The 56,872-nt window shown below is 63.4% G+C and carries 54 protein-coding genes, 3 tRNA genes and 1 pseudogene (1 of these 58 cut by a window edge); 48 read left to right on the forward strand and 10 right to left on the reverse strand.

Features of this window, described 5'->3' with window-relative positions; translation table 11 throughout:
- Positions 1-117: 117 nt before the first annotated feature.
- A pseudogene (locus tag NMQ14_RS15690) lies at positions 118-249 on the reverse strand (transposase); the annotation flags it as partial.
- A gap of 179 nt (positions 250-428) precedes the next feature.
- On the opposite strand from NMQ14_RS15690, the gene tig reads away from it, so the two are divergent.
- From tig to NMQ14_RS15725, 7 genes are all read left to right on the forward strand, one after another.
- Entirely contained in the window at positions 429-1,730 is a 1,302-nt protein-coding gene (gene tig / locus NMQ14_RS15695; RefSeq protein ID WP_257097619.1) for a trigger factor, read from the forward strand.
- A gap of 97 nt (positions 1,731-1,827) precedes the next feature.
- On the forward strand, positions 1,828-2,445 hold the full coding sequence (gene clpP, locus NMQ14_RS15700; RefSeq protein ID WP_069037977.1) for an ATP-dependent Clp endopeptidase proteolytic subunit ClpP: 618 nt from the start codon (positions 1,828-1,830) through the stop codon (positions 2,443-2,445).
- 42 nt (positions 2,446-2,487) lie between these two features.
- Positions 2,488-3,753, forward strand: a complete 1,266-nt coding sequence (gene clpX, locus NMQ14_RS15705) for an ATP-dependent Clp protease ATP-binding subunit ClpX (protein ID WP_257097620.1) — start codon at positions 2,488-2,490, stop codon at positions 3,751-3,753.
- Between the two features lie 104 nt (positions 3,754-3,857).
- The gene (gene lon / locus NMQ14_RS15710) at positions 3,858-6,272 is read left to right on the forward strand and encodes an endopeptidase La (RefSeq protein ID WP_257097621.1); all 2,415 of its coding nucleotides are present in this window, start codon (positions 3,858-3,860) and stop codon (positions 6,270-6,272) included.
- A gap of 91 nt (positions 6,273-6,363) precedes the next feature.
- Positions 6,364-6,439 (forward strand) — tRNA-Val (locus tag NMQ14_RS15715).
- A gap of 4 nt (positions 6,440-6,443) precedes the next feature.
- Positions 6,444-6,520: transfer RNA gene (locus tag NMQ14_RS15720), tRNA-Asp, on the forward strand.
- A gap of 78 nt (positions 6,521-6,598) precedes the next feature.
- Positions 6,599-8,503 (forward strand): SurA N-terminal domain-containing protein, encoded by a 1,905-nt coding sequence (locus NMQ14_RS15725; protein ID WP_257097622.1) that lies wholly within the window; start codon positions 6,599-6,601, stop codon positions 8,501-8,503.
- 29 nt (positions 8,504-8,532) lie between these two features.
- Here NMQ14_RS15725 and NMQ14_RS15730 read toward each other — a convergent pair whose 3' ends face one another.
- Complete coding sequence (locus NMQ14_RS15730) at positions 8,533-9,123, reverse strand: TetR family transcriptional regulator (protein WP_306441284.1); 591 nt, start codon at positions 9,121-9,123, stop codon at positions 8,533-8,535.
- A 219-nt stretch (positions 9,124-9,342) separates the two neighbouring features.
- On the opposite strand from NMQ14_RS15730, the gene lysM reads away from it, so the two are divergent.
- Positions 9,343-9,846 (forward strand): peptidoglycan-binding protein LysM, encoded by a 504-nt coding sequence (gene lysM, locus NMQ14_RS15735; RefSeq protein ID WP_257097624.1) that lies wholly within the window; start codon positions 9,343-9,345, stop codon positions 9,844-9,846.
- A 58-nt stretch (positions 9,847-9,904) separates the two neighbouring features.
- On the opposite strand, the gene NMQ14_RS15740 is transcribed toward lysM, so the two are convergent.
- A tRNA-Val gene (locus tag NMQ14_RS15740) sits at positions 9,905-9,979 on the reverse strand.
- A 103-nt stretch (positions 9,980-10,082) separates the two neighbouring features.
- Between NMQ14_RS15740 and gltX the strand changes: the two genes are divergently transcribed.
- Both gltX and NMQ14_RS15750 read left to right on the forward strand, forming a co-directional pair.
- Entirely contained in the window at positions 10,083-11,480 is a 1,398-nt protein-coding gene (gene gltX, locus NMQ14_RS15745) for a glutamate--tRNA ligase (protein ID WP_257097625.1), read from the forward strand.
- 373 nt (positions 11,481-11,853) lie between these two features.
- Complete coding sequence (locus NMQ14_RS15750) at positions 11,854-12,846, forward strand: toll/interleukin-1 receptor domain-containing protein (protein ID WP_257097626.1); 993 nt, start codon at positions 11,854-11,856, stop codon at positions 12,844-12,846.
- Positions 12,847-12,937: 91 nt separating this feature from the next.
- On the opposite strand, the gene NMQ14_RS15755 is transcribed toward NMQ14_RS15750, so the two are convergent.
- Positions 12,938-13,741 (reverse strand): glycine zipper 2TM domain-containing protein, encoded by an 804-nt coding sequence (locus NMQ14_RS15755; RefSeq protein ID WP_257097627.1) that lies wholly within the window; start codon positions 13,739-13,741, stop codon positions 12,938-12,940.
- A gap of 222 nt (positions 13,742-13,963) precedes the next feature.
- Between NMQ14_RS15755 and flhA the strand changes: the two genes are divergently transcribed.
- Genes flhA through NMQ14_RS15785 form a run of 6 tightly spaced genes read left to right on the forward strand, consistent with a single transcriptional unit; the run spans position 13,964 to position 20,830 of the window.
- Complete coding sequence (flhA, locus tag NMQ14_RS15760) at positions 13,964-16,075, forward strand: flagellar biosynthesis protein FlhA (protein WP_257097628.1); 2,112 nt, start codon at positions 13,964-13,966, stop codon at positions 16,073-16,075.
- The gene (gene flhF / locus NMQ14_RS15765; protein ID WP_257097630.1) at positions 16,072-17,592 is read left to right on the forward strand and encodes a flagellar biosynthesis protein FlhF; all 1,521 of its coding nucleotides are present in this window, start codon (positions 16,072-16,074) and stop codon (positions 17,590-17,592) included. The genes flhA and flhF overlap by 4 nt, the downstream gene beginning before the upstream one ends.
- Positions 17,585-18,463, forward strand: coding sequence for a hypothetical protein (locus tag NMQ14_RS15770; RefSeq protein WP_257097632.1), 879 nt, complete (start codon positions 17,585-17,587; stop codon positions 18,461-18,463). Before flhF ends, NMQ14_RS15770 begins: the two co-directional genes overlap by 8 nt.
- 31 nt (positions 18,464-18,494) lie before the next feature.
- Complete coding sequence (locus NMQ14_RS15775; RefSeq protein WP_069037965.1) at positions 18,495-19,211, forward strand: RNA polymerase sigma factor FliA; 717 nt, start codon at positions 18,495-18,497, stop codon at positions 19,209-19,211.
- A 20-nt stretch (positions 19,212-19,231) separates the two neighbouring features.
- Entirely contained in the window at positions 19,232-19,990 is a 759-nt protein-coding gene (locus NMQ14_RS15780) for a flagellar motor protein (RefSeq protein WP_257097633.1), read from the forward strand.
- Positions 19,991-20,830 (forward strand): flagellar motor protein MotB, encoded by an 840-nt coding sequence (locus NMQ14_RS15785; RefSeq protein WP_257097635.1) that lies wholly within the window; start codon positions 19,991-19,993, stop codon positions 20,828-20,830.
- 63 nt (positions 20,831-20,893) lie between these two features.
- On the opposite strand, the gene NMQ14_RS15790 is transcribed toward NMQ14_RS15785, so the two are convergent.
- The 3 genes from NMQ14_RS15790 to flgA all read right to left on the reverse strand — a co-directional run bounded on the left by NMQ14_RS15790 (position 20,894) and on the right by flgA (position 22,554).
- A complete protein-coding gene (locus NMQ14_RS15790) occupies positions 20,894-21,388 on the reverse strand; it encodes a flagella synthesis protein FlgN (protein WP_257097637.1) in 495 nt (164 codons plus the stop codon).
- Positions 21,388-21,702: a flagellar biosynthesis anti-sigma factor FlgM gene (gene flgM / locus NMQ14_RS15795; protein WP_257097639.1), complete on the reverse strand. Its 315-nt coding sequence runs from the start codon at positions 21,700-21,702 to the stop codon at positions 21,388-21,390. Before flgM ends, NMQ14_RS15790 begins: the two co-directional genes overlap by 1 nt.
- Positions 21,703-21,861: 159 nt before the next feature.
- Positions 21,862-22,554, reverse strand: a complete 693-nt coding sequence (gene flgA / locus NMQ14_RS15800) for a flagellar basal body P-ring formation chaperone FlgA (protein ID WP_257097641.1) — start codon at positions 22,552-22,554, stop codon at positions 21,862-21,864.
- Between the two features lie 309 nt (positions 22,555-22,863).
- Here flgA and flgB point away from each other — a divergent pair, with 309 nt between their 5' ends.
- The 9 genes from flgB (at position 22,864) to flgJ (ending at position 30,098) form a co-directional block, all read left to right on the forward strand.
- The gene (flgB, locus tag NMQ14_RS15805) at positions 22,864-23,271 is read left to right on the forward strand and encodes a flagellar basal body rod protein FlgB (protein ID WP_257097644.1); all 408 of its coding nucleotides are present in this window, start codon (positions 22,864-22,866) and stop codon (positions 23,269-23,271) included.
- Positions 23,272-23,291: 20 nt separating this feature from the next.
- Complete coding sequence (gene flgC, locus NMQ14_RS15810) at positions 23,292-23,693, forward strand: flagellar basal body rod protein FlgC (RefSeq protein ID WP_069037959.1); 402 nt, start codon at positions 23,292-23,294, stop codon at positions 23,691-23,693.
- Positions 23,694-23,703: 10 nt separating this feature from the next.
- Entirely contained in the window at positions 23,704-24,381 is a 678-nt protein-coding gene (locus NMQ14_RS15815; RefSeq protein ID WP_257097646.1) for a flagellar hook assembly protein FlgD, read from the forward strand.
- A gap of 14 nt (positions 24,382-24,395) precedes the next feature.
- Positions 24,396-25,613 (forward strand): flagellar hook protein FlgE, encoded by a 1,218-nt coding sequence (flgE, locus tag NMQ14_RS15820; protein WP_257097648.1) that lies wholly within the window; start codon positions 24,396-24,398, stop codon positions 25,611-25,613.
- 19 nt (positions 25,614-25,632) lie between these two features.
- On the forward strand, positions 25,633-26,373 hold the full coding sequence (flgF, locus tag NMQ14_RS15825; RefSeq protein ID WP_257097650.1) for a flagellar basal-body rod protein FlgF: 741 nt from the start codon (positions 25,633-25,635) through the stop codon (positions 26,371-26,373).
- A gap of 15 nt (positions 26,374-26,388) precedes the next feature.
- The gene (gene flgG / locus NMQ14_RS15830; RefSeq protein ID WP_069037955.1) at positions 26,389-27,171 is read left to right on the forward strand and encodes a flagellar basal-body rod protein FlgG; all 783 of its coding nucleotides are present in this window, start codon (positions 26,389-26,391) and stop codon (positions 27,169-27,171) included.
- Between the two features lie 33 nt (positions 27,172-27,204).
- Positions 27,205-27,903, forward strand: a complete 699-nt coding sequence (locus tag NMQ14_RS15835; protein WP_257081473.1) for a flagellar basal body L-ring protein FlgH — start codon at positions 27,205-27,207, stop codon at positions 27,901-27,903.
- Positions 27,904-28,017: 114 nt separating this feature from the next.
- Entirely contained in the window at positions 28,018-29,115 is a 1,098-nt protein-coding gene (locus NMQ14_RS15840; protein WP_257097652.1) for a flagellar basal body P-ring protein FlgI, read from the forward strand.
- Complete coding sequence (gene flgJ / locus NMQ14_RS15845) at positions 29,115-30,098, forward strand: flagellar assembly peptidoglycan hydrolase FlgJ (protein ID WP_257097654.1); 984 nt, start codon at positions 29,115-29,117, stop codon at positions 30,096-30,098. Before NMQ14_RS15840 ends, flgJ begins: the two co-directional genes overlap by 1 nt.
- A gap of 35 nt (positions 30,099-30,133) precedes the next feature.
- Here flgJ and NMQ14_RS15850 read toward each other — a convergent pair whose 3' ends face one another.
- Positions 30,134-30,610: a hypothetical protein gene (locus NMQ14_RS15850; protein WP_257097656.1), complete on the reverse strand. Its 477-nt coding sequence runs from the start codon at positions 30,608-30,610 to the stop codon at positions 30,134-30,136.
- A gap of 108 nt (positions 30,611-30,718) precedes the next feature.
- Here NMQ14_RS15850 and flgK point away from each other — a divergent pair, with 108 nt between their 5' ends.
- From flgK to ispF, 23 genes are all read left to right on the forward strand, one after another.
- Positions 30,719-32,662 carry a flagellar hook-associated protein FlgK gene (gene flgK / locus NMQ14_RS15855; protein WP_257097657.1) on the forward strand — a complete coding sequence of 648 codons (1,944 nt, stop codon included), beginning with the start codon at positions 30,719-30,721 and terminating at the stop codon, positions 32,660-32,662.
- 11 nt (positions 32,663-32,673) lie between these two features.
- Entirely contained in the window at positions 32,674-33,957 is a 1,284-nt protein-coding gene (gene flgL / locus NMQ14_RS15860) for a flagellar hook-associated protein FlgL (protein WP_257097659.1), read from the forward strand.
- A gap of 8 nt (positions 33,958-33,965) precedes the next feature.
- Entirely contained in the window at positions 33,966-34,415 is a 450-nt protein-coding gene (locus NMQ14_RS15865; RefSeq protein ID WP_257097661.1) for a hypothetical protein, read from the forward strand.
- 127 nt (positions 34,416-34,542) lie between these two features.
- On the forward strand, positions 34,543-35,700 hold the full coding sequence (locus NMQ14_RS15870) for an MFS transporter (RefSeq protein WP_257081463.1): 1,158 nt from the start codon (positions 34,543-34,545) through the stop codon (positions 35,698-35,700).
- A gap of 55 nt (positions 35,701-35,755) precedes the next feature.
- On the forward strand, positions 35,756-37,162 hold the full coding sequence (gene leuC / locus NMQ14_RS15875) for a 3-isopropylmalate dehydratase large subunit (protein ID WP_257097663.1): 1,407 nt from the start codon (positions 35,756-35,758) through the stop codon (positions 37,160-37,162).
- 18 nt (positions 37,163-37,180) lie between these two features.
- Positions 37,181-37,303, forward strand: coding sequence for an entericidin A/B family lipoprotein (locus tag NMQ14_RS15880; RefSeq protein ID WP_069037946.1), 123 nt, complete (start codon positions 37,181-37,183; stop codon positions 37,301-37,303).
- Positions 37,304-37,337: 34 nt separating this feature from the next.
- Positions 37,338-37,976: a 3-isopropylmalate dehydratase small subunit gene (gene leuD, locus NMQ14_RS15885; protein ID WP_069037945.1), complete on the forward strand. Its 639-nt coding sequence runs from the start codon at positions 37,338-37,340 to the stop codon at positions 37,974-37,976.
- A 15-nt stretch (positions 37,977-37,991) separates the two neighbouring features.
- On the forward strand, positions 37,992-39,065 hold the full coding sequence (gene leuB / locus NMQ14_RS15890; protein WP_257097665.1) for a 3-isopropylmalate dehydrogenase: 1,074 nt from the start codon (positions 37,992-37,994) through the stop codon (positions 39,063-39,065).
- Positions 39,066-39,083: 18 nt separating this feature from the next.
- A complete protein-coding gene (asd, locus tag NMQ14_RS15895) occupies positions 39,084-40,199 on the forward strand; it encodes an aspartate-semialdehyde dehydrogenase (RefSeq protein WP_257097667.1) in 1,116 nt (371 codons plus the stop codon).
- Between the two features lie 140 nt (positions 40,200-40,339).
- The gene (locus tag NMQ14_RS15900; RefSeq protein ID WP_257097669.1) at positions 40,340-43,186 is read left to right on the forward strand and encodes a FimV/HubP family polar landmark protein; all 2,847 of its coding nucleotides are present in this window, start codon (positions 40,340-40,342) and stop codon (positions 43,184-43,186) included.
- Between the two features lie 151 nt (positions 43,187-43,337).
- Positions 43,338-43,964 carry a hypothetical protein gene (locus NMQ14_RS15905; protein ID WP_257097670.1) on the forward strand — a complete coding sequence of 209 codons (627 nt, stop codon included), beginning with the start codon at positions 43,338-43,340 and terminating at the stop codon, positions 43,962-43,964.
- 1 nt (position 43,965) lies between these two features.
- Positions 43,966-44,760, forward strand: coding sequence for a tRNA pseudouridine(38-40) synthase TruA (truA, locus tag NMQ14_RS15910; protein WP_257097671.1), 795 nt, complete (start codon positions 43,966-43,968; stop codon positions 44,758-44,760).
- A 38-nt stretch (positions 44,761-44,798) separates the two neighbouring features.
- The gene (locus NMQ14_RS15915) at positions 44,799-45,437 is read left to right on the forward strand and encodes a phosphoribosylanthranilate isomerase (RefSeq protein ID WP_257097672.1); all 639 of its coding nucleotides are present in this window, start codon (positions 44,799-44,801) and stop codon (positions 45,435-45,437) included.
- A complete protein-coding gene (gene trpB, locus NMQ14_RS15920) occupies positions 45,412-46,644 on the forward strand; it encodes a tryptophan synthase subunit beta (protein ID WP_069037939.1) in 1,233 nt (410 codons plus the stop codon). Before NMQ14_RS15915 ends, trpB begins: the two co-directional genes overlap by 26 nt.
- 64 nt (positions 46,645-46,708) lie before the next feature.
- The gene (gene trpA / locus NMQ14_RS15925; RefSeq protein WP_257097673.1) at positions 46,709-47,521 is read left to right on the forward strand and encodes a tryptophan synthase subunit alpha; all 813 of its coding nucleotides are present in this window, start codon (positions 46,709-46,711) and stop codon (positions 47,519-47,521) included.
- Positions 47,518-48,387 (forward strand): acetyl-CoA carboxylase, carboxyltransferase subunit beta, encoded by an 870-nt coding sequence (gene accD / locus NMQ14_RS15930; RefSeq protein WP_257097674.1) that lies wholly within the window; start codon positions 47,518-47,520, stop codon positions 48,385-48,387. The genes trpA and accD overlap by 4 nt, the downstream gene beginning before the upstream one ends.
- A 58-nt stretch (positions 48,388-48,445) precedes the next feature.
- A complete protein-coding gene (gene folC, locus NMQ14_RS15935; protein ID WP_257097676.1) occupies positions 48,446-49,738 on the forward strand; it encodes a bifunctional tetrahydrofolate synthase/dihydrofolate synthase in 1,293 nt (430 codons plus the stop codon).
- 24 nt (positions 49,739-49,762) lie between these two features.
- Positions 49,763-50,410 carry an SPOR domain-containing protein gene (locus tag NMQ14_RS15940; protein WP_257097678.1) on the forward strand — a complete coding sequence of 216 codons (648 nt, stop codon included), beginning with the start codon at positions 49,763-49,765 and terminating at the stop codon, positions 50,408-50,410.
- Entirely contained in the window at positions 50,407-50,901 is a 495-nt protein-coding gene (locus tag NMQ14_RS15945; RefSeq protein ID WP_257081444.1) for a CvpA family protein, read from the forward strand. The genes NMQ14_RS15940 and NMQ14_RS15945 overlap by 4 nt, the downstream gene beginning before the upstream one ends.
- Before the next feature lie 5 nt (positions 50,902-50,906).
- A complete protein-coding gene (purF, locus tag NMQ14_RS15950) occupies positions 50,907-52,436 on the forward strand; it encodes an amidophosphoribosyltransferase (protein ID WP_257097680.1) in 1,530 nt (509 codons plus the stop codon).
- Positions 52,437-52,728: 292 nt separating this feature from the next.
- Positions 52,729-53,943 carry an O-succinylhomoserine sulfhydrylase gene (locus tag NMQ14_RS15955; protein ID WP_257097682.1) on the forward strand — a complete coding sequence of 405 codons (1,215 nt, stop codon included), beginning with the start codon at positions 52,729-52,731 and terminating at the stop codon, positions 53,941-53,943.
- Positions 53,944-53,952: 9 nt separating this feature from the next.
- Positions 53,953-54,648 (forward strand): 2-C-methyl-D-erythritol 4-phosphate cytidylyltransferase, encoded by a 696-nt coding sequence (gene ispD / locus NMQ14_RS15960; RefSeq protein ID WP_257097684.1) that lies wholly within the window; start codon positions 53,953-53,955, stop codon positions 54,646-54,648.
- Entirely contained in the window at positions 54,645-55,169 is a 525-nt protein-coding gene (gene ispF, locus NMQ14_RS15965) for a 2-C-methyl-D-erythritol 2,4-cyclodiphosphate synthase (protein ID WP_257097686.1), read from the forward strand. Before ispD ends, ispF begins: the two co-directional genes overlap by 4 nt.
- A gap of 256 nt (positions 55,170-55,425) precedes the next feature.
- Here the strand turns inward: ispF and NMQ14_RS15970 are convergent, their stop codons facing one another.
- Entirely contained in the window at positions 55,426-55,626 is a 201-nt protein-coding gene (locus NMQ14_RS15970) for a hypothetical protein (protein WP_257097688.1), read from the reverse strand.
- A gap of 540 nt (positions 55,627-56,166) precedes the next feature.
- Positions 56,167-56,872, reverse strand: the 3' portion of a protein-coding gene (locus NMQ14_RS15975; RefSeq protein WP_257097691.1) for an SDR family oxidoreductase. 41 nt of this gene lie beyond the right edge of the window; 706 of the gene's 747 nt are visible here — the last part of the coding sequence; its start codon lies beyond the right edge, outside the window — the gene reads right to left on this strand; it ends in the stop codon at positions 56,167-56,169.

Consider the following 56,872-nt stretch of genomic DNA (forward strand, 5'->3'; position numbering starts at 1 on the left):
AACGCATCGCCATCATCAATCCAGCATGCGTTGTAACGTCAATCGAGGACTTCGTGACGCCAGAAAATGTCGCCGAGGTCCTTGGCGACCAGTACAACGCAGTTACAGGCTCTACTTGCTGACACCAAGGCGCACAGCAACCTCCGCGACCGGATGGTCACGCTCGGTGACCTGCCTGACCGCTTCTACCTTGAATGCCTCGGTGAAGCGAAGACCCTCCGTCTTCTCTTCCGTACACACCTCGGTCATGCCTTGATTGTGAGGCCACAAGGTGTCTCGAAAACACGGGGCGATTCATCTTAAACCCATGTTGTGCTTGGCTTCGCAGGACACCAAGGGGGGGCTGTGCTATCCTTTAAGGCTATCCAAGGCTTCAATGCAGGCTATCGTTTGCCTGTTTTTTTTAATCGATTCAAGGATATTGGCTGATGGCCCAGAGCACTTCTACGACACACTCCCTCGAGCGGACGATCAACATGTCCGTTGTTGCCGCTGACGTCGAGAAAGATGTCGCCGCCCGACTCGTCAAGATGGCACGTACGATAAAGATGCCGGGGTTCCGTCCGGGAAAAGTTCCGATGAAGCTGGTGCAGCAACAGTTTGCCGCCCAAGCACGCTCGGAAGCTTTCACAGAAGCGGTTCAGATGCAGTTTGGCAACGTAGTACGTGAGCAGAAGCTTCGTGTAGCCGGTAATCCGAAGATTGAACCGCTTGAGTCTTCCGAGCCCGGGCAGGTCGCGTTCAGTGCGACGTTCCAGGTGTATCCGGACATCGAACTCGCAGACTTATCCGATGCAACTCTAGAACAGGCGGTGCTTCCCGTCGGCGATGGTGAAGTAGAAAAGACTATCGAGGTTCTACGCAAACAGCGCGTCACGTACTCCGCGGCCGACAAAACGGCGGCGAAGGAGGATCGTCTGACGATCGATTTTCGTGGGACCCTGGAGGGGGTGCCATTTGATGGCGGTGTTGCGGAGGATTTCCCGTTGGTGCTCGGTGCGGGATCGCTGTTGCCGGAATTTGAAGCGAGCCTAGAAGGCATGACGCAAGGTGAATCGAAGTCATTTCCAGTCACATTTCCCGACGACTACCAAGCTAAAGATCTAGCTGGCAAGACCGTTCAGTTCGAAGTGACTGTCAAGGCCGTCGAAGCCCCGCAGCTACCAGCAATTGACGAAGAGTTTGCGATATCGCTCGGTGTTCCTTCCGGAGATGTTTCGTTGCTCAAGGCTGACGTTCGTACAAATCTGGAGCGTGAAGTCAAGAAGCGCCTCCATGCCCGTGTCAAAAATGAGGTAATGAATCTGCTGCTCGAAAAGCATACCTTTGATGTTCCGACTTCACTCTGTGAGCAGGAATCGCATCGACTTGCCGAGGAAGCACTGTCAAACCTCGCCTCGCGGGGAATGAACGTAAAGGACATTCCTGTCGAGCCGACATGGTTCCTCGCGCAGGCCGAACGAAGAGTACGTCTTGGCTTGCTCGTTGCGGAAGCGGTCAAGAAACACGAACTCTACGCAAAACCAGAGCAGATACGAGCTGTTGTTGAAGAACAGGCGCAAAGTTACGAGGATCCGGCTGATGTCGTCCGCTGGTACTACAGCGATACGCAACGCCTCGCCCAAGTCGAAGCAATGGTAGTCGAGGATAACGTGGTCGATTGGGTGCTCGCAAAGGTCAAGGTAACGCCGAAAGCGGTCGAGTTTGACGAGTTGATGGCGTCGAACTGACGGGAATCGCTGAGCAATCTGTAGGCGACCCAGAGCACAGGCCGGTAACCAGATAAACTTGAAGCAGGCATACCTGCTTCAACAAGGAGTGAAACGAATGATGTCGGAAACCGTAGGCTTGGGCCTCGTGCCCATGGTCATCGAGCAGAGTGGACGTGGCGAACGGGCGTATGACATCTACTCGCGCCTGCTGCGCGAGCGAGTAATTTTCCTGGTTGGCCCGGTAAATGACTCGACAGCGAACGTGATCGTTGCGCAGTTGTTGTTCCTCGAGTCTGAAAACCCGGACAAGGACATCTTCTTTTACATCAATTCACCCGGCGGTTCGGTCACTGCTGGGCTTTCGATCTACGACACAATGCAGTTTATAAAGCCAGCGGTATCGACGTTGTGCATCGGACAGGCCGCCAGCATGGGCGCGTTCCTGCTGTCGGCCGGTGAAAAAGGCAAGCGTTTCTGTTTGCCGAACTCGCGCGTGATGATCCACCAGCCGATGGGTGGCTTCCAAGGGCAGGCTTCGGACATCGAGATACATGCCCGTGAAATTTTGACTTTGCGATCCAGGTTGAACGCGATCATGGCGCATCACACAGGTCAGCCAATCGAAACGATTGAGCGTGACACCGATCGCGACAACTTCCTGTCCGCCGAGCAGGCTCGTGATTACGGCATTATTGACAAGGTACTGACGACCCGCGCCGAAGGCACGACCTGATCCTTCACGCTGTGCAGTGACTTTGAAGTCTGGAGTAAAGCCATGACCGAAAAAAAATCGGGGTCCGAAAAACTCCTGTACTGCTCCTTCTGCGGAAAGAGTCAGCACGAAGTCAAGAAGCTCATCGCAGGCCCATCGGTGTTTATCTGTGATGAATGCATCGATTTGTGCAACGACATCATCCGTGACGAGATCAGCAGCGAACAGTCGGGCAAAGGCGCGCGTAGCGATTTGCCGTCGCCGAAGGAGATTTGCGAAATACTCGACCAGTATGTGATTGGTCAGTCCCCGGCAAAGCGAATCCTCGCCGTTGCGGTGTACAACCATTACAAGCGTCTGCGCCACATGTCGCGCAAGGACGAAGTCGAACTGTCTAAGAGCAACATCCTGCTTGTTGGGCCGACGGGTTCGGGTAAGACGCTACTTGCACAAACGCTTGCCCGCCTGCTCAATGTGCCTTTCGTGATGGCAGATGCCACGACGCTTACGGAAGCTGGCTATGTCGGTGAAGATGTCGAGAACATCATCCAGAAGCTGCTACAGAAGTGCGACTACGAAGTCGAGAGAGCGCAGCAAGGTATTGTTTACATTGATGAAATAGACAAGATTTCCCGAAAGTCCGACAACCCCTCGATCACCCGCGATGTGTCGGGAGAAGGGGTTCAACAGGCGCTTCTGAAATTGATCGAAGGAACGGTTGCCAGCGTGCCACCGCAGGGCGGCCGCAAACACCCGAACCAGGACTTCGTTCAGGTCGACACGACGAACATCCTGTTCATCTGCGGCGGCGCTTTCGACGGTCTCGAGAAGGTTATCCGCAATCGTACGGAGCAGTTCGGTATCGGTTTCGGTGCCGAGGTAAAGAGTCGTGAGAACCGGAATTCAGGTGAAGCGCTCCGCGACGTAGAGCCAGAGGATCTGATCAAGTTCGGCCTGATTCCGGAGTTCGTCGGTCGTCTCCCGGTTGTGGCCACGCTGCAGGAACTCGATGAAGAGGCGCTAATCCAGATCCTGATCGAGCCCAAGAACGCGTTGATTAAGCAGTATCAGAAGCTTTTCCAGATGGAAGGCGTCGAACTGGAGATCCGGCCTGCGGCGCTTCAGGCCATCGCTGGAAAGGCGCTGAAGCGAAAAACTGGTGCACGTGGGCTGCGAAGTATCATTGAGTCTGCGCTGCTTGACACCATGTACGAACTGCCGGGGATAGATAACGTCACCAAAGTTGTCATTGATGAAGGTGTGATCGAAGGCGAAAGCAAGCCCATCATGCTGTTTGCAGATCAACCCAAAGTGTCAGGATCGAACTGACGCCCGCGAACCGGATGTCGCGTAACGCGGGTGCGCCCTCGAGGTGGCTTGATTCGGGCATCGCCGCCCCAATCTGCCTGACACTGTCGCGTTAAGGAATATCAATGTCCAGCCTTCAAACCGTCCCGGAACAACTGGAGCTTCCGCTCCTGCCGTTGAGGGACGTTGTCGTTTTCCCCCACATGGTCATCCCGCTCTTTGTGGGTCGTCCGAAGTCGATCAAGGCTCTGGAGTCGGCGATGGAATCCGGCAAGAGCATATTGCTCGTCGCCCAGAAGTCAGCCGCCAAGGATGAACCGAGTCCGGACGATCTATACCGTATCGGTTGCGTTGCCAATATCCTGCAGATGTTGAAGCTCCCCGACGGCACGGTGAAGGTGCTTGTCGAAGGCACTCAGCGGGCTACGGTCGAGGACATCGTCGATATCAAGACGTTGTTCATGGCGAGCGTCACCACAGTGCCGGCCGTTGAGCAGACCTCACATGAGATTGAGGCGATGCGCCGTGCGCTGATCGGCCAGTTCGACCAGTATGTCAAGTTGAACAAGAAGATCCCGCCGGAAATCCTGACGTCGCTGTCGAGTATCGAAGAAGCGGGGCGTCTGGCAGATACGGTCGCAGCACATCTCCCGCTCAAGCTTGAACAGAAGCAAGACATTCTGGAGCTGTTCGGTACCGCGGAGCGAATCGAACGTTTGCTGTCGCAGCTGGAAACTGAACTTGACATCCTGCAGGTCGAGAAGCGCATCCGTGGGCGCGTGAAGCGGCAAATGGAGAAGAGCCAGCGCGAGTACTACTTGAACGAACAGGTCAAGGCTATCCAGAAAGAGCTGGGCGAAGGCGAGGACGGAGCCGATCTCGAAGAAATCGAGAAGAAGATCAAGGCAGCCGGCATGACAAAGGAAGCCATCGCCAAGGCGCAGTCCGAGCTGAAGAAGTTGAAGCTGATGTCGCCGATGTCAGCCGAGGCGACCGTCGTGCGAAACTTCATAGAAACGCTTGTGGGCCTCCCCTGGCGCAAGAAGTCACGTATTTTCAAGGACCTCGCTGAGGCGGAGAAGGTACTTGATCGGGATCACTACGGCTTGGAGAAGGTCAAGGAGCGTATTCTCGAGTATCTGGCTGTGCAGCAGCGCGTCGACAAACTCAAGGCGCCCATCCTGTGCCTGGTTGGCCCCCCGGGCGTAGGCAAGACTTCGCTCGGTCAGTCGATTGCCAAGGCGACTAACCGCAAGTTCGTTCGTATGGCGCTCGGTGGCGTTCGGGACGAGGCGGAAATCCGTGGACACCGCCGGACCTACATAGGGTCGATGCCGGGCAAGATCCTGCAGAACATGACGAAGGTGGCCGTCAAGAATCCTCTTTTCCTGCTCGATGAAGTCGACAAGATGGGCCAGGATTTTCGGGGTGATCCGTCATCAGCCTTGCTGGAAGTGCTTGATCCGGAACAAAACTCGACGTTTGTCGACCATTACGTCGAGGTTGAGTACGACCTTTCCGACGTGATGTTTGTCGCCACTGCCAACACGCTGAACATTCCTGCGCCACTGCTCGATCGGATGGAGGTGATCCGCCTTTCGGGCTACACGGAGGATGAAAAGGTCAATATCAGCCAACGCTATCTGGTTCCGAAGCAGATCAAGAACAATGGCCTGAAGAAGGAAGAGATTTCGATCACTGAAGATGCACTGCGCGACATCGTCCGCTACTACACGCGGGAAGCCGGTGTGCGCGCACTCGAGCGTGAAGTTTCTAAGATCTGCCGCAAGGTGGTCAAAGGCTTGGTGCTGAAGAAGCGCTCGTCGAAGATCATCATCAACGCAAAGAACCTGGACAAGTTCCTCGGCGTCCGTCGTTATACCTTCGGCATAGCGGAAAAGGACAATCAGGTTGGTCAGGTGACCGGTCTGGCGTGGACCGAAGTCGGCGGTGAACTGCTTACGATTGAGGTCGCGACGATGCCGGGCAAGGGCGTCGTGCAGCGCACGGGTTCGCTTGGTGACGTGATGAAGGAATCGGTAGAGACTGCGCGCTCCGTCGTCCGCTCTCGCGCTCGTCGTTTGGGCATCAAGGACGAAGTATTCGAAAAGGTCGATCTTCACGTGCACTTCCCTGAAGGTGCGACGCCCAAGGACGGACCGTCCGCGGGCATCGCCATCACGACCGCGCTGGTGTCCGCTCTCAGCGGGATTCCCGTGCGGGCCGATGTGGCCATGACGGGTGAAATCACACTGCGTGGTGAAGTGCTCGGCATTGGTGGCCTGAAGGAAAAGCTGCTCGCTGCTGTCCGCGGTGGTATCCGTACTGCATTGATTCCACATGAGAATGTCAAGGATCTTGCGGACATGCCCGATACGCTGAAGAACTCGATCGAGATCGTATCGGTCAGGTGGATCGACGAGGTGCTCGAACGCGCGCTGGAGCGCAAGCCGGATGCATTGCCGGAAGCCGATCCGGCTGCGACGATTGCCAAGGTCGAAGATGCTGCGGTCGCTGCCGCTGCCGTCATTACACACTGACATCCGAGTCACCACAGCCCGCGACTGGCCTCTTGTGAGGTATCATCGCGGGCTGTTTTTCGCAGTGCCCAAAGCTCGCGCAGGAATCGGCGGGTGCTTAGCTCAGTTGGTAGAGCGTCGCCCTTACAAGGCGAATGTCGGCGGTTCGAGCCCGTCAGCACCCACCAGAACGGAGTGGTAGTTCAGTTGGTTAGAATACCGGCCTGTCACGCCGGGGGTCGCGGGTTCGAGTCCCGTCCACTCCGCCAAAACTGACAGCGGGCGAACCTGGGTTCGCCTTTTTCATTTTTCGCGCCTGCAGCACGCAGGCCCCGCGAAAGGTTTTTATGTTTGATGCGGTTCGCAACAACAAGCGCGTGGTCCAGGGTGTCCTGTTGCTGATGATCCTGCCGTTCGCGTTTTTCGGCGTCGAATCCTACGTAAATAGCGATGTGCAGCGTGAAGATGCCGCTGTCGTCGGCAGTGCGAAGATTGCGCAGGAAGAATTCACCGCCGCTTTGCGTGACCAGCAGGACCGGTTGCGCGAAATGATGGGTGAGGAGTTCGACCCGAAGATCATGGAACGTTCCGAGGTGCGCAGCCAGGCGCTGGACGGCCTGGTGAGCCAGCGCTTGCTGATCCAGGAAGCGCAGCGCACAAACCTGACCGTACCCGATGCGCGCATGAGCCAGATCATCGCAGCGATCCCCGGTTTTCAGGTTGATGGCAAGTTTTCCGAGGCACGTTTTGACCAGGTTGCGCAGTCGCAGGGTTACAGCCGGGACGGATTGCTGGCCCGCATCCGTCAGGATCTGCTGATCCGCCAGCTTTACGCCGGGATAGCCGGCAGTTCGTTTGTTCCGGCATCGCTCGCGAAACGCTGGGCGCAAATGCAGCAGGAGCAGCGCGAGGTCAGCGAGGCGGTCATTACGCCGTTCGAATTCATCGAACAGATTTCCATTGCGCCAGAGCAGGTGCGCAAGTACTACGACGACAACCTGAAGCAGTTCGAGGTGCCCGAGCAGGTCAAGGTGGAATACCTGACGCTGAGCGAAGCGGCGCTTGCTGTGACCATGGAGGTGAGCGAAGAGGACATCCGGAAGACTTACGAAGCGGATCAGTCGCGCTACATGCAGGGTGAAGAACGAAAGGCCCGCCACATCTTGCTGACGATCGATGCATCGGCCAGCCCGGATGAGCGTGCCGCGGTCCGTACCAAGGCCGAAGCGCTGCTCAAGACTCTGCGTGCTGATCCATCAAAGTTCACCGAACTGGCAAAGGAGAACTCGCAGGATCCCGGCTCGAAGGACGCTGGCGGCGATCTGGGTTATTTCGGACGCGGAACGATGGTCAAGCCGTTCGAAGATGCCGTGTTCGCGCTCAAGCCGGGCCAGATCAGCGGTGTCATCGAGTCTGATTTCGGTGTGCACATCATCCAGCTCACTGAGGTCCGCGGCGGGCAGGGCAAGACGCTGGACGAGGCGCGGGCGGAAATTGCCGACGAACTGAAGAAGCAGTCGGCGCGCCGTAAATTTGCCGAACTGGCCGAAGTATTCAGCAACACCGTGTATGAGCAGGCCGATTCACTGGCACCGGCCGCTGAGAAGCTCGGCCTTCAGGTCAAAACCAGCCCGTTGATTCCGAAGGGCTTCCTGATGCCCGCGCCGTTCGATAATGAAAAGCTGCGCGATGCGATTTTTTCGGAAGACGCGGTGAAGAACCGCCGCAACACGCAGGCGATCGAAACCGCTTCCAATACATTGGTATCGGCACGTGTCATCGAACAGTTGCCTGCTTCCGTGAAACCGTTCGAGAGCGTACAGGCGGAAATCGAAAAGCAGCTTGGTCTTGCGGCTGGAGAAAAGATGGCGCGCGAGCGTGGCGAGGCCGCCATCGCCAAATTGAAGGCGGGAGAAAATGCGCCATTGAACTGGTCGCCGCCGCAGGACGTGTCGCGCGCTCAGGCGCAGGGACCGGCTGCGGAGATGGTGCGTGCCATATTCAATGCGCCCGCCGACGCGCTGCCTGCGTATCTTGGATTCCCTATGGGTAACGGAGGCTATGCGGTGTTCCGCATCAGCGCGGTCAAGCAGCCAAAGGAAGCACTGGACCCGCAGCGCATCGAGGCGATCAAGGCCCAACTTGACCAGACCGTTTCGCAGGATGACTTTGCCGCCTATCTGGGTTCGCTGCGTCAGCGTTATCCGGTCACCATCAACATCAAGGTGCTCGAAGCGGCGAAACAGCAGTAGCCACGGCGCTTCATTTCATTGGGGCGGAGTCAGCTTGCCGGATCCGGCACGGGCGCGTTGCGCAGACCGATCAGAAAGGTATCGACCAGCCAGGGCGCGGACTTCTGCAGGTCGAAGTCGCGCCGTTCAATCCAGCTGCGCATCAGACCGCCGATGAAGGCATGCATCGCCTCCGCAGTCTCGCGTGGCGGGAGGTGCAGGGGCAACTGCCCGATGCGTACCGCAGCGCCGAAGACGACTTCAAGCATATCGAGGCAGCGGCTGTGAGTTTCGAGTTCGCGGGTGCGCAGGCGGTCGAAGTCAGGTCCGCCATCGAGCTTGCAGAACTTGATTTCAAACACTGCCTGAACGCGCTCGCAGTCAGTCAGCATGCGCAGCACACGGATAGCGTCATTGCGCAGAAAACCGAGCGGATCAGTGCCCGGGTCGGCCGCTAGGTCGCCCAGCATGGCCTGCATCGGCGTTGTAACGCGTTCGCACACAGCCTCGAAAATGTCTGCCTTGTTTTCGAAGTGCCAATACACGGCGCCGCGCGTGTGGCCCGCACTTTTCGCGATGTCGTCCAGCGTGGTGCCGGCGACCCCCTTTTCGCGAAAGCAGCGTTCTGCAGCATCAAGCAACTGCAGCCTCGTTGCTTCAGCTTCTTCTTTGGTGCGTCGAACCATATGAGGCAATCTTTTTACAAACAAGCTTGAATGTATATAAGTACTCGTCACGCGTCAAACCTGTATGTGCCGACCGTGCATCAGACCTATGCGAGCGGTTTCGACAGCCTCGCTTCCGGGGTCGGCTATCATGAATCCACGACAACATTGTCGCTTCAACACAGGAGGCACGACATGGGATTGCTGAATTTCCTGAAAGATGCGGGTGAAAAGCTTTTTGGCTCCGGTGAGGCGAAGGCTGCAACCGAGCAGGTCAAGGCAGCGCCTACAGCGGAGAACCGGGCAAAGCTCGACCGTGCCGCAGGTGACGCCATCAAGACGTACATCGAAAAGATGGGCTTGTCCGCCACCGCGCTTAACGTTTCGTTTGACGGCAGTACCTCGACGTGCACGGTGTCCGGTACCTGCGCGGATCAGGCGACCCGCGAACGCATCGTGCTGTCGGCCGGCAACGTGGCCGGTGTCTCTTCGGTGCAGGACCAGCTCAATGTGCTCAATCTCGAACCCGAAGCGCAGTATCACGACGTGAAGTCGGGCGATAACCTGTCGAAGATCGCCAAGACCTACTACGGCGATGCCAACAAGTACCCCCTGATCTTCGAAGCCAACCGTCCGATGTTGTCGCATCCGGACAAGATCTACCCCGGACAGAAGTTGCGTATTCCGCCCAAGTCCTGACCCACCGTACATCGGTAAGGCAAAAAAAAGCCCGAACCACGGTTCGGGCTTTCAAGACTGGTGGGCAGTACTGGGATCGAACCAGTGACCCCCGCCGTGTGAAGGCGGTGCTCTACCGCTGAGCTAACTGCCCTGCATTCGTGACAGGGCGCGAATACTATCGGTTAAGCGAAGTGCCGTCAAATGGCTGGGGTGCTGGCGGTACAATCGCGCGCTCATCTTTCGCAGGCATTGCCATGACTCAAGTTGTCCGCACGCGATTTGCGCCGAGTCCGACCGGTTATCTCCACATCGGCGGCGCGCGCACGGCGCTGTTTTCCTGGGCGTACGCCCGTCATCACGGTGGCCAGTTCGTGCTGCGCATCGAAGATACCGATGTGGCGCGTTCCACACCCGAGGCAGTACAGGCGATCATCGACGGCATGAACTGGCTCGATCTCGGGCATGACGAGGGTCCGTTCTTCCAGATGCAGCGCATGGACCGCTACAAGGCAGTCATTGCGCAACTGCTGGAGCAGGGTCATGCCTACCGCTGCTACACCACGCAGGAAGAACTCGACGCGCTGCGCGAACAGCAGCGAGCCAGCAACGAAAAGCCTCGCTACGACGGCCGCTGGCGCCCGGGGCCCGGCCGCACGTTGCCTGAGCCGCCTGCAGGCGTCGAGCCGGTGATCCGCTTCTGCAATCCGGTCACCGGCGTGGTGGCTTGGGACGATCAGGTCAAGGGCCGCATAGCGATCGCCAATGATGAGCTGGACGACCTGATCATCGCGCGCGCCGACGGCACGCCCACCTACAACTTCTGCGTCTGCGTCGACGACTGGGACATGGGCATCACCCACGTCATCCGCGGCGACGATCATGTCAATAACACACCGCGCCAGATCAACATCCTGCGCGCTCTGGGCGCTACCGTGCCGCAGTACGCCCACCTGTCGATGATCCTTGGCGACGATGGCCAGAAACTGTCAAAACGGCACGGTGCGGTCAGCGTGATGCAGTACGACGAAGACGGCTATCTGCCCGAAGCGGTCATCAACTACCTGGCGCGGCTGGGCTGGAGCCATGGTGATGACGAAATCTTTTCGCGCGAACAGTTTGTCGGCTGGTTCGATCTCGATCACATCACGCCGTCGGCGGCGCAGTTCAATACCGAAAAGCTGCGCTGGCTGAATGCGCACTATCTGAAGCTGTCCGACAATGCCCGGCTGGCGGCCGATGTGGCGAGCCGCCTGGCGCGTCGTGGTGTCGATCCGGAGGCCGGACCGCAGCTCGAGCCGTTGATCGCGCTTTACAAGGACCGCGCCGCCACCCTGGTCGAACTGACCGATGCGCTCGAAGCCTTCTACATCGACCTTCACGTGTCGCCCGACATGCTGGCGCAGCACCTCACGGATCCGGCGCGCGACGCGCTGCGCAAGCTGGCTGCACGTCTTGAAAGTGCGCCGTGGGATAAGGCGGCGCTGTCGTCCGCGATCAAGGAAACCTGCGCCGAGTGCGGCATGAAGATGCCGCAGGTGGCGATCCCGCTGCGCGTGGCGCTGATCGGCCAGCCGCAGACGCCGTCGATCGATGCGGTGCTGGAAGCGTTTGGTCGAGAGCGCGTGCTGGCCCGTCTGGTACGCGTGTGCTGAGTCCGCGCTGCCCGAGCCTGTCATTTCGTCGTCTGTCGGCTCGGTAGCCCGGGCCCGCACCGCGCACTTCATGTCGCGTCAGGTCTGCGCAGCATCAATTCCTGCAGTAACGCGACGCACGCTTTCACCACACGTTGTACCCGGTGCAGGGTCGCGGCCATCCGGACGCGGAATGTGCAGCCGCTTCAGGTCCGACCATACTGCACGCGCTGTGAGGCGGCTCAAGATCTCAGCCGTGCGGCGCTTGCGGAAGCTTCCTCGCACGTTTCAGTGCTCATTGATCCAGGGCATGCCAGCCTGATGTCCGACTGTTGCGCCTGCTGTTCCGGGCATACACTCGGCGATGTGTAAGCTCTCCGCCCCGGCCCCCCGCATGAACCGGATATTCATCAGCTACCGCAGTGCCGACGGCACCAAGGACGCCAGCCGGCTGGCTGACGACCTGGGCGACGCTTTCGGTGCCGGGCAGGTCTTTCTCGACCGGCATGACCTGAGGGGTGGCGGCAGCTGGCGTGAGGCGATCGACAACGCCATCGGCAAGCGGCCAGTCGTGTTGCTGCTGATCACGCCAGCCTTCTTTGGCGCGCGTCACGACGATGGTCACCTGAGAATCGAGGATGCGGACGACCCGGTACGAGGCGAGATCCTTTCTGCGATCGCTACCGGCGCGACCCTGATGCCGCTGCGCGTCGATGGCACGCCGATGCCGACAGCCGACAGCCTGCCAGAGCCCTTGCGCACCGTTACCGACTGGCACGCATTGGCTCTGCGTACCGACGACTGGTCGGCCCTTGATCTGCCGCGCATCGTCGCTGACATCGAACGACTTGGCGTGCCGCGTTCTGCAGAACAGCGGGTCGCCAGCACCGCGGGGAAACGTCGCCTGATCCTGAGTTCCGGCATTGCGCTCGCAGCCGTTGCGGGTGCTGGCGTGCTGCTGCGTTCCGCCTATCCACCCGTCGACCCACCGGCATCTGCGCCCGCTGCGCCGACTACGCTGGATGGCGACTGGCTTCTTGTTTCCGCCGACGGACAGCGCACCCCGGCGCACCTGCGCCAGCGTGGCGATGCGGTCGAATTGCGATCCGAGCCGGTACGCATCGACAGTCGGCCGGAGTGGGCAACCTACATCGCATCGCTGGCGACCGACGGCACGCAGCTGTCGCACGTTCGCTACACCGCGCGCGGCGAGCGTTTTGGCGATGAGCTCGACATGGCGCTGATGCTGATCAGTGGCGACGGCAGCTTCGAAGTGGCTGGTGGCAATCTGCATGTGCGAATGTCAGCCGATGCGCGAACGCTTGAAGGCAAGGTGTCGCTGAATACGGGTGATGAAGAAGTGGTGCGCCTTGAGCGCACACGCTGACGCGCGAACGGCAAACAAAAAAAGGGCACCCCTGAGGTGCCCTGAAAACATCCTCACGGAGAGAGAGGAAGAGGAATCCTGAAACGACCGGCTAGTCGGCCTGGACAAGGTTGCCGTTCTGCAGCTTCACCTTGTCGCCGACGTGCCAGCTCGGTGCGGTGTCCAGCGTGACCGTGCGATAGTCACCGTTGTTCATGCGCACCCCGACTTCATGCCGGGTCGTCTTGCGCTGTGTCTTTTCGATCTGATGGCCGGCGTAGGCGCCGCCCGCGATACCGATGATCGTGGCCACCGTGCGGCCGCTGCCCTTGCCGACGTTGTTGCCGAGCAGGCCGCCCACCACACCACCGGCCGCAGCGCCCAGTCCGCTCGGATCGGCGGCTGCCTGCACTTCGCGAATCGACTCGACGATACCGCAGTCTATACACAGCGAAGCGGGGGCTGTCCGGTAATCGTTCTCAATACGGTATGAATCCGCGCGCGACGCGTCGATCGGTTGTTCGATGTCACGCGGCGGCGCTGCCGTGATATCGATGCCTGGATCGTAGGTCCGGTCTGCCACGCGCACGGGACGCGCGTCGGCATACTGCGTCGGCTCGGCCTTTTTCGGCAGAGCAGCCTTCACGACCGGCCTGTCCGCAGCCACCGGCCTGGCCGGTGCCAGCGTAACAACAGGCGCTTCCGCGATCGGGGCAACCGGTGTTACCGCCGTCGCAGCCAGTGAATCGATGCTGGCTGCGGCGACCACCGGAGCCGGTGCCGGCGCGGGCGAGCGTTCGAGCATCCCGGTCATCGACGCGATGCCGACCGCACTGAAGGCGGTGATCGAAAGCGCAGCCACCCACAGCGCCGGGTGCAGCGAGCGGGCGGAAGCAATGCGGGCCTGTGTCTTCATCGTGTTCTCCTGTAGGTGCAACGCATGAACGCCAGTAACGCATGCCCGAGCAAATGAAAGCGACCCCTGTTTGTAAGGATCCATTTCCGGGGCGAATCCGCCGCCCGCGCGCGCAAGTGCAGGGCTCCGGTCAGGACATGGCGTTTCAGTCGCGCCAATAGCCGGGGAAAACCCCGCTTCTTTCCGGGGTTCGGTAGAGCCCCGGTGCGCTGAAATACTGCCATGGCTTCCTCCCTCTCGCTCCGGCAGGCAATCGGCACCCCAAACATCCAGCAACTGGCTGCGCCGATACTGATCATCCTCATCCTGTCGATGATGGTGCTGCCGCTGCCCACCTTCGTGCTGGACGTGTTCTTCACCTTCAACATCGCGCTGTCAGTGATGGTGATGCTGGTGGCGCTCTACACGACACGCGCACTCGATTTTTCGGTCTTCCCGACGGTCCTGCTGGTGACCACGCTGCTGCGACTGTCGCTCAATGTCGCCTCCACCCGCGTCGTTCTGCTCGAAGGCCACACCGGACCGGATGCTGCAGGCAAGGTGATCGAAGCGTTCGGCCACTTCCTGGTCGGCGGCAATTACGCGGTCGGCATCGTCGTGTTCATCATCCTGACCGTCATCAATTTCGTGGTGGTGACCAAGGGTGCCGGGCGAATCGCCGAAGTCGGCGCGCGTTTCACGCTGGACGCGATGCCCGGCAAGCAGATGGCGATTGACGCCGACCTCAATGCCGGCCTGATCGGCGAAGAAGATGCGCGTCGCCGTCGCAAGGAAATCGCCGACGAGGCGGATTTCTACGGCTCGATGGACGGCGCGTCGAAGTTCGTCCGTGGCGACGCGGTCGCGGGCATCATGATCCTGTTGATCAATGTCATTGGCGGCCTGCTGATCGGTGTCATGGAGCATGACATGAGCGCCGGCGAAGCCGCCAAGGCCTACGTGCTGCTGACCATCGGCGACGGTCTGGTGGCGCAGATACCGGCGCTGATCATTTCGATCGCCGCAGGTCTGGTGGTGTCGCGCGTCGGCAGCGGCCAGGACGTCGGCGGCCAGGTCATCGGCCAGTTGTTCGGCGACCCTCGCGTACTGGCCATTTCTGCCGGCATCCTCGGCCTGATGGGCATGATCCCGGGCATGCCGAACTTCGTGTTCCTGTTGCTCGCGTCGGTGCTGGGCTATCTGGCATGGCGCGGTGTGAATGCCCAGGCGGCGCCGAAGGCAAAAGAAGTCGCCGAGAAGGCGGCCGCAGCACAGGCGGCCGAGGGCGCCAATGTGGTGATGCCTGAGTCGCAGGAAGCGGCATGGAGCGACGTGGTGCCGGTCGATACGCTGGGCCTCGAAGTCGGTTACCGCCTGATCCCGCTGGTCGATCGCGGTCAGGACGGCGAACTGCTGAAGCGCATCCGTGGCCTGCGCAAGAAGTTCGCCGCCGAAATCGGCTTCCTGACCGCGCCGGTGCACATCCGCGACAACCTCGAACTCAAGCCCAACGGCTATCGCATCACGCTCAAGGGCGTCGATGTCGGCAGCGGCGAGGCCTATCCGGGCAGCCTGATGGCGATCAATCCGGGCCGGGTGGCCGGTGCGCTGCCTGGCCGCGAAGCGAAGGATCCGGCGTTCGGCCTGCCTGCGGTGTGGATCGAACAAGGTTTGCGTGAACAGGCGCATGCGCTGGGTTACACCGTCGTCGATGCCGCCACCGTGGTGGCCACACACCTGAATCACCTCATCCTGAGCCACGCCGCAGAACTGCTTGGCCGGCAGGAAGTGCAGGCGCTGCTCGACCACGTCGGCAAGGATCAACCGCGACTGATAGAGGACCTGGTGCCCAAGGCGCTGCCGCTCGGCACCGTGCAGCGTGTGCTGCAGAGCCTGCTGGAAGAGGGCGTGGCCATCCGCGACATGCGTTCCATCATCGAAACGCTGGCCGACTATGCGGCGCGCACGCAGGACACGCTGGAACTGACCTCCCGCGTCCGCGTGGCGCTGGGCCGCGCCATCGTGCAGCAGCTGTTCCCGGGGAACGCCGACGTGCAGGTCATGGTGCTCGACCCGGGCCTCGAACGCCTGCTTGGTCAGGCGCTGGGCGCCGGCGGCGACGGCTCGGTCATCGAACCGGGTCTGGCCGACACGCTGATGCACGAAGTTGCGCGCAGCGCCCAACAGCAGGAAGAAATGGGTCTGCCCGCCGTGCTGCTGGTACCGGCGCCACTGCGCTGGCTGCTGTCGCGCTTCCTGCGCCGCGCCGTACCGAGTCTGAAAGTTGTTGCCAATTCCGAAGTTCCTGAAACACGCACCATCAAGGTGACCTCTGTCATCGGAGTCAAATCATGACGCCTCGCAAATATCTCGCAGCCAGTGCGCGCGACGCACTTCGTCGCATCAAGGAAGAGCTCGGTCCGGACGCCATCGTGCTGTCCAACCGACCGGTCGAAGGCGGGGTGGAAATCCTTGCGCTGCCGGCCAACGCACTCGACGCGATGACGGCGACGGCCAGAAAGCCGGCGCAGAAGGCGGAACCGGTCGCCGTGGCGCCGCAAGCCGATGACGAGGACTTCCAGCTCACGCTCTCGAGCAGCGTCGCTGCACGCAGCGCCGCGCCAAGGGCGGCCCGGGTGGCTGCCGCGAGCACCGAGGTGCGCGCACCGAAGCCCTGGCAGCCGTACAAGCCCCGTCCGGCCACGCCGAGCGAGCTGCGTGACATGGCCTATGGCCGCGACATTCCGGCCGCCAACACCCGCATGGAACAGATGCGACCCGACGCTATGGCGTCAGATCCGGGCCAGCTCGGTGCCCACGCCGAGGTCGCGCAGCGTCGTCCGGCCGCCGAAGCCGTTCCGGCGCCGCAACGCGCCACCGTGCAGGCAGCGGATCGGGCGCCCGAAATCGACGGCGCTCTGCGCGCCGAACTGGGCAGCATCCGCCGCATGCTCGAGCAGCAGCTGGCTGGCTTCGCCTGGGGAGAAATGTCGCGGACCTCGCCGCTGAACGCGACGCTCGCCGGCGAAATGCTGGAGTCCGGCTTTAGCGCGACCACCACCTACCGCCTGCTCGACCAGCTGGGCGCCTCCGACTCTCTGGCCGCCGCGCGCAACGAGCTGCGTACACTGATCGGTCGCGATCTGATCACGCTCAATTCCGACGCCGACATCATCGACCGCGGCGGTGTGTATGCACTGGTCGGCCCGACCGGTGTCGGCAAAACCACGACCACCGCCAAGCTGGCCGCGCGTTGCGTGGTGCGGCACGGTGCCGACAAGGTGGCGCTGCTGACCACCGACGGCTACCGGATCGGCGCGCACGAACAGCTCCGCATCTACGGCCGCATCCTTGGTGTGCCGGTACATGCGGTGCGCGATGCGTCCGACCTGCGCCGCATGCTGGTCGAACTGCGCGACAAGCACATGGTGCTGATCGACACCGTCGGCATGAGCCAGCGCGACCAGGCGGTGACCGAACAGATTGCCATGCTGTCATCCAGCGGTGACGTACGCCGCTTGCTGCTGCTCAACGCGGTGGCCCGAGCGGATGCGCTCGACGACGTGGTGCGCGCCTATTCGGCGCCGAATGGCGGGGCAGACCTGGCGGGCGCCATCATCAGCAAGGTCGATGAGTCGGTCACGCTCGGGCCGGTGCTCGACGTGCTGATGCGCCACCAGCTGCCGCTCTTCTATGTCGCCAACGGCCAGCGCGTGCCGGAAGACCTGCACCTGCCCAATCGCGCCTATCTGCTTCATCGCGCACTGCGCGCGGCCGGTGAGGATTCGCCGCAGCACCTTTCGGCGCAGGACGCCGGACTGGTCATGGCATCGTCGCGTCGCGCCGCACGCAGCGAGGTGAGCCGTGGCTGATCCGATGAAGGACCAGGCCGCTGGTCTGCGCGCCATGTTCCGCCGCTACCCGACCCAGCGTATCAGCGTGGTAGGCGCCATGGCGGGCGTCGGTGCAACCTCGGTGGCGCTTGGCGCCGCCATCGAAGCCGCACGCAGCGGCCTGCGCGTCACCGTCATCGACGAACATCAGGGAGTGGGTTCGGCGACTGCGCGGCTGGGGCTGACTTCCCGACTCGACCTGTTGCAGGCGATCAACCGCGATTGCCCGCTGGCGTCGGTACCGCTGCTGTCGCAGCACGGCGTATCGGTGGTGCCCGCGGCACGTCTTGCGCAGAACTCGCGGCAGCTGAACCGCCTGCAACTCGAGGCGCTGGATGAAGCACTGATCGAGCTGACGCGCGAAACCGAGTTGCTGATCATCGACTGCGCGCTCGAAGAATCGCAACTGTCGGCGCTGGCCCGTCGCGCCGATCGTCTGGCGGTGGTGACGGCAGCCTCCGGTGTCAGCGTCACCGCTGCGTACGCGCTGATCAAACGTCATCTGACCGGCAATGCGCCGCTGTCGGCCGGGGCGGTGCGCCCGGTTCATGTCGGTGTCAGCCGCGCGCGCTCGGTGTCGGACGCCCGCCAGGCGTTCGCCAGCCTGAATGGCGTGGTGAGCGAACACCTCGGCAGCGCGCTGCACTGGCTGGGTTGCCTGCCAGCCGGCTATCAACGGCCGAATTTTGTGGTGGCGGGTGACGATGCCCTCAAGATCGGACGCGATCTTGCCGAAAAGCTCTTCGTGACCCGCGAGACGGAAAAACCCGGTATGTTGATGCCGCACAACGACACCCAGTCAGGCGATCCGGCCGGACTGCCAGATGGGCTTTCGGCACGCGTAGCCTGATCGCGCAGCCGGCCGAAGCAGAGGACAACCTATGTATACCGCATCCGGAACACTGGACCGCGACCAGCTCGCCAAGCACTATGCGCCGCTGGTCAAGCGCATCGCCTACCACCTGATGGCCAAGTTGCCGGCCAGCGTGCAGGTCGAAGACATCATCCAGAACGGCATGCTCGGGCTGCTTGATGCGATGAACCGCTATGAAGAAGGGCTGGGCGCGCAGTTCGAAACGTATGCCGTACAGCGCATCCGCGGTGCCATGCTCGACGGCCTGCGCGAGAACGACTGGCTGCCGCGCAGCCTGCGGCGCGACATGCGCCGCATCGAAACCGCCATCACCACGCTGGAGCAGGCCAAGGGCCGTCAGCCGACCGAAGGCGAACTGGCCGAATCGCTCGGCATGCCGCTGGGCGAGTACCAGAAGATGCTGCAGGAAGCGCGTGGCTACCAGCTCGTCTACTTCGAAGATTTCACCAACGGTGACGACGACGATTATCTGGATCGTCACAGCGTCGGCACCGAAGATCTCGATCCGCTCGCCCGGCTGCTCGACAAGAACATGCGCGATGTTCTGGTGCGCGCCATCGGCGACCTGCCGGATCGCGAAAAGACCGTCATGGGCCTGTACTACGAAGAAGACCTGAACCTGCGCGAGATCGGAGAAATCCTCGGAGTTTCGGAATCGCGAGTTTGCCAGTTGCACAGTCAGGCCATCGCGCGCCTGCGCAGCCGCATCTCGGCGCGTACCTGAGCGCGCCGGCCCGATATCCCATGCGTGTCGATCGTCTCAGCATCGTCGGTCTGGCTCTGGGCATCGCCGCCATCATGGCGGGCCAGGTGCTCGAAGGGGGCAGCCTGTCATCGCTGTTCCAGCCGGCCGCGCTGGTCATCGTTCTCGGGGGAACGCTGGGCGCGACCATGCTGCAGACCCGCTTTCCCATTTTCATGCGTGGCATGCGCATGGGCGGCTGGGCGTTTTCTGCACCGGCAGCGGTACCCGACGACATGATCCGCAAACTGGTCGGCTGGGCCACGCTTTCGCGACGCGAAGGCATCCTGGTGCTGGAAAAGCACATCGGCAGCGAACCTGATCCGTTTTTCCGCAAGGGCGTGCAGTTGCTGGTCGATGGCGCCGATTCGGAACGCCTGCGCGAGGTCATGGAGGTCGAGATCACGACCTACGAAACCACGCTGCGCCAGGCTGCCCGCGTATGGGACGCCGCTGCTGGCTACGCACCGACGATAGGCATTCTGGGCGCGGTGCTGGGCCTGATTCACGTGATGGAGAACCTGGGAGATCCTGCGCGGCTCGGCGCCGGTATCGCCACCGCCTTCGTGGCGACGATCTACGGTGTGGGGAGTGCGAACCTGATCTTCCTGCCGATCGGGCGCAAGCTGCAGATGCATGTCACCCAGCTGATCAGCCTGCGCGAAATGTTCGTCGACGGTCTGGCCGGCATCGCCAACGGCGACAACCCGCGCATCATCGAAAGCCGATTGCTCGGCTACATTGCGCCGGTACCCGGTTGAGTGGGCCGGCGGACTGTGCGCAAGCGTCGCTATGTGCCGGATTCGGACGAGAACCACGACCGCTGGCTCATTTCGTATGCCGATCTGGTGACCCTGCTGTTTGCGTTCTTCGTCGTGATGTACGCAATTTCGCAGGTCAATGACGGCAAATACCGCACGCTGAGTCAGTCGCTGAACAGCGCCTTCGCGGCGCGCGAGGGCGTGCGGCTGATCGAATTGCCGGCGACCGACCAGAGTGCCCGCATGCAGGTCGAGATCGATGAACTGCGTGCCCATCGCGCGGCGCAGAAAGCGCAGGAGCGGCGCGAGCGGGCGGACAAGGCGGCGAAGGACATCCAGCAGGCGTTGTCTGCACTGACCCGTGAAGGGCTGGCCAGCGTCACCCAGGGCGCATTGGGCATTACGGTGGATCTCGACGCGAAGTTCCTGTTCGGCCCGGGCGAAAGCGTGCTCGAGCCGGCTGCGCAGGACATCATCGGCGCGATCGCGCGCGTTCTGCTCTACACCGATTTCCCGCTGGTGATCGAAGGGCACACCGACAATGTCCCGGCCGGCGGCAGGCTGGGTTCCAACTGGGAACTGTCGGCGGTTCGTGCGGGCGCCGTGACGCGGGTATTCGCCGACGAGGGCATCCTGTCGACCCGGCTGACCGCAGCCGGTCTGGCCGACCAGCGGCCATTGGCCGACAACGCGACCGAAGAAGGGCGGGCGAAGAACCGCCGGGTGTCGATCCGCATCGAAACCTACTCTACTGATCGCGTCACCGCGCCGGGTCAGACGCCTTCGGGGCCGGCCGATGTACCGGAAGGCAGCCTGGGATCGAGTTTCCCGAAGCTCTAGCCGGAACGGAAACGCCAAAGCCCGCAGGCCATCGCCGCGGGCGCAGTCTGTTACGCGAGAAAATCAGGCGCTACCGAGCGAACGGCTGGTGCTGCGCGCCATCGACTGGCCGTCCGGCCCATAAGTCGATGCCTGTTCCGATGCCGACATCAGCACCGCAAGCGCCTGCTGGCTGGACTTCATCTGCGCGCGGATGAGCACGCCGTTGGCCTGATTCAGGTCGTGGGCTTCCCGGGCAAGCGCAACAAGTTCCGTGAAGGGCTGCCTGCACGCAGCCCAGTCGGGAGCGCTCTGGAACAGCGCTTCGATGTCGTCACACCCCGGCTTGCTGCCGGCGCGGGCCAGCAGCGCAGTCCGTGCGTCACCCAGTTGCGCCAAGCGTCCATACGCTTCGGATTTGCGGGCGGCAAGCACGGCGAGCGTATCGACTTCGCCCGCTTCGAGTGCGCGGCGTTCGGCGTGCAAATGGCCAAGGGCGGTGCGCAAGGTCACCGCTTCCTCGGTCATCAGTGCGGCCAACCTGGCTGCGGTCTGAGCAGCCGGCTCGGTTGCGGCCATCAGGCTGCCGGGCGTGTGTTCAACATCTGACGCACACTTTCGATCAGGCTGTCGGCCACGCGGTCCGCATTGACCTTGAAGCGGCCATCTGCGATGGCCTGCTTGATCTCGTCGACGCGTGCGCTGTCGACCACCGGTACATTGGCGACAGACGCTTCAAGTTCTCGCAGTCGCGAGGACGTGCCCGAAATGTCGACCTGCGCGCCGGGTGCGGCGGCAGATGAAGTTGCAGTCGTCGAATTGTTCGCCGAACTGCTCTTGGTAGCCGAAGTTGCCGTCGGTGCAAGCGGTTTTCCAGTTCCGTCGATTTTCACGATGAACCCTTTCATAAGACGTTCGACTCGTATTACGACGGCACCGCTACAAAACTTTAGGACTTTTTGTAGGGAGCCGTCCTACACGGCGGCAGGCTCATGAATATACCAAGCGGCGGGGCCGGTGGCGACCGACCTGTTGGTGTCGGGCGGATTGTCTCAATAGACAACCTCCACCTGACCGCCCGGGCGCGCGACGCCGCTGACGACCTGGCCGCGCCCGGTGCGCACCTGCACCATCTGGCCCTGCTGTGCGCTGGCAAGCGCGCGGCCGTCGTGACTGATCGCAAATCCGTTACCGCGCGCGAACAGTTTCACCTGCTGGCCCTGCTGCACCGCGACCGGAGCGCGCAGCCAGTCTGCGCGCAGCGGCTGGCCTGCGCCAATGGCGGCATTGACCGTCTGGCCGATCACCTGCTGCGGATCACTGACCATATTGGGTGGCAGTTCGGTCAGCTCGCCGCGCATGAAGCCGAAATCTCCGTCGGCAATGATCTGGCCGCGACCGAGCGCGCGCGCAGCGACCAGATAGTCGCCGCTGACCTTGACCCGCGCCGGCACGTAGATCGTCCAGCCGGCGCCGGCAATGCAGCGCACACCGACCTGCACGCGACCCCACGCGCGGCTGCCGGTCGGCAGGAATACCTCGTGAGCGGCGCAGCTTTCCAGCGCCAGCCGTGCGTCTATCTGCCCCACCTCGAAACTGGCCTGACCCGGCAACCCGGCCGTCTGCTGCTGCAGGAAGTCGCCCACTGCAAGCCGCAGCTGGTCACTGGCCGGCGCCACGGGCGGCGCGGCCAGTGCGGCGCTGCACAGGGCAATAAATGAGGGGATCAGCAGACGACGGATCATGGCGGGCTCCTTGGCAAGGTTTCCATTGCACCACCCGAGCCTGCGTTGCGATGACGCAAATAGGGCGGAAAGCACCGCCTTGTTCCGGTTTGTCGACCGGTCGTTGCCGCAATCCGGGCTTGCCGGCCCTAAAACCCTTTCCAGCATTGGGTTTGCGGCGATTCACGGAGCCCGGAAGCGGCAAGGTTTGCCGCTTCCGGGCGGCAGATAGCCTTGAAAGGCGGGGCAGCAACCGTCCTTTTTTGCCGATCCAGACCGGCAATCGGGTCATAGAGTGGCTGGCACGATAGCTGCAATGGGATACCCATCATGCCGAACCCTCTCGACAAACTGCTCGACCTTCCGCAAGCCGCCCTCGGCGTGCGGGCGTCCCGCCAGCAAACGCTGGCCGCCAACATCGCCAACGCCGATACACCGCACTTCAAGGCGCGCGACGTCGATTTTCGCGGCGCGCTGGAAGCCGCGATGGGTGGACGTCTCGGTGGCCCGGTCGAGCTTGCGCGCACGTCGGCGCGGCATATCGAAGCCAAGGGTGACGCGTCGATGGACGCTTCGCTGAAGTACCGCACCGAAACGCAGTCCAGCCTCGACGGCAACACGGTGGACATGGACGTCGAGCGTGCCGCCTTCGCCGAGAACACCGTGCAGTACGAGGCGCTGCTCACCTTCATCAACGGTCGCCTGCGCACGATGCAGAACGCCATACAAGGCCAGTAAGGAGACTGATCATGGGAAACATGTTCAACGTATTCGGCATCGCAGGTTCCGCGCTCACCGCCCAGTCGGTTCGCCTGAACACGGTGTCCAGCAACCTGGCCAATGCGGATTCGGTGACCTCGGCCAATGGCCAGCCCTATCGCGCCAAGCAGGTGGTGTTCGAAGTGCGTCCGATCAGCGAAGGCGGCGAAGCCAATGGCGTGCGCGTGACGCAGATCGTCGAAAGCGCAGCGCCGTTGCGCACCACCTACGACCCGACCAATCCGGCGGCGAACAAGGAGGGTTATGTACAGATGCCCAACGTCAACGTGGTGGAAGAGATGGTGAACATGATTTCCGCCTCCCGCTCGTATCAGACCAACGCGGAAATGATGAATACCGCGAAGCAGCTGATGCTCAAGACCCTCTCCATCGGACAGTAAGGGAATCGTCATGGCAGTCAATTCGACCGGCAATACCTCGGCGGCAGACATCTACAGCTCGCTGAACACGACGCAGACCAAGGCGACTTCGGAAATCGACGCGGCCCAGAACCGCTTCCTGATGCTGCTGACGACGCAGCTCAAGATGCAGGATCCGCTCAATCCGATGGACAACGCACAGGTCACCTCTCAGCTGGCCCAGATCAGCACGGTGGATGGCATCAGCAAGCTCAACAGCACGCTGGAAAAGCTCACCAGCAGTTCTGCCGATTCGCAGCATCTGCAGGCCGCGGCGCTGGTCGGCCATGCGGTTCTGGTCGAAGGATCGGCGCTGGAACTGGTAAACGGAAAGTCGATGGGCGGCATCGAGCTGACGTCGCCGGCCGATCGCGTCACGGTATCGGTCAAGGGTGCCAATGGCGTGCTGGTGAAGGAAATCAATCTGGACGCACGCGACGCAGGCATCACGCAGTTCGTCTGGGACGGTACCGACATGGCTGGCACGGCAGTTGCTGAGGATGGCAAGTACTCCTTCACTGTGAGCGCTATCCAGGGCACGCAGAAGCTGGTCACCACGCCGCTCGAACTTGCCGTGGTGCAAAGCGTGGAGCGCAGCGGCGGCCAGACCCGCCTGAATGTAGGCCAGCAGTCGCTGGTCTCGATGAACGACATCAAGCAGATCTACTGATCGGGAGTTGAATCATGGCCTTTCAGCAAGGACTTTCCGGACTGAACATCGCGTCCAAGGCGCTCGACGCCATCAGCAACAACGTGGCGAATTCGACCACCGTGGGCTTCAAGCAATCCACCGCCCAGTTTTCTGACCTGTATGCATCGACCCTCGGTGGTGGCGGAAAATCGCAGATCGGCATCGGCGCCACGGTAAATGGTGTTGCCCAGCAGTTCAGTCAGGGCAACATCACCGTGACGAGCAATCCGCTCGACCTTGCGATCAATGGCGACGGCTTCTTCCGCATGAGCGACAACGGTTCCGTGCTTTACACACGCAACGGTCAGTTCTCAGTGGACAAGAACGGCTACATCGTGAATGCCACGGGCTACCGCCTGACAGGTTACGGCGTCGATGCCGACGACAACATCGTCGTGACGGCGCCGATCGATCTGCGTATCGACACCGCACTGAGCGGCGGCGAGCCACGTTCCACGGTCGAAGCCGACCTCGCGGTCAACCTCGACTCGCGTCTGTCCGTGCCGGTCAATCCCGTGTTCTCGCCGACCGACACCACCAGCTTCTCCTACTCGACTTCGCTAACGTCGTATGACTCGTTGGGCAACTCGCACATCATGTCGCTGTACTTCGTGAAGACCGCGACGCCGAACCAGTGGAACATGCACACGTCGCTAGATGGCGGCGCGCCGACCGCGGCCACGGCTGTCACCTTCAATTCCAATGGCGGGCTTGTCGGTCCGACCACGCTGCCTCAGTCTTTCGCCATAACCACCGGTGCAACCAGTCCTCTGGCGTTCGATCTCGACCTGACCGGTTCGACCCAGTTCGGCTCCGCCTTCAGCGTCAACGCCGTGGCGCAGGACGGCTTCGCCTCCGGCCGCCTGTCCGGTATCAGCGTGTCGCCGGAAGGCGTGCTGCAGGGGCGCTACACCAACGGGCAGTCGCGCAATCTGGGCCAGGTCGTCATGGCGACATTCCAGAATCCGGACGGCATGACCCAACTCGGCAGCAATGGCTGGGCAGAAACGTCCTTCTCCGGTCCGCCTGCCATCGGAGCGCCGGGCTCAGGCAACCGTGGCGGCCTGCAGCCCGCCGCGGTGGAAGACTCGAACGTCGATCTCACCGCCGAACTGGTGAACATGATCACGCAGCAGCGCGCCTATCAGGCCAATGCGCAGTCGATCAAGACGCAGGACCAGATCATGCAGACCCTCGTCAACCTGCGCTGACCGCCGCTGAGGACACACCATGGACCGCATGATCTATACCGCGATGAGCGGCGCGAAATGGACGCTGGAGCGTCAGGCGTCAGTCGCGCAGAATCTCGCGAACGCGTCGAGTACCGGCTATCGCGCCGAAGAGCACCGGCTGCGCGCCGTGCCGGTGCAGACCGAAGCGTTTGCGTCGCGCGCGTTCGTGGTGGATGCCAGCGTCAAGAACGACTTCACGCCCGGCCCGCTGCAGCAGACCGGTGGCGCCTACGACGTCGCCGTCAAGGGCAGTGGCTGGTTCGCGCTGGCCATGCCTGACGGAACCGAGGCCTACACGCGCAATGGCCACCTGCAGATCAGCCCGACCGGTGTGCTGCAGAACCACAACGGGATCCCGGTGCAGGGTGAGACCGGCCCGATCACCGTGCCGCCGGACACCGAGGTCACCATCGGCGCCGACGGTACCTTGTCCGCCGTACAGCGCACCGGCGGCGTCAATCAGGTCAATCAGATCGGCCGGCTCAAGCTGGTCGATCCGCCTGAGAACACGATCAAGCGCGGCGATGACGGTCTGTTCCGCGTCACCACGCCGGGTCCGGTGCCGCAGGCACAGAACGTGCGTGTCGCTGCGGGCTTTCTCGAAGGCAGCAATGTGAACGTGGTGGACCAGGTGGTGGCGATGATTTCGCTGTCGCGCCAGTTCGAAATGCAGACGCGCATGCTCACCACGGCAGAGCGCGATGATCAGGCGGCGACCCAGCTGCTGTCCAACCGATAACCGGAGAACACGACCATGATCCGCTCGCTGTGGATAGCCCGCACCGGCATGGATGCACATCAGACCCAGCTCGATGTCATCACCAACAACCTTGCCAACGTCAGCACCAACGGTTTCAAACGCGCGCGCGCCGTGTTCGAGGACCTGCTGTACCAGACGATGCGGCAGCCCGGCGCGCTGAACACGCAGCAGAACACCATTCCTTCCGGCCTGCAGATCGGCACCGGCGTGCGCCCGGTGGCCACCCAGCGCATCCAGACCCAGGGCAATCTGCAGCAGACCAGCAATTCGCTCGATGTCGCTGTGCAGGGCGAGGGCTTCTTCCAGATCCAGATGCCGGACGGCACGCTGGCCTATACCCGTGACGGCTCCTTCCAGAAGGATGCGCAGGGCGTGATGGTCACGTCGAGCGGATTTCCGGTGCAGCCGCAGGTCACGATTCCGCCGGATACGGTGTCGCTGACGATCGGTCGCGACGGTGTGGTCAGCGCCTTGCAGGCCGGCCAGGCTGCGCCGACCCAGATCGGTCAGTTGCAGCTGGCTACCTTCGTCAATACCGGCGGTCTGCAGAGCGTCGGGGAAAACCTCTATGTCGAAACCGCATCGAGCGGCACGCCGACACCCAATACCCCGGGCACCAACGGCGCGGGCCTGCTGAATCAGGGCTTCGTCGAGACATCGAACGTGAATGTGGTCGAGGAACTGGTGCAGATGATCCAGACCCAGCGGGCATACGAAATCAATTCGCGCGCGATCCAGACCTCGGACGAAATGCTCGCCCGGCTGACCCAGCTCTGATCGGTCGTGCAAATGACCCGTGGAGAATCTTTCATGAACAACGAACGCATCCAGCAGATTGCCCGCGCCGCCGGTTTCGTCACCGTGCTGCTGGTTGCGATCATGCTGGCCGGCTGCGTCAACACGCCGCCCACCGCAGTGCTTCAGCCGATGACCGCGCGGCCGGCGCCCAAACCGGACTTCGTGCAGAACGCCGGTGCCATTTTCCAGCCGACCGGCGGTGCCCGTCCGCTGTTCGAGGATCGCCGCGCGCGCTACGTCGGCGATACGCTGGTCATCAACATCAGCGAACGTACCCAGGCGGCGAAGAAGTCGGCCAGTACGGCAGACCGCACGCAGGATATCGAAATGGGCGTGCCGACCATCGCAGGACTGCCGGGCAAGAGCCTGCAGGGCGCAACGGTGGCCGCCAACAGCGCCAACGCCTTCTCCGGAAAGGGTGCGTCGTCGGCCGACAACAACTTCACCGGCACCATCACGGTCACGGTGATTGAAGTGCTGCCGAACGGCAACCTGGTGGTGTCCGGCGAAAAGCAGGTTGCGATCAACCAGGGCAACGAGTTCATCCGCTTCTCGGGTGTCGTCAATGCGACCCAGATTTCCGGCGCGAATACCGTTCAGTCGACCCAGGTGGCCGATGCACGCATCGAGTACCGTGCCAATGGCTACATCGACGAAGCGCAGGTCATGGGCTGGCTGGCGCGCTTCTTCCTGACCTTCATGCCACTGTAAAGCGATCTGCGTGATGCGGGATTTGCCGTCTTTTCCGGTGATTGAAAGCGGCACGTGCGCCGTATAAAGAGTTGTCACGCTGCCCAGGAAGCAACGCCCGGAGGGCGAACTGTCATGAAACGGATATCGATTTTTCTGCTGCTTGCACTGCTTTCGGTTGCGCCTGCGCACGCCGAGCGGATCAAGGACCTCGCGACGCTGGCCGGCGTTCGCAACAACCAGCTGATCGGCTACGGCCTGGTCGTGGGTCTGGATGGTTCGGGTGACCAGACCACCCAGACCCCGTTCACCGTGCAGAGCGTGATCAACATGCTGGGTAATCTGGGCGTGACGCTGCCGCCGGGCCAGAACCTTCAGCTGAAGAACGTGGCTGCCGTGATGGTCACCGCCAATCTGCCGCCCTTTGCGCGGCAGGGACAGGCGCTGGATATCACCGTGTCGTCGATGGGCAACGCAAAGAGTCTGCGCGGCGGCACATTGGTGATGACACCGCTGAAGGGTGCCGATGGTCAGGTTTACGGCATGGCCCAGGGCAATGTGGTGGTCGGCGGCGTGGGCGCTTCAGCGGGTGGCGCTTCGGTCACCGTCAATCATCTGTCGGTCGGCCGCATCGCCGGCGGGGCAACCGTCGAACGCGCGGTGCCGACCAGCGTCGGCGAAGGCGGGTTCGTAGAACTCGAAACCAACACGACCGATTTCGGCACGGCCCAGCGCATGGTCGAGGCTATCAACAAGGCCATGCTGCCCGGCACGGCCGTGGCTGCCGATGCCCGGCGCATCCGCGTGCGCGCACCGCTTGATCCGGGCGAACGCGTGGCCTTCATGAGCCAGCTGGAGAACATCGATGTGACGCCCGCGCAACAGGCAGCCAAGGTGGTCGTCAATTCGCGCACGGGTTCGGTCGTCATGAATCAGGCGGTGACGCTGGACACCTGTGCGGTCGCGCACGGCAATCTCACAGTCACGGTCACGGCCGAGCCGGTGATCAGCCAGCCCGGTCCGCTGTCCGGCGGCCAGACGGTGGTGGCCGAACGCAACCAGATCGACATCCAGCAGGAGGGCAGCGCACTGATCAATGTGAAGAAGGGCGCCAACCTGTCGGAGGTGGTGCGTGCGCTGAATGCGCTGGGCGCCAACCCGCAGGACCTGATCATCATCCTGCAGGCGATGAAGGCGGCCGGGGCGCTGCGCGCCGAACTGGAAGTGATCTGATGGAAAACAGCGGCCTCACCTCGCTGGCGGCCGATGTGCGCGGTCTGGACGTGCTGCGCCGCGCATCGCGCGACAACTCGCCGGAGGCATTGAAGGCGGCGGCCAAGCAGTTCGAAGCCATGTTCCTGCAGGTGGTGATCAAGTCGATGCGTGAGGCGTCGCCTGGCGACGAACTGTTCGGCGGGCAGGAAAGCAAGATGTACCAGGACATGCTCGACCAGCAGTGGGCCCAGGTCATGAGCGAGGGCGGAGGCACCGGGCTGGCGAAGGTTCTTGAGCGGCAGCTGTCCGCAAATGCCCGCAGCGCCGACACGTCGATGCCGATCGATCTCAAGCCGCTGTCCGACGCGGCGCAGTTTTCCGGCATTGCGATGATGCCGCCGGCGGCAATCTCTGCCGTGCGCAGGCAGACATTGCAGGGCAGTGCGGCAACACCCGTCGATTCTTCAGTGCAGTCGGTGCTGGCCGGCCTGGCCGCGGAGCAGCCGCCGGTCAGCAGTCCGAATGTGCCGGCACATGCACGGGCCTTCGTCGAACGCGTGTGGCCGGCGGCGCTGTCGGCCAGTCGCGCGACCGGCATCCCGGCCCAGTTCCTGGTTGCCCAGGCTGCACTGGAAACCGGCTGGGGACGCGCCGAGCTGTCGGCGGCCGATGGATCGGCCAGCCACAACCTGTTCAACATCAAGGCCGGCAGCAGCTGGCAGGGTCCGACCGTGAAGGTTTCGGCGAGTGAATTCGTGGATGGCCGCTGGACCCGCGAGGACAGCGCCTTCCGCCGCTACGGCTCCTACGAGGAAAGCTTTGCCGACTACGCAAAGTTGCTCCTCGACCAGCCGCGCTACGCGCGCGTGGTCGGCGCGCAGGACGCCGGCAGCTTCGCGCGAGGCCTGCAGCAGTCGGGCTATGCGACCGACCCCATGTACGGCGCGAAGCTTGAACGCATCATCAACGGCCCGCTGCTGCGGTCGGCGCTGGCTGAATGAGTCATTGACCGAAATCGGCAACTCGGGGCGGTGCATCAAGGGAGCAACTCGAGGCAGCGCCTCCGGATGAGATCGGCCTGACCGTCTGCGCCCGCTTCGCGCAATGCGCGGACGCACACATCGATTGCCGCGAGCAGGGCCGCTTCGTCGGTCACCGCACGCAACGCGGGCTTGATCCGCGCTGTGTCGCCGCGCAGGGCGCGTTCCATGGCTTCCATCAGATACAGGCGGGCAATTGCGAGCGAGCGCCGGGTTGGCGGCCCTCCATCGGTGCCCCGACCTTCAAGCGCGACCAATCCGAGTTCGAGCAGTGTGGCGGCAGCGGCAAGCAGACGCGGGCCCTCCGCGGCGGGTCGGCCAAGGACGGCAAACAGGGCGGCAAAGTCCTGCCGCCCATCCACCACAATCAGCAGCACGCGCGCCAGCGGATCCAGCCGGTCACTGCGCCGGACCAATTCGGCGCGCCCGGCCATTGTCTTGAAAGGCACGTCGGTGCTGTGTATGCGGTCCATTGTTCCGGTCATTCGACGCATTGTTGCAGGCCAGTGTGACGGAAATAAAAAAGCTGGCAAAGGTTTTGCTTAGATGAGTCGTAAGCACTCTGAACGAGACGACACATCATGGGAACGCAGCTCTACAACATCGGGATCACCGGACTGAACGCCGCGCAGGCGGGGCTGATCACCACCGGTCACAACATTTCGAACGCGGCCACGCCCGGCTTCACCCGGCAGCAGGTGGTGCTCGGGACGAACGATCCGCAACTGACCGGCAGCGGCTTCCTTGGTCAAGGCGCGCGAATCGAAACGGTGCGGCGCATCTACAGCCAGTTCCTGACCGCCCAGGTGATGGAGGCAAAGACCCAGAGCGCGGAATACGGTGCCTACGCCGACCAGATTGCTGCGCTAGATAATCTGCTCGCCGACCCTGAGGCCGGCTTGTCGCCTGCAATGTCCGATTTCTTCGACGCCCTGCAGAGCGTGTCGGCGTCGCCCACCTCGCTGGCGTCACGCCAGTCGGCGATTTCGGCAGCCCAGTCCATGACCGCCCGCTTCAATGCGCTCGATACGCGGCTTGAACAGATACGCACCGGCCTCAACGGCGAAATCACCGGTTCGGTCGAACTGATTAACCAGCTGGTGACCCAGATCGCCCAGTACAACGAACAGATTGCCGTCGCCGAGTCCACAACCGGCCCGACCCGCCTCGCGAATGACATGCTGGATGCGCGCGAGCGTCTGATCACCGAACTGAATGAACTGGTGCGCGTGACGCAGCTGCAGCAGAGCGACGGTTCGATCAACCTGTTCATCGGCAATGGCCAGCCGCTGGTGGTCGGTGGCAGCAGCTTCACGCTCGCGGCGAGCACTTCGCTCGAAGACGCCAGCCGCATCGAAGTGAGCTACACCGCGCCGGGCGGCGCGGTGCTGCGTCTGCAGGAAGACACGATCAACGGCGGCAAGCTGGGCGGCTTGCTCGCCTTTCGCCGCGAAACGCTCGACGGCGCGCAGAACGCACTCGGCCGCATCGCCATCGGCATGGCCGAACAGTTCAATGCGCAGCACGCGCTGGGTCAGGATCTCAATGGCGCGCTCGGCACCAATGTGTTCAACGTGCTGGTGGGCAGCGCGCTGCCCGCCAGCACAAACAGCACGGTGGCGGCCGCGCAGGTCAATGTCGCGATCAGCGACTCGTCGCAGCTGACCACCAGTGATTACCGGCTTGCCTTTGATGGCGCCACGTACACGCTCACACGCATGTCCGACAACCAGAGCTGGTCGGCGGCGACCCTGGGCGGATTGCCTCCGGCGGGCAGCCCGCAGGGCTTCACACTCGATTCGGGGGCGACCACGCTGGCCGCCGGTGACACCTTCCTGATCCAGCCGACCCGCAATGGCGGCTCGGACATCCGCACCGTCATCACAGATCCGCGCATGCTGGCGCTGGCGATGCCCGTCAGCACCTCGGCGGCTCTTGCCAACACCGGTAACGGCAGCATCAGCGCCGGTGCAGTGAGCTCGACCACCGGCTTGCCGCTTGGTGGCCCGATCACCCTGACCTTCGATGCAACAGCGAACGTTTTCAACGTAACCGGTGGCCCTGGCGGCACGATTGCCTACAACCCGGCGACCGAGTCGGCCGGCAAGAGCTTCACCTTCGCCGGTCAGGGCGGTTTCACCTTCCAGATGTCCGGTCTGCCGCGCAATGGCGACACCTTCACCATCGCACCGAACAGCAGTGGCCAGGGCGACAACCGCAATCTGCTCGCACTCGGTGCGCTGCAGAACGCCGGCACGCTGGCCGCCGGATCCACCGGATTCCAAGGCGCTTATGCGCAGATGGTGGCATCGATCGGCGCCCAGGCGCGCGAGGTGCAGGTGAACCAGACGGCGCAGAAGGTGCTGCTGTCGCGCGTGGAGGAGTCACAGCAATCGCTGTCCGGCGTGAATCTCGACGAAGAGGCGGCCAACCTGCTGCGCTACCAGCAGGCCTACCAAGCCGCCGGAAAGATGATTGAACTTGCGAGTCGCCTGTTCGATACCCTGTTGCAGATTGGTCGCTGAGGAGAATCCTGATGCGCATATCCACCAATACCGTCTATGAAGCCGGCACCTCGGGTCTGGTCCGCCAGAGCGCCGATCTGTTCCGTACCCAGCAGCAGATGTCATCGGGAAAGCGGGTGCTTGCGCCGTCCGATGATCCGGTCGCCTCGGCGGCAGCGCTGGAGATCGACCAGATCAAGGCCATGAATGATCAACACGCGGTGAACCGGCGCGATGCCACCAGTGCGCTGGGCTTTGCCGAATCGCAGATTTCCACCGCCGGCGACCTGATCGCATCGATTCGAGAACGTCTGATCCAGGCCGGCAACGGCGCACTCAGCGACAGCGACCTGAAATCGATCGCCACCGACATCCGCGGCAGCTTCGCCGGGCTGATGGGGGTTGCCAACTCGCGCGATGCCTTCGGCGACTTCCTTTTCTCGGGCTATCGCAGCGACACACAGCCGTTCGCCGGCAGCATCGAGGCGGGCGTCACCTACGCTGGCGACGACGGCCAGCGCGAGTCGCAGGTCGGCTCCGCCCGGCGCCTCGCAGTCAGTGATTCCGGCAGTACGGTGTTCATGCGCATGCGCACCGGCAACGGCGATTTCACGATGCGCCCCGGTGCGGGAAACACGGGCAGTGCAGTCAGTGATCTCGGCAGCGTGACCAGCGGTGTCGACTGGAACGCCGCGACCAACGGCGGCAGCTTCAACATCGTGTTTGACGTGACCAACAACGTCACCACCTACGACATCATCGACAACACCTCGGGCAATTCGCTGCTGACGGGCGCCGCACCGGGTGCCGCGCCATACCCGCGTACGTATGTCGAAGGCGACTCGATCACGCTGGCGTCGCAGGGCGCCGAACCGGCGTTTGACCTCGGTGCGCGCTTCTCGATCACCGGCTCGCCGGCGACCGGCGACAGTTTTTCGCTTGATCGCAGCGCCACGCAAAGCGTGTTCGAAACCATCTCCGACGTGGTGATGGCGCTGGAAAGCGGAACCAACGGCAATCCGGTGGCCATCGCGGCCCTGAACAACACGCTGTCGGCCACGATAGGCAATATCGATCAGGCGCAGGAAGCCCTGCTCACTGTGCGTTCGCGCATTGGCGCGCGCACGGCGGAACTGGATGCGCTGAATTCGCTCGGCGCCGATGTCGATCTGCAGTTCCAGTCGCAGCTGGCCGACCTGCGGGACCTGAACTACACCGAGGCGATCAGCCGCCTGACGCAGCAACAGACCTATCTGCAGGCGGCGCAGCAGTCCTTTCTGAAAGTGTCGGGGCTTTCGCTGTTCAACTTCATCTGAGGCGCGCCATGAATTCACGGATGCTCGCGTTGATCGCACCCTGCCTGCTGGCTGCATGTACGTCGCTCGATCGCACGTTGCCGAGTTCAGGTTCGGTCATTCCGAATACAAAACTGCAGCTGACGCCCGGCTACGCCACCACTCCGGAAAAGCTGATCTATTTCGCCGGTGCGGCCTACGTGGCCTATCTGGTTCTCGACCCGATGGCGCCGAACTGGTCCATCGACGAGGCCAGGCTGTCCGAAGACACCTACTACCTGGGCATGAAGAAGGTGCGCATGCGTTCCGGTGGCGAGGGCGAAGCGCGCATGGTGTTCCGGCGTCGCGCGGAACAACTGGCCCGCTCGGGCGGCTACGCAGGCTACGAGATCGTCAGCTACAGCGAAGGCATTCAGTCCGATCTGATCGCGCAGCGGGTGGGCGAGGGCGTCATCCAGCTTCGGCACGGCACACGCTAGGGTCTGATCTCATTTGATGCGTGCGTCACGTCGCCCTGTGTGCGCAGGCTGCACGCGCAATGTGGCAATCACATGAGAGCATGCCGTGCCCTGCGATGCCCCGGGCAGCTCGGGTAGACTTCGCCCGATGCCTCTTCCCTACTGGCGCCTGTCCGCCTATTACTTCTTCTATTTCGCCTTTGTAGGTGCCTTCTCGCCCTACTTCGGCCTTTACCTCTCTTCCATCCATTTTTCAGCGGCCGACATCGCCATTGTCATGTCGCTGATGCAGGTGATGCGGATCCTCGCGCCCAGCCTGTGGGGATGGCTGGCCGACCGCATCGGCGCCCGGGTGCCCATCGTGCGTGCGGCGGGGCTGGCCAGTCTCGCCGGTTTCCTGATTTTCTTCACCACCGACCAGTTCATCGGCGTCTTCGTCGCCATGGCGCTGATGTCCTTTTTCTGGAGTGCGTCGCTGCCGTTGGTAGAAGCGCTGACGCTGGAGCACCTGAAATCCAGCGTGTCGCGCTACGGCGCCATCCGGGTCTGGGGCTCGATCGGCTTCGTCGTTACGGTGCTGGTGCTGGGTGACGTACTGGAACGCACCGGACTGGATGCGGTGCTGTGGGCATGCAGCCTGCTGCTGGCCGGCATCTTTCTGTTCGCGATGTGCGTGCCGGAGGCGCCGGTGCATGCCGGCGCGGTGGCGGCCACGCAGTCGCTGCGTACCATCCTGCGCAGCCGTCCGGTCGCCGGGCTGTTCGGTGCGGCCTTCTTCATGAGTTGTGCGCATGGCGCGCTGTATGTGTTCTATTCGATTCATCTTGACGAGCATGGCTACAGCAAGCGGGTGATCGGCGGGCTGTGGACACTGGGCGTGCTGGCCGAGATCGGCGTTTTCTTGTGCATGCCATGGCTGCTGCGTCGTTTCACGCTGCGCGCTCTGTTGCTGGTGGCGCTGATGGCGGCGGTGCTTCGCTTTGCGGTCATCGGCTGGGCAGTCACCGCACCGCTCTGGCTGATCGGCGCGCAACTGCTGCATGGCCTGACCTTCGGCGCCTTTCATGCCGGTTCGGTGGCGGCGCTGAACCAGTGGTTCGACGCGCGCCAGCAGGCGCGGGCGCAGGCGTTGTATGGCAGCGTGTCATTCGGCGCTGGCGGCATGGTGGGCGGCTTGTTGGCCGGCTGGATGTGGGCGCCGCTGGGCGGCGCCTGGGCGTTCTCGGTCAGTGCGCTGTTCGCGGTTGCCGGCTACGCCTTGCTGCGCTGGATGTGGCGCCCGGAAAGCGCGCCCGGGCACGGCTGAGCGCCCGCCGGCCGGTTATAATCTCCGGTTTGGCTGATCAGCGGGAATCGTTTCAATGGCGCAAACGCTTTACGACAAATTGTGGTCCGGCCATGTCGTGCATACCGAAGACGACGGCACGACGCTGCTCTACATCGACCGCCACCTGGTGCATGAAGTCACCAGTCCGCAGGCCTACGAAGGCCTGCGTCTGGCCGGTCGCAAGCCTTGGCGTACGGGTTCCATCGTGGCAACCGCCGATCACAACGTGCCGACCGACGGCTCGGATCTGGCGGTAGCCGACCCGACCTCGCGTGCCCAGGTCGAAACGCTGGACGACAACATCCGTACCTACGGCGCGCTGGCCTACTTTCCCTACCGCGACAAGCGGCAGGGCATCGTGCACGTGATCGGACCGGAAAACGGCGTGACCCTGCCCGGCATGACCGTGGTGTGCGGCGACTCGCATACCTCGACGCACGGCGCGTTCGCCTGTCTGGCGCAGGGCATCGGCACGTCGGAAGTCGAGCATGTGCTGGCCACGCAGTGCCTGCTGCAGAAGAAATCGAAGTCGATGCTGGTCCAAGTCGAAGGCGATCTGGGCCGCGGCGTCAGTGCCAAGGACATCGCGCTATACGTGATCGGCCAGATCGGCACCGCCGGCGGAACCGGCTTCGCGATCGAATTCGGTGGCTCGGCCATCCGCGCGCTGTCGATGGAAGGGCGCATGACCCTCTGCAACATGGCGATCGAGGCCGGTGCGCGGGCCGGCATGGTCGCTGTCGACCAGACCACAATCGACTACCTGCGCGACCGGCCGTTTGCGCCGCGCGACGAACAGTGGGACCGGGCGGTCGAGTACTGGCGCACGCTGAAATCCGACGCTGGCGCACAGCACGACCGCGTGGTCGACTTCGATGCCCGGCGGATCACGCCCCAGGTCACCTGGGGCACGTCGCCCGAGATGGTGACCGACATCCGTGGCCAGGTGCCGGCGCCCGAGGATTTCGCCGATCCGGTCCAGCGCGAAGGCGTGGCGCGCGCGCTGCAGTACATGGGGCTGACCCCGCGTACCCCGATCGATCAGATCCGGATCGACAAGGTGTTCATCGGTTCCTGTACCAATTCGCGTGTCGAGGACCTGCGCGCGGCCGCCAAGGTCGTGCAGGGGCGGCACATCGCCGACAACGTCAAGCTCGCGATGGTGGTACCGGGCTCCGGGCTGGTCCGCGCGCAGGCCGAAGCCGAAGGGCTGGACAAGGTGTTCAAGGCGGCCGGCTTCGAGTGGCGCGAGCCGGGCTGTTCGATGTGTCTGGGCATGAATGCCGACCGGCTCGACCCGGGCGAGCGCTGTGCTTCGACCTCGAACCGCAATTTCGAAGGTCGTCAGGGTGCCGGGGGACGCACCCATCTGGTCAGTCCGCAGATGGCAGCGGCGGCGGCGATCGCCGGTCGCTTTGCCGATGTACGCGATGTCGTTTGAAAATCCGGGAGAGTGGGCATGAAGCTGATCGTAGTGTGCATGAGCGCCATGGCGCTGCTGCTGGCGGGTTGCAACACCGTCGAAGGGCTGGGCAAGGACATCAAGAAGGGTGGCGAAGCCATCGAGAAGTCGGCGAAGTAGGAAAAATCAGAGAACGAGCCAGGCAAAACATGCAATGAATCCTTTCACCACACTTGACGGACTGGTCGCGCCGCTGGACCGCGCGAACGTCGATACCGACGCCATCATCCCGAAGCAGTACCTGAAGTCGATCAAGCGCTCGGGCTTCGGCCCGACGCTGTTCGACGAGTGGCGCTATCTCGATGTCGGCCAGCCGGGGCAGGACCATTCAAAGCGGCCGCTGAATCCCGACTTCGTGCTGAACCAGCCGCGCTTCCAGGGCGCCAGCATCCTGCTGGTGCGCGAGAACTTCGGATGCGGCTCGTCGCGCGAGCACGCGCCCTGGGCGATCGAGGATTTCGGCTTCCGCGCCATCCTCGGCACCACGTTCGCCGACATCTTCTTCAACAACTGCTTCAAGAACGGCCTGCTGCCGATCCGTCTGCCGCAGACCGAACTGGAACAATTGTTCCTGCAGTGCGCCGGTACGCCGGGCTACCGGCTGCGCATCGATCTGGAAAGCCAGACCGTGATCCGGCCGGACGGCCACGTCATCCGCTTTGACGTCGAAGCCTTCCGCAAGTACTGCCTGTTGAACGGCTTCGACGACATCGGCCTGACCTTGCGTCAGGCGGACAAGATCCGCGAATTCGAAGCCCGGCGACGCATCGAACAACCCTGGCTGTTTGCCTGAACTCTGGAGCGTCCATTGAAAGTCTGCGTTATTCCCGGTGACGGCATCGGCATCGAAATCACGACCGAGGCGCTGCGCGTGCTCGAAGCGCTGCGCGGCGACGGGCTGAAGATCGAATTCGAACAGGCGCTGCTCGGCGGCTGCGCGGTGGACGCCACCGGCAAGCCCTACCCGGAAGCGACCTCGAAGCTGGCGCGCGAAGCCGACGCCATCCTGCTCGGCGCGGTCGGCGGTCCGAAGTGGGACACGCTGCCGCGCGAACAGCGCCCCGAGCGCGGCTTGCTGGGCATCCGCGCCGAACTGGGCGTGTTCGCCAACCTGCGCCCGGCCATCCTGTATCCGGAGCTGGCGAATGCCTCGTCGCTGAAACCCGAGGTGGTGTCCGGACTGGACATCCTGATCGTGCGCGAACTGACCGGCGACATCTATTTCGGCCAGCCGCGCGGCATCGAGGAGCGCGACACGCAATGGGGCCGTCAGCGTGTCGGCTGGAATACGATGATCTACGCTGAAGAGGAAATCCGCCGCATCGGGCGCGTCGCCTTCGAGGCGGCGCGCAAGCGCGGCGGAAAGCTCTGTTCGGTCGACAAGATGAACGTGCTCGAATGCACCCAGCTGTGGCGCGAGGTCATCACGGCCATGGCCGCCGATTATCCGGATGTCGAGCTGTCGCACATGCTGGTCGACAACGCCGCGATGCAGCTGGTGAAAGCGCCGAAGCAGTTCGACGTGATCGTCACCGGCAACATGTTCGGCGACATCCTGTCGGACGAAGCGTCGATGCTGACCGGTTCGATCGGCATGCTGCCTTCGGCCTCGCTGGATGCGAACAACAAGGGGCTGTACGAGCCCAGCCACGGTTCGGCGCCTGACATCGCAGGCAAGGGCGTGGCCAATCCGCTGGCGACCATCCTGTCGGCGGCGATGCTGCTGCGCTACAGCGGCGAGGACGAAGCGAACGCGGTGCGCATCGAAAATGCGGTGCGCAAGGTGCTGGCCCAGGGCTTCCGCACCGGTGACATCTACGAAGCGGGCACGCAGCGCGTGGGTACGAAGGAAATGGGCGACGCGGTCATCGCGGCGCTGTAACGCTCAGAGGGCAAGACAATGTTGAAGCTGGGTATGGTGGGTTGGCGCGGCATGGTGGGTTCGGTGCTCATGCAGCGCATGCGCGAAGAGGGTGATTTTTCGCTGGTCGAGCCGGTGTTCTTCACCACGTCCAGCGTCGGTGCGGCCGGTCCGGACGTGGGGCAGGGCAGTGCGCCGCTGCTCGACGCGGCCGACGTCGGCAAGCTGGCGAAGATGGACATCATCATCACCTGCCAGGGCGGCGACTACACGAACGAGGTGTTTCCGAAGCTGCGTGCCGCCGGCTGGAAGGGCTACTGGATCGACGCCGCGTCGGCGCTGCGCATGAAGGACGACGCCATCATCATCCTTGATCCGGTCAACATGGACGTGATCAAGGACGGTCTGGCCGGCGGCGTGAAGAACTACATTGGCGGCAACTGCACCGTCAGCCTGATGCTGATGGGCGTCGGCGCGCTGTTCACGGCCGGTCTGGTCGAGTGGATGAGCGCCATGACCTATCAGGCGGCATCGGGTGCGGGCGCGCAGAACATGCGCGAACTGCTGTCGCAGATGGGCACCCTGCACGGCGTTGCCGCGCCGATGCTGAAGGACAGTTCATCGGCCATCCTGGACATCGATCGCGCGGTCACCGACAGCCTGCGCAGCGCCGACTTCCCGAAGGCGAATTTCGGTGCGCCGCTGGCCGGCTCGCTGATTCCCTACATCGACAAGGAACTGGACAGCGGCCAGAGCAAGGAAGAGTGGAAGGGACAGGCCGAAACCAACAAGATCCTCGGCCGCACGGGATCAGCGATCACCCCGATCGACGGCATCTGCGTTCGCGTTGGCGCGATGCGCTGCCATTCACAGGCGCTCACTATCAAGTTGCGCCGCGATGTGCCGTTGGACGAAATCGAAAGCATGATCCGCGAAGCGAATGCCTGGGTGAAGTTTGTCCCCAACCATCGCGAGGACAGCATGCGCGACCTGACGCCGGCCGCAGTCAGCGGTTCGCTGACCATTCCGGTCGGTCGCGTACGCAAACTCAATATGGGACCGGACTATCTTGGTGCGTTCACCTGCGGCGACCAGTTGCTGTGGGGCGCCGCCGAACCGCTCCGGCGCATGCTGCGCATCCTGATCGAAGCCTGACCACGCATCGACATATCGCGTTCTCTGTGCGTGATGTGTCGTAACAGACAGTATCGCAACATAAAGCGACTGTTTAGCTTGCAGTGCTAAGACCATGATGTTATTTTGAGATTTGGGTTTTAGCGCGCGAGGAAAACGCGGTGCGTCATAGCGATAAAAAACATTCGATCCGCCTGTTGACCGCGTTGCTGTCAGCACTTCCGCTGACAGCCGGTGCAGCAGGTCTGGGCAAACTCACCGTTCAGTCCGCCATCGGACAGGCCCTCCGTGCAGAAGTCGAGTTGTCCGCCAGTGCGGATGAACTCGCTTCGATGACCGCCAGGCTCGCGCCGCCAAGTGCCTTCAAGCAGGCCGGCGTGGAATACGCCACCAGTCTGAGCGGCGTCAAGGTCGCGGTCGAAAAGCGCGGGTCGCGCCCGGTGCTGGTCGTGACCAGCGAACGGGTGGTCAACGAGCCCTATCTGGATGTCCTGATCGAGCTGAACTGGTCGTCCGGCAAGCTGGTCCGCGAATACACCTTCCTGCTAGACCCGGCTGACATGCCGCGCCAGGCGCCGGTCGATCCGGTTGTCGTCAAGAGTGCAGAGCCACGTGCAGTGACGAGGGTGCCCGCCGCGCCGACGCGCGCGCCCGCTGACAACAGCTATGAAGTGAAGCGCGGCGATACGCTGAGTCGTATCGCAGGCGAATATGTGCCGGCCGGCGTCAGTCTCGACCAGATGCTCGTGGCGCTGGTCCAGGCCAATCCCGAAGCCTTTGACAACGGCAACATGAATCGCCTGCGTGCCGGGCGCATCCTCGCGATTCCGGATCAGTCTGCTGCGCAAGCCGTTTCGCCGCAGGAAGCGCGCAAGATCGTGATGGCCCAGACCAGTGACTTCGCCGCCTACCGTGCCCGTCTGGCGGGTGCCGTGGCTGATTCAACGTCGGCGGCAGACACCGGCAGTCGCGCCGCGTCCGGCAGGATCGAGGCGCAGGTCGACGATCGCGCACCCTCTGCAGCGGCGGCATCAGACCAGGTCAGGGTGTCAAAATCCGCGGCCGAAAGCGACCGCAAGATCAGCGCGCTTGAAGAAGAGGTGGTTGCCAAGGAACGCGCGCTCAAGGACGCCAACAGCCGTCTGGCCGATCTCGAACGAAACGTGCGGGAACTGCAGAAGCTGGTCGAACTGAAAAACACCCCGATGGCACAGGCTCAGCAGCAGGCGGCGACGCCGCCCGCGCCGACTCCGGCTCCGGCTCCAGCGCCTGCGGTCGCGCCGTCGGAAAAGCCGGTGCCGGATCTCGCAGCCGATGCGGCCAAACCCGAAGAGAAGGCGGTACCGGATCTGGTGGCACTCGCAGATGAGAAGCCGGCAGAGAAACCGGCCGAACCGCCGGCGGCGGTCGAGCCGCCCAGTGCGGAACCTGCGCCGCCGGTCGCCGCACCCGTACCGGCGCCCGAACCTGAACCTGCCGTGGAACCTGAACAGCCGGGACTGTTCTCCGATCCCAAGACGCTGGGTGGTCTGGGCGCCGTGTTGCTGCTGGTGCTCGGTTATCTGGGCTACCGCAAGTCGAAGGCTCGTCAGGCCGTGCCGGACGCAACGCCTTCGACCACAGCCGGTCTTGAAGCAGCGCCTGCCGCATCGTCAGTGATCGGCGCTACGGGCGGCGGCCAGAGCGTCGATACCAGCGCCAGTTCCATCCAGACCGATTTCAGCCAGTCTTCGCTGTCGTCCATCGACGCTGACGAAGGTGTTGATCCGGTGGCGGAAGCAGACGTCTATATGGCGTACGGACGCGATGCGCAGGCGGAAGAGATCCTGCTCGAAGCGCTGAAGACCGAGCCGAGCCGTCACGCAATCCATCTGAAGCTGCTCGAGATCTACGCTCAGCGGAAATCGGTCAAGCCATTCGAAACGATGGCTACCGAGCTCTACGCGCAGACCGGTGGTCGTGGTGCTGACTGGGAAAAGGCCGCCTTGCTTGGCCGCTCGGTTGATCCCACCAACCCGCTGTACGGCGGCGGCGATGCACCGGATGATGGTTTTGACGAACAGGCGTCGATGGCGGCCACCGTCGTCGTGTCGGGCGCCGACAAGATGCGCGATACCTGGACTTTGCCGGGTGACATTGGCCTGCTTGCATCGGGAAGCGAACCGACGATTGCGCTGGATCTGAACAAGCTCGACCTCGGTGCCCCGGAAGTGCCGGCAGCGAAGGCCGATGCGGATCTCGATTTCGATCTCGACATCCAGTCCTCCGAACCACTTCCGGAAGCGCCCGCGGTTGGCGTGGCCACGACGATGACCAAGCCGGGTGAGGAGTCCGACGCCGATTCTTCGCTTGATTTCGATCTCGGGCTCGACTTCACGTCCGACGAATCCAGGAAGGATGTCAGTACGGTCGTCCTTGAAAAGAATGTCGCAGATACGGCGGAGTCGCTGGCTCAGTCCTCGCAGGGATTCGATCTGGATCTGTCACTGCCGGCAGCGGGCGATGCCGATCCGGATGCCGCGGCCAGCGGCGCCGTGGTCGATCTCGAACGCACGGATGTCGGCAATCTGATCGACTTCAACTTCGACGCATCGGATGCGCCGGCGCAGGCGGCGGCCGAACCGGTGATCGACCTGTCTGACATCAACCTTGATCTGGGTACCGATCCGTCCACGCTGGAAACCGATATTGTCGGCGACCCCCTGCATGCGCTGGAAACGGATGTGGTCGGTGATGCGGTGCAGGCGTTCGACGAACCACCGCCGCAGGCACTGCCCGACCTGAGCGAATCGTCGGTATCCACCGTGATCAATCCGGAAGACATGCTCGCGACCGAGGAGCCGCCGCAAACGGCCGCCGAAGAAGCGGAGACCAAGCTTGAACTGGCGCGCGCCTATGAAGAGATGGGCGACAAGGAAGGTGCGCGCGAGCTGCTGCAGGAAGTGGTGCGCGAAGGCACGGCAGATCAGCAGTCGCAGGCGAGTGAAATGCTCGCGAAACTTGCCTGAACGAGGCATTGCAGCGGATGGATCGGCCTTCGCGCCGATCCGCTCCCTGCAGTACGCACATCCGCCCCCAGGCTGAAATCGTCTACGCGTATCCTGTTTGTCCCGGCCTCGCCCGGCGCTATGCTTGACGCAAATTTCCTGCGTCACCCCCATGTACGCCACCGACACTGACCCTGCCGTCCCCCGCCTGCATGCGGCGACCTTGCTCGCGCTCTGGCTGGTCTGGCTGCTTGCCGGGCAGGTGGCGGGTTCGCCTTGGCACGAACTGTGGTCGGCCATATCCATCACGTGCGCCCTGCTGTTGGCAGCACGCCCTTTCCTTCGCCTGCTGCGCCGTCTGCGCTGGCTGCTGCTGGCCATCCTGCTCACCTTTGCGCTCGCTACGCCCGGGCGTCTGCTGATACCCGATTTCCCGGCGGGTCCGAGCGTCGAAGGCCTGCTGGCCGCCCTGTCTGCGATGAGCAAGCTGATCGGCATGGCCGCAGCCGTCGCCGTACTGCTGGACCGGATGACGCCCGCCCGGCTGACGGGGGCCATTCACCGGCTGGTTCATCCGCTGTCGGCGGGTCATCCGTCGTCCGGAAGCTTCGCCTTGCGCCTGCAGCTGGTGCTGCACGAAATCGATCATCAGGTGCCCGGGCGCAGCTGGCGTTCCTGGCTGGAAGACGGCGACAGCGGAGCTTCCGTCCCGGTCGAAATGTGTGCGCCGCTGGCCACGATGGATCGTGTCGTACTGGCCGCTGCCGCTGGCTTGCTCGCGCTCTGGCACTGGGCCTGACATGCGTCTTGCACTGGGTGTCGAATACGACGGATCGGCCTTTCGTGGCTGGCAGTCACAGGTGACCGGACCGACGGTGCAGGACACGCTGGAAGCCGCCTTGTCTTCCATCGCGGCGCATCCGGTTCGCGTGCAGGCCTCCGGCCGCACCGATACCGGCGTCCATGCGACAGCGCAGGTGGTGCATTTCGACACGTCGGCACATCGCCCTGATACGGCATGGGTGCGCGGCTGCAATGCGCTGTTGCCCCCGTCGGTTGCGGTGCGCTGGGCCGCGCCGGTCGCCGGGGATTTCAACGCGCGCTTTTCGGCGCATTCGCGCAGCTATCGCTACTGCCTTTACAATCATCCTGTGCGTCCGGCACTTGCAGCCACGCTTGCCGGCTGGTTCCATCGTCCGCTCGACGAGGTCCGCATGCACGCAGCCGGCGCGGATCTGGTCGGCACGCATGATTTTTCCGCCTTCCGGTCTTCGGAATGCCAGGCGCTCAGTCCCGTCCGCACCTTGTCTGCGCTGTCGCTCGTGCGCCGGGGCGACTGGATCCTGCTCGACCTGACGGCCAATGCCTTCCTGCATCACATGGTGCGCAACATCGTCGGCGCGCTGGTCGAAGTGGGGTGCGGCCGGCGTGATCCGCCGTGGGTGGGTGAATTGCTGGCCGGACGGGACCGGCGCCTTGGGGCGCCGACTTTTTCTGCCAGTGGCCTCTATCTGGTCGGTGTGGGCTACGATGCGGAGTGGCATTTGCCGGAAGCCCAGTGCGGATTGCGCCTTCCGCCCATCGGACCGGAGTGATGCCCGGCTGAGGCCGCTACGATCAACCTCGAGGACGCATGGTGCGCAAGACCCGAATCAAGGTGTGTGGCTTCACCCGCGAAACCGACCTCGAAGCTTCACTGGCACTCGGTATCGACGCAGTCGGATTCGTGCTTTATCCGCCCAGCCCGCGTGCGGTGAGCGTCGAACGGACCGCGGCGCTGGCGTCGCGGGTGCCCCCTTTCGTGACGCGGGTCGGGCTGTTCGTCAATGAAGACGCCGGACTGATCGGCGAAGCCGCGCGCGGAGCGCGCCTTGATTGCCTGCAGTTTCATGGCGACGAGACGCCGGATGATTGCGAACGTTTCGGTCTGCCCTACATCAAAGCAGTCCGGGTGAGGCCCGGGCTGGATTTGCTAGAATACGCGGTCAGGTTTCGTGCAGCGCGAGCGTTGCTGCTGGACGCCTACTCCGATGCCTGGGGAGGCTCCGGCAAAAGCTTCGACTGGTCGCTGATCCCGCCCGACCTTCCACTGCCGCTCATTCTGTCCGGCGGCCTGGACCCGGAAAATGTGGCAGACGCGATACGGCGCGTGGCGCCGGCTGCGGTCGATGTGAGCAGCGGAGTCGAATCCGCCAAAGGAATCAAGGACGTGGCCAGGGTGGCTGCGTTCATATCAGGAGTGGAAAATGGGGAAGCTCGACCTGCCGGCTGAGGTATCTGCCTCCGCCTACAACCTGCCGGACACGACCGGGCATTTTGGTCCGTACGGCGGCACTTTCGTTGCGGAAACCCTGATCGCCGCGCTCGATGAGTTGCGTGACACCTACGAATCACTGAAGGACGAACCGGCGTTCCGCGCTGAATTCGAATATGAGCTGAAGCACTACGTCGGCCGCCCGAGCCCGATCTTCCACGCCCGTCGACTGTCCGAAGCCGCGGGTGGCGCGCAGATCTACCTCAAGCGCGAAGACCTGAACCACACCGGCGCCCACAAGATCAACAACGTGATCGGCCAGGCCATGGTGGCCAAGCACATGGGCAAGCCGCGCGTGATCGCGGAAACCGGTGCCGGCCAGCACGGCGTTGCCACTGCAACGATCGCCGCCCGGCTCGGCATGGAATGCGTCGTGTACATGGGTAGCGAGGATGTGAAACGCCAGGCCGCCAACGTCTATCGGATGAAGCTGCTCGGTGCCACGGTGGTTCCTGTCGAATGCGGCTCGAAGACCCTGAAGGACGCGCTGAACGAAGCGATGCGCGACTGGGTGACCAATGTCGCCAACACCTTCTACATCATCGGTACCGTGGCCGGCCCGCATCCCTACCCGATGATGGTGCGAGACTTCCAGTCGGTCATCGGCGAAGAGTGCAAGTGGCAGATGCCGGAAATGATCGGCCGTCAACCAGACGCCGTGATCGCCTGTGTCGGTGGCGGATCGAATGCGATGGGCATCTTCTATCCCTACATTCCCTATCCGGACGTGCGCCTGATCGGCGTCGAGGCGGCCGGGCACGGCATTTCGACCGGCATGCATTCGGCGTCTCTGTGTGCCGGGCGTCCAGGCGTGCTGCACGGCAATCGCACCTATCTGCTGCAGGACGAGAACGGTCAGATCATCGAAACGCATTCGGTGTCGGCCGGTCTCGACTATCCGGGCGTCGGTCCGGAACACGCCTGGCTGAAGGACTGCGGCCGCGCCGAGTACGTGGCGATCGACGACGAGGAAGCGCTCGCCGCCTTCCACAAGACCTGCCGCATGGAAGGCATCATTCCGGCGCTCGAATCGTCGCATGCGGTCGCCTACGCCATGAAGATGGCGGCCGGCATGTCGAAGGACGCAGTGCTGCTGGTCAACCTGTCCGGCCGCGGCGACAAGGACATGCATACCGTGGCCGAGAAGTCCGGCATCAAGTTCTGACCTGCTTTTCCACCATCCTGTTGTCGTCCGGGTGGCGGAAGCCGCCCGGCGACGGTTTCCGAAAATGTCCCGAATCACTCAAACACTGTCCGCGCTGGACGCCGCCGGTCGCAAGGCGCTGATTCCATTCGTCACTGCAGGCGACCCCGACCTGTCGGTCACGGTGCCGCTGATGCACACACTGGTCGAGGCGGGCGCCGACATCATCGAACTCGGGGTGCCTTTTTCCGACCCGATGGCCGATGGTCCGACGATACAGCGCGCATCCGAGCGGGCGTTGCTCAAGAAGGTGTCCCTGCGCCAGGTGATCGCGGCGGTGGCCGAGTTCCGCACCCGCAACACGACGACGCCGGTGGTGCTGATGGGCTATGCCAACCCGATCGAGGCAATGGGTGTCGACGCCTTCGCCGACGCGGCTTCGGCCGCCGGTGCGGATGGCGTGCTGGTCGTCGATTACCCGCCGGAAGAGTCGCGCGAATTCGCCAGGGTGGTGCGCGCGGCCGGGCTGGACGTGATCTTCCTGCTGGCGCCGACCTCGACCGACGCGCGGATCCGCGCCGTCGGCGAAATCGGCAGCGGCTACATCTATTACGTGTCGCTGAAAGGCGTGACCGGCGCCGGCCACATCGACATCGATGCGGTATCGAAGCGCATTCCGCTGATCCGCGACATGGTCGGCCTGCCGGTCGGCGTCGGTTTCGGCGTACGTGACGGCGCCTCGGCGAAGGCGCTGGCTTCCGTGGCCGACGCGGTCGTCATCGGCAGCCGCATCATCGAGGAGATCGAGAACAGCCCGGCAGACGAAATCCTGCCGCGCGTGAAGACTTTGCTGAGCGGCATCCGTGCTGCGATGGACAGCGTCGAGGTGGCGGCATGAGCTGGCTGCAGAAGCTGCTGCCGCCGAAGATCAACCGCAGCGAGACAGCCGGGCGCAAGTCGGTTCCCGAAGGCCTGTGGTCGAAGTGCCCGGCTTGCGAAGCCGTGCTGTACACCGCCGATCTGGCGGCCAATACCGGCGTCTGCCCGAAGTGCAATCACCACTCGCGGGTGCGCGCCCGCGTGCGGCTGGATGCCCTGCTCGACCGTGAAGGCCGCTTCGAGATCGGCGCCGAAGTCATGCCGGTCGATCCGCTGAAATTCCGCGACAGCAAGCGCTACGCCGACCGTCTTAACGCGGCCGCCGACGAAACCGGCGAAGGTGATGCACTGATCGTCATGCAGGGCGCGATCCGGACAGTGCCGGTGGTGGTTGCCTGTTTCGAGTTCGAATTTCTCGGTGGATCAATGGGTTCGGTCGTTGGCGAACGCTTCGTGCGTGGCGTTCGCGTCGCAGTCGAACAGCGCCTTCCCTTCGTCTGCATCGCAGCGAGCGGCGGCGCGCGCATGCAGGAAGGCCTGTTTTCGCTGATGCAGATGGCCAAGACCACCGCTGCGCTGACCCAGCTGGCCCAGCACAGGCTGCCCTTCATTTCGGTGCTGACAGACCCGACCATGGGCGGCGTGTCGGCCAGCTTCGCCTTCATGGGCGACATCGTCATCGCCGAGCCGGGCGCGCTGATCGGTTTCGCCGGCCCGCGCGTGATCGAGCAGACCGTGCGCGAAAAGCTCCCTGAAGGCTTCCAGCGCGCCGAATTCCTGGTCGAGAAGGGCGCTGTCGACATGATCGTCGATCGCCGCGAAATGCCCGACCGCATCGCCGGCCTGCTGTCCGCGCTGCAACGCATGCCGGCTTTGACGTGCTGAACCGGGCCGCTCCGCGACCGCTGCGTCGCCTGACAACCGTGCCCGGCCCGTCGATCACATGCCGCTGACGCTGACCGAGTGGCTGCAGCACCTTGAAAGCCTGCATCCGAAGGTGATCCAGCTCGGGCTGGACCGCGTGCTCAGCGTCAAGGCGGCGCTCGGCATCACGCAGACCATCCCGCTGTTCATCGTTGGCGGCACCAACGGCAAGGGCTCCACCTGTGCGATGCTCGAACGCATCCTGCGCTGCGCCGGCTATCGTGTCGGCACCTACACGTCGCCGCATCTGCTGGCCTACAACGAACGCGTCCGGATCAACGGCGAGCCGGCCAGCGATGACGCCCTGTGCGCCGGATTTGCCGAGGTCGAACAAGCGCGCGGCGACACCGCGCTGACCTATTTCGAGTTCGGCACCCTGGGTGCATGGCAGGTGTTCGAGCGGGCCGACCTTGATGTGATCGTGATGGAAGTGGGGCTGGGCGGCCGTCTTGATGCGGTGAACGCGTTCGATGCCGACTGCGCCATCGTCACCAGCGTCGATCTCGATCACATGGAATATCTCGGTGACACGCGGGAGCTGATAGGCCGCGAGAAGGCCGGCATCTTCCGTGCGGGGCGTCCGGCCATCGTCGGTGATCCGATGCCGCCTGCCACGGTGATCGAGTACGCGCAGGCTATCGGCGCAGTGCTGAAGGTTTCCGGCCGCGATTTCGGTTTTGCCGGTGACCGGCAGCAGTGGGGCTACTGGCGGCGCGAGCCGGAACGGCTGGTCAAGCGTGGCGGGCTGGGCTATCCGGCGCTGCGCGGTGCCAACCAGCTGCTCAATGCATCGGCGGTGATCACGGCGCTGGACGCCATGTCCGACAAGGTTCCGGTATCCGTCGGAGACATCCGGCTCGGGCTGGCCACGGTCGAACTGCCCGGCCGCTTCCAGGTGATGCCCGGCCGTCCGTCGGTCATCTTCGACGTCGCGCACAACCCGCATGCCGCCTCGGTGCTGAACGAAAACCTGTCGAGCATGGGCTTCTACCCGGAAACCTGGGCCGTGCTCGGCATGCTGCGCGACAAGGACATCGCCGGCGTGCTCGACCGGCTCAAGGGGCGCATCGACCACTGGATGCTGTGCGACCTTGGCGGCCCGCGCGGTACGCTGGCCGGTGATATCGCCGAAATGATTGCCGGACAGGGTATTCCGGGCAGTGTGTCGACCTTTGTCAGCCCGGTCGACGCATGGCAGGCCACCCGGGAACGGGTGGGTGCAGATGATAGAATCGTCGTGTTCGGATCCTTCCTCACCGTCGCCGAAGTCATGCGCGAATACGCGCGCTCGCCCCTGCCTTCAAAAGGCTGAACCCACCCGCAGGATGCGCCCGACGTGGCTTCTACCGCACCCGATCTCCAGACTGAATTGCGCAAGCGCGCCCGCCGGCGCCTGCTCGGCGCCATCGCGCTCGCGCTGACCGCGGCCATCGTGCTGCCGGTCGTGATGGACCACGAGCCGCGCGCCCCGGCGCAGGACATTGCAGTGCGCATTCCGCCGCGTGACAGCCTGCCGGCGCTGGCCCAGCCGGTGCGCCCCGAGCCGGCAGATACCGACGTGATGATTCCGCCCGCGCCGCCGGATACCGAATCCACAGCACCAGCGACGACCGGGGCAGCCCCCGTTGCACCGCCCACACCACCCGCGCCGGTTCCCGTGCCACCGAAGTCCGAGCCGCCCAAACCGGCGGCTGCGCCCGCTGCAGCCAGCGAAGCGTCGCGCGTGGCGGCCCTGCTCGATGGCAAGTCGGGGGCCTTCGCACTGCAGCTGGGCGTGTTCAGCGATGCCGCGAATGTGGCCAAGCTCCGGGCGCGTGCGAAGGAACTGGGCTTTCCGACCTTCACCGAACCGGTGAAACTGGAAAACGGCCAGTCCCGGACGCGCGTCAAGGTCGGTCCGTTCCCGACGCGCGCTGCAGCCGAAGCCGCGCAACGCAAGCTTGAAGGTGCCGGCATGCGTTCCATGGTGGCGCCCGCTGCATGACCGTGCTGGACTACATCCTGATCGCCATCGTGGCGGTGTCCACGGCAATCGGGTTGATGCGCGGTCTGGTCAGCGAAGTGATTGCCCTGGCGGCGTGGGTGCTCGCCTTCATCGTCGCCCGACAGTTTGGTGGTGACGTCGCCACGCTGCTGCCGGCCGGCCTGCAGGATCCGGGCTTGCGCATGGTCAGCGGTTTCGCGCTCGCCTTCGTCGCGGTGCTGCTGTTGTGCGGCGTGCTGCGTTGGGTTTTGCGCTCGCTGATCAAGGCGACCGGACTTGATTTTCCCGATCGGGTGCTCGGGGGCTTGTTTGGGCTGGCTCGGGCCGCATTTATACTGCTTCTAATCGTGGTCGGCGCAGCGTTCACGCCCGCCCCCGAACAACCGTGGTGGCGCGCGGCGGCGCTGACGCCGCCGCTGGAAACCGCAGCAATCGCCCTGCGCCCGTGGCTGCCGGATGCAGTGGCAAAGAAGATTCGATTTAAGGCCTGACCATCATGTGCGGAATACTCGGCGTCGTTGCCACCTCTCCCGTCAATCAGCTCCTGTACGACGGACTGCTTGTGCTGCAGCACCGTGGCCAGGACGCGGCCGGCATCGCCACCGCGCAGGGCCAGAAATTCCACATGCACAAGAGTTCCGGGCTGGTGCGCGACGTGTTCCGCACGCGCAACATGCGCACCCTGCTCGGTGACTGGGGCATCGCGCACGTGCGCTACCCGACCGCCGGATCGGCCTACAACGCGGCCGAGGCGCAACCCTTCTACGTCAATTCGCCGTTCGGCATCGTGCTGGCGCACAACGGCAACCTGACGAATTCGGAAGAGCTGAAGGTCGACATGTTCCGCACAGATCTGCGGCACATCAACACCACATCCGATTCCGAAGTGCTGCTGAACGTACTGGCGCACGAAATGATGCAGTCGCTGCGCGAGCGGCCGACCTTCGACGAGCAGACGGTGTTCCGTGCGGTCGCCGGTGTCCATCGCCGCTGTCGTGGGGCGTATGCCGTGGTCGCGATGATCGCCGGCTTCGGCCTGCTGGCGTTCCGCGACCCGTACGGCATCCGCCCGTTGGTCATCGGCACCCACGAGACCGAACAGGGCACCGAATGGCTGGTCGCCTCGGAAAGCGTTGCGCTCGATACGCTGGGCTTCACGCTGCTGCGCGATATCGCGCCGGGTGAAGCCGTGCTGATCTCGCCGGAAGGCACGATGCAGTCGCTGCAATGCGCAGCGCACGCGACCCAGGCGCCCTGTCTGTTCGAATACGTCTATCTGGCGCGCCCTGACTCGCTGATGGATGGCGTGTCGGTTTACGAATCCCGCGTGAAGATGGGTGAATTCCTCGCCCAGAAGATCCAGCGCGACCACGCAGGCCTGCAGATCGACGCCGTCATCCCGATCCCGGATTCGAGCCGCCCGTCGGCGATGGAACTGGCCCGCGTGCTCGACGTGCCATACCGCGAGGGGTTCGTGAAGAACCGCTACATCGGCCGCACCTTCATCATGCCGGGCCAGGCGGTACGCCGTAAGTCGGTGCGCCAGAAGCTCAATGCGATCACGCAGGAGTTCCGCGGCAAGAACGTGCTGCTGGTCGATGACTCGATCGTGCGCGGCACGACCAGCCAGGAAATCGTTGCGATGGCGCGCGAAGCGGGCGCGCTGAAGGTGTACTTCGCGTCGGCTGCGCCGCCGGTGCGTTTCGCCAACGTGTACGGGATCGACATGCCGACGCGCGACGAGTTGATCGCAGCCAACCGCTCCGACGAGGAAATCCGCGTCGCCATCGGTGCCGACGAACTGATCTACCAGACGCTGGACATGCTGAAGGCCTCGATTACCGCCTGCAACCCGTCGATCGAACAATTCGAAACGTCGTGCTTCGACGGCTGCTATGTCACTGGCGACGTGACCGCCGCCTACCTCGACGGCGTCGAAAACCAGCGCAAGGGCGCGCCGCGACAGTCCGAAGACGACAGCGGTCAGCTCGACCTGAATCTGGTCACGTCGGAAGAGAACGCCTGAGCGGGTCTCCGGTTCATGCGCTTTCCCGACATCCGGCTTGACCTGCCCGGCGCACCGGCAGTAATGTCCCGATACGCGCCGATTTGAATCCAGCTTGCGGGCGCGCGGGTCGAGGTCTCGACGAGACATTGGCCCGGACAAATACGGCTAAAGCGGCGAAACGAATGCATTCCCGAACCCGTTTTGCCCTGTCGGCAAAACGGGTTTTTCGTTTGGGGCCCGTGTTTTCGCTTGTCCGTTTTCTGCTTTTTCGATACCTGGTTGCCGGCACTCGCGCCGGCTGGAGCACAGCATGAGCAGTCCTGAACATCCGTCGTCCGCTCGGGCGGCATTCGATCCGGATCAGTACGATCCTGAAACGCTGGCCGTACGCGCCGGCATCGAGCGCAGCCAGTTCGGCGAGCACAGCGAAGCGCTGTACCTGACGTCGAGTTTCGTGTTCAACAACGCCGCCGAGGCGGCGGCGCGCTTTTCCGGGGCCACGCCCGGCAACGTGTACGCGCGGTTCACAAATCCGACCGTCACGATGATGCAGGACCGCCTCGCGGCGCTGGAAGGCGCCGAGGCGTGCGTGGCCACCAGTTCCGGCATGTCGGCCATCCTTTCGATGGTGATGGCGCTGCTCAGGGGCGGCGACCACATCATCGCCTCGCGCAGCATTTTCGGCTCGACCCAGCAGTTGTTCGCCAACTACTTCGAAAAGTTCGGCATTTCGACCACGCTGGTGGATGCGACGGACATTGCGGCCTACCGTGCGGCCGTGCGGCCGACCACCCGTCTGTTCTTCATCGAAACGCCATCGAACCCGCTGACCGAAGTGATCGACATCGCTGCCGTCGCCGAGGTGGCGCATGAGGCGGGGGCGCTGCTGGCGGTCGACAACTGCTTCTGTTCGCCGGCGCTGCAGAAGCCGCTTGAACTAGGGGCCGACATCATCATCCACTCAGCCACCAAGTATCTGGACGGGCAGGGCCGCGTGCTGGGCGGTGCGGTGTGCGGCCGCAAGGCGGAGATGGACGAGGTGCTGCGCTTCCTGCGCACCGCGGGTCCCACGCTGTCGCCGTTCAACGCCTGGATCATCCTCAAGGGGCTGGAAACGCTGGCGATCCGCATGGAAGCGCAGTCGGCAAAAGCGCATGAACTGGCAATCTGGCTTGAGAAGCAGCCTTGGGTTGATCGTGTCTACTACCCCGGACTGCCTTCGCACCCGCAGCATGCGATCGCGATGCGCCAGCAGAAGTCCGGCGCCGCGGTGGTGGCGTTCGAGGTGAAAGGCGGGCGCGACGAGGCATGGAAGTTGATCGATTCGACCCGCATGCTGTCCATTACCGCCAATCTGGGTGACACCAAGACAACGATCACGCACCCGGCGACGACGACGCATGGCCGCATTTCGCAGGAGGCGCGCGATGCCTCGGGCATCAAGGACAGCCTGATCCGCCTCGCGATCGGACTGGAATCGGTTGCCGACATGCAGCGCGACCTGTCGCGCTGGCTGGCGGTTTAGGGGCCGCCCGTGCCGCGCCACATCGCACTCGTTCCCGCCGCCGGCAGCGGCAGTCGATTCGGCGCGCATCTGCCGAAGCAGTATCTGCCGCTGGCCGGCAAGCCGCTGATCCACCATGCGCTGGCCACCCTGTGTGCGCATCCGCGCATCGACCGGGTCGTCGTCGTGCTGTCGCCGGATGATCTGTACTGGCGCGACCACGACTGGTCGGCGCTCGGGCCGAAACTGATGCCGGTGCATTGTGGCGGTGCCAGCCGTGCAGTGTCGGTGCGCAACGGCCTGTCCGAGCTGACCGGCTGGGCGCGGCCCGACGATTGGGTGCTGGTGCATGACGCCGCGCGGCCCTGCCTGAGCGATACGCTGCTCGATAAGCTGATCACCGGACTGGCCGATGATGCGGTGGGCGGCCTGCTCGCCATGCCGGTCGCCGACACGCTCAAGCGCGCCGATGCCCATGGCAGGGTGGAATGCACCGTGCCGCGCGCCGCCATGTGGCAGGCGCAGACACCGCAGATGTTCCGGCTTGCACTGCTGCACGACGCGCTTGAACGTGGCACCGATGTCACCGACGAGGCCTCGGCGATCGAGGCCGCTGGACTGGCGCCGAAACTGGTCGCATCGAGCGCACGCAACATGAAGGTTACCTGGCCGGACGATATGCAACTGGCCGAACTGATCCTGCGCACCGGGGAGACATCGCAATGAGCAGCTTGATGCATTCCGGGCCGCTGCCGTTCCGCATCGGCCAGGGCTTCGACGTCCATCGACTGGTCGATGGCCGCAAATGCATCATCGGCGGCGTCGACATTCCGCATGAGAAGGGCCTGCTCGGCCATTCAGACGCCGATGTGCTGCTGCATGCGATCACCGATGCCCTGCTCGGTGCAGCCGGCCTGGGCGACATCGGCCGGTTGTTCCCGGACACCGATGCGGCCTACGCGGGCGCCGACAGCCGTGAGCTGCTGCGCGAAGCGGTCAGGCGGGTGCGCCTGACCGGCTGGCAGATCGGCAACATCGACGCGACGGTGATCTGCGAACAGCCGAAGATCACGCCGCATGCGGCACAGATGACCGCCCACATCGCCGCCGACTGCGGTATCGCGCCGAACGCAGTGAATGTGAAGGGAAAGACGTCCGAAAAGCTGGGCTACACCGGTCGCGGTGAAGGCATTGCGGCGCAGGCCGTGGCCCTGCTGATTGCGCCACCGCCACCTTCCATGGGGTGACGTTCGAAAGAGGTTTTCAGGCTGAATGCGGCTCGCCGGAATGAAAAACGCCGCCGGCGTGCAATGCGCCGGCGGCGAATGAAGCAGGAAACCTGTCAGCCTGTCTTGTCGAGCAGCGGTCGCAACCATTTTGCGACGCCGCGTCGCCTCAGTACCTCGCGTTGTTCCGGTGTGAGCCGGATGGTGACAGGTACCGTCGGATCAACGGGTTTTCGGCCGGCACCGACACGGGTGCCGCCGTGCGGTGACCGCGACATCACTTCCGATCGAAGGTCGGAGACTTTTCCGGAACCACGTGGGTGAGATCCCCTTCGCCGATGAGGTAATGATCGGTGCGCTTCGCCGAACGATTGTCGACCACTCCGAATGTCTTGTTGCTGTGGTGGTTGTACATCGTCGACATCTGTGCCGCCTTGCCGCTGTTGAAAAGAGCCTTCGCCTGATCCAGTGTGAGCATTGTCATAACCAACCTCCGTTGAAATGTCTGTGACGTGAGCCTTGAATAGAAACTGAGTGCAACCTTTGACCACTGGTGATTCCGGTTACGCCGTCAGCGCTGTATCGCACGCGGCTTTTCTTGTGTCCCTTGGGCCCCGCTACCTGCACTCCTTGGGTTGATTCAGCCTGCGACATGCTGGCTGTCAGATTCAAAGTAAGACATCAATCAAGCCGTTTCAAGAACTTTTTGGAACTGTTTTCTCGAGTTAAAACAATATGTTGAAGAATATTCCTTCTGCGGTGCAACATCTGCTGCAGTCGGCTCGACCGCTGCCGGCGGCGCACCGTCCGCAAAGGTGCGCCGGCATTGCCTGTCATGAGATTCTTCATTGCCAGCAAAAGATTAGCGCGATAAGTTGTCGTGAGTGCCTTGATACGGGCGGGTCTGCCTGGATTGTTTCGGGTGAACAGGGGCTGTTGCGACGCGTCATCTAAGCAAGGGCTCCGCGACCGGTCGCAGGGCGCTTTTCGACGGGTCGATCTGTCGGACGGAGCCGGTTCAGCGCCCGCCGCTGACGTCCAGCAGTGCGCCGGTGGTGTAGGAAGCGTCGTCCGACAGCAACCACAGGACGGCGCGCGCCACTTCTTCCGGCTCGCCGCCACGCTGCAGCGGCACCGAGGATTTCACCCGGTTCACCCGATCGGGTTCGCCGCCGGCGGCGTGGATGTCCGTGTGGATGACGCCGGGTCGAACCGCATTCACGCGGATGCCATCAGCGGCCACTTCCTTTGCCAGACCGATGGTGAAAGTATCGATGGCACCCTTCGACGCAGCGTAGTCGACATACTCATCGGGCGAGCCAAGCCGGGCCGCTGCCGACGACACATTCACGATGGCGCCGCCGGCACCGCCATGACGGCGCGACATGCGGCGCACCGCTTCGCGTGCGCACAGCATGCTGCCGATCACATTGGTTGCGAATATGCGGGTCAGCCGCGCAGCACTCATGTTTTCGACCCGGCTCTGCGCTTCGAGCATGCCGGCGTTGTTCACCAGCGCCGACAGACGGCCGAACGCGCTGTCGACGTCGCGGAACAGTCGCTCGACGTCCGCCTCGATGCTGACGTCGGCCGCCAGTGCGAGCGCCGTGCCGCCTGCACTGGTGATTTCGCGGGTGAGGGCTTCGGCGGCGTCGCGCTGCTGCAAGTAGCTGACTACCACCGCGTCGCCCTGCGCGGCGGCCAGACGCGCAGTCGCGGCGCCG

Source organism: Methyloversatilis sp. XJ19-13 (genome assembly GCF_024580155.1).
Lineage (GTDB): Bacteria > Pseudomonadota > Gammaproteobacteria > Burkholderiales > Rhodocyclaceae > Methyloversatilis.

Bases quoted from the DNA above. Each gene is read 5' to 3' on its own strand.
- tig (WP_257097619.1), top strand. From the start codon at position 429: ATGGCCCAGAGCACTTCTACGACACACTCCCTCGAGCGGACGATCAAC.
- clpP (WP_069037977.1), top strand. From the start codon at position 1,828: ATGATGTCGGAAACCGTAGGCTTGGGCCTCGTGCCCATGGTCATCGAG.
- clpX (WP_257097620.1), top strand. From the start codon at position 2,488: ATGACCGAAAAAAAATCGGGGTCCGAAAAACTCCTGTACTGCTCCTTC.
- lon (WP_257097621.1), top strand. From the start codon at position 3,858: ATGTCCAGCCTTCAAACCGTCCCGGAACAACTGGAGCTTCCGCTCCTG.
- NMQ14_RS15725 (WP_257097622.1), top strand. From the start codon at position 6,599: ATGTTTGATGCGGTTCGCAACAACAAGCGCGTGGTCCAGGGTGTCCTG.
- lysM (WP_257097624.1), top strand. From the start codon at position 9,343: ATGGGATTGCTGAATTTCCTGAAAGATGCGGGTGAAAAGCTTTTTGGC.
- gltX (WP_257097625.1), top strand. From the start codon at position 10,083: ATGACTCAAGTTGTCCGCACGCGATTTGCGCCGAGTCCGACCGGTTAT.
- NMQ14_RS15750 (WP_257097626.1), top strand. From the start codon at position 11,854: ATGAACCGGATATTCATCAGCTACCGCAGTGCCGACGGCACCAAGGAC.
- NMQ14_RS15755 (WP_257097627.1), bottom strand. From the start codon at position 13,741: ATGAAGACACAGGCCCGCATTGCTTCCGCCCGCTCGCTGCACCCGGCG.
- flhA (WP_257097628.1), top strand. From the start codon at position 13,964: ATGGCTTCCTCCCTCTCGCTCCGGCAGGCAATCGGCACCCCAAACATC.
- flhF (WP_257097630.1), top strand. From the start codon at position 16,072: ATGACGCCTCGCAAATATCTCGCAGCCAGTGCGCGCGACGCACTTCGT.
- NMQ14_RS15775 (WP_069037965.1), top strand. From the start codon at position 18,495: ATGTATACCGCATCCGGAACACTGGACCGCGACCAGCTCGCCAAGCAC.
- NMQ14_RS15780 (WP_257097633.1), top strand. From the start codon at position 19,232: ATGCGTGTCGATCGTCTCAGCATCGTCGGTCTGGCTCTGGGCATCGCC.
- NMQ14_RS15790 (WP_257097637.1), bottom strand. From the start codon at position 21,388: ATGGCCGCAACCGAGCCGGCTGCTCAGACCGCAGCCAGGTTGGCCGCA.
- flgA (WP_257097641.1), bottom strand. From the start codon at position 22,554: ATGATCCGTCGTCTGCTGATCCCCTCATTTATTGCCCTGTGCAGCGCC.
- flgB (WP_257097644.1), top strand. From the start codon at position 22,864: ATGCCGAACCCTCTCGACAAACTGCTCGACCTTCCGCAAGCCGCCCTC.
- flgC (WP_069037959.1), top strand. From the start codon at position 23,292: ATGTTCAACGTATTCGGCATCGCAGGTTCCGCGCTCACCGCCCAGTCG.
- NMQ14_RS15815 (WP_257097646.1), top strand. From the start codon at position 23,704: ATGGCAGTCAATTCGACCGGCAATACCTCGGCGGCAGACATCTACAGC.
- flgE (WP_257097648.1), top strand. From the start codon at position 24,396: ATGGCCTTTCAGCAAGGACTTTCCGGACTGAACATCGCGTCCAAGGCG.
- flgF (WP_257097650.1), top strand. From the start codon at position 25,633: ATGGACCGCATGATCTATACCGCGATGAGCGGCGCGAAATGGACGCTG.
- flgG (WP_069037955.1), top strand. From the start codon at position 26,389: ATGATCCGCTCGCTGTGGATAGCCCGCACCGGCATGGATGCACATCAG.
- NMQ14_RS15835 (WP_257081473.1), top strand. From the start codon at position 27,205: ATGAACAACGAACGCATCCAGCAGATTGCCCGCGCCGCCGGTTTCGTC.
- NMQ14_RS15840 (WP_257097652.1), top strand. From the start codon at position 28,018: ATGAAACGGATATCGATTTTTCTGCTGCTTGCACTGCTTTCGGTTGCG.
- flgJ (WP_257097654.1), top strand. From the start codon at position 29,115: ATGGAAAACAGCGGCCTCACCTCGCTGGCGGCCGATGTGCGCGGTCTG.
- NMQ14_RS15850 (WP_257097656.1), bottom strand. From the start codon at position 30,610: ATGGACCGCATACACAGCACCGACGTGCCTTTCAAGACAATGGCCGGG.
- flgK (WP_257097657.1), top strand. From the start codon at position 30,719: ATGGGAACGCAGCTCTACAACATCGGGATCACCGGACTGAACGCCGCG.
- flgL (WP_257097659.1), top strand. From the start codon at position 32,674: ATGCGCATATCCACCAATACCGTCTATGAAGCCGGCACCTCGGGTCTG.
- NMQ14_RS15865 (WP_257097661.1), top strand. From the start codon at position 33,966: ATGAATTCACGGATGCTCGCGTTGATCGCACCCTGCCTGCTGGCTGCA.
- NMQ14_RS15870 (WP_257081463.1), top strand. From the start codon at position 34,543: ATGCCTCTTCCCTACTGGCGCCTGTCCGCCTATTACTTCTTCTATTTC.
- leuC (WP_257097663.1), top strand. From the start codon at position 35,756: ATGGCGCAAACGCTTTACGACAAATTGTGGTCCGGCCATGTCGTGCAT.
- NMQ14_RS15880 (WP_069037946.1), top strand. From the start codon at position 37,181: ATGAAGCTGATCGTAGTGTGCATGAGCGCCATGGCGCTGCTGCTGGCG.
- leuD (WP_069037945.1), top strand. From the start codon at position 37,338: ATGAATCCTTTCACCACACTTGACGGACTGGTCGCGCCGCTGGACCGC.
- asd (WP_257097667.1), top strand. From the start codon at position 39,084: ATGTTGAAGCTGGGTATGGTGGGTTGGCGCGGCATGGTGGGTTCGGTG.
- NMQ14_RS15905 (WP_257097670.1), top strand. From the start codon at position 43,338: ATGTACGCCACCGACACTGACCCTGCCGTCCCCCGCCTGCATGCGGCG.
- truA (WP_257097671.1), top strand. From the start codon at position 43,966: ATGCGTCTTGCACTGGGTGTCGAATACGACGGATCGGCCTTTCGTGGC.
- NMQ14_RS15915 (WP_257097672.1), top strand. From the start codon at position 44,799: ATGGTGCGCAAGACCCGAATCAAGGTGTGTGGCTTCACCCGCGAAACC.
- trpB (WP_069037939.1), top strand. From the start codon at position 45,412: ATGGGGAAGCTCGACCTGCCGGCTGAGGTATCTGCCTCCGCCTACAAC.
- trpA (WP_257097673.1), top strand. From the start codon at position 46,709: ATGTCCCGAATCACTCAAACACTGTCCGCGCTGGACGCCGCCGGTCGC.
- accD (WP_257097674.1), top strand. From the start codon at position 47,518: ATGAGCTGGCTGCAGAAGCTGCTGCCGCCGAAGATCAACCGCAGCGAG.
- folC (WP_257097676.1), top strand. From the start codon at position 48,446: ATGCCGCTGACGCTGACCGAGTGGCTGCAGCACCTTGAAAGCCTGCAT.
- NMQ14_RS15945 (WP_257081444.1), top strand. From the start codon at position 50,407: ATGACCGTGCTGGACTACATCCTGATCGCCATCGTGGCGGTGTCCACG.
- purF (WP_257097680.1), top strand. From the start codon at position 50,907: ATGTGCGGAATACTCGGCGTCGTTGCCACCTCTCCCGTCAATCAGCTC.
- NMQ14_RS15955 (WP_257097682.1), top strand. From the start codon at position 52,729: ATGAGCAGTCCTGAACATCCGTCGTCCGCTCGGGCGGCATTCGATCCG.
- ispF (WP_257097686.1), top strand. From the start codon at position 54,645: ATGAGCAGCTTGATGCATTCCGGGCCGCTGCCGTTCCGCATCGGCCAG.
- NMQ14_RS15970 (WP_257097688.1), bottom strand. From the start codon at position 55,626: ATGCTCACACTGGATCAGGCGAAGGCTCTTTTCAACAGCGGCAAGGCG.